52 protein-coding genes and 1 rRNA gene (1 of these 53 only partly in view) are annotated in these 57,090 nt (G+C 64.2%); 31 read left to right on the top strand and 22 right to left on the bottom strand.

What is annotated here, in order from left to right:
- Window positions 1-206 (bottom strand): 16S ribosomal RNA (locus F4U94_RS07730); the annotation flags it as partial.
- Window positions 207-685: 479 nt separating this feature from the next.
- On the opposite strand from F4U94_RS07730, the gene F4U94_RS07735 reads away from it, so the two are divergent.
- Window positions 686-2,173: a lipopolysaccharide biosynthesis protein gene (locus F4U94_RS07735; RefSeq protein ID WP_120251399.1), complete on the top strand. Its 1,488-nt coding sequence runs from the start codon at window positions 686-688 to the stop codon at window positions 2,171-2,173.
- Window positions 2,174-2,195: 22 nt separating this feature from the next.
- On the opposite strand, the gene F4U94_RS07740 is transcribed toward F4U94_RS07735, so the two are convergent.
- Window positions 2,196-2,621, bottom strand: a complete 426-nt coding sequence (locus tag F4U94_RS07740) for a CBS domain-containing protein (RefSeq protein ID WP_120251398.1) — start codon at window positions 2,619-2,621, stop codon at window positions 2,196-2,198.
- Window positions 2,622-2,694: 73 nt separating this feature from the next.
- On the opposite strand from F4U94_RS07740, the gene F4U94_RS07745 reads away from it, so the two are divergent.
- Both F4U94_RS07745 and F4U94_RS07750 read left to right on the top strand, forming a co-directional pair.
- Window positions 2,695-2,994, top strand: a complete 300-nt coding sequence (locus F4U94_RS07745) for a hypothetical protein (RefSeq protein WP_120251397.1) — start codon at window positions 2,695-2,697, stop codon at window positions 2,992-2,994.
- Window positions 2,990-3,379: an acyl-CoA thioesterase gene (locus F4U94_RS07750; protein ID WP_120252253.1), complete on the top strand. Its 390-nt coding sequence runs from the start codon at window positions 2,990-2,992 to the stop codon at window positions 3,377-3,379. Before F4U94_RS07745 ends, F4U94_RS07750 begins: the two co-directional genes overlap by 5 nt.
- Before the next feature lie 85 nt (window positions 3,380-3,464).
- Here F4U94_RS07750 and F4U94_RS07755 read toward each other — a convergent pair whose 3' ends face one another.
- The 6 genes from F4U94_RS07755 to hisS all read right to left on the bottom strand — a co-directional run bounded on the left by F4U94_RS07755 (window position 3,465) and on the right by hisS (window position 11,256).
- Complete coding sequence (locus F4U94_RS07755; RefSeq protein ID WP_120251396.1) at window positions 3,465-5,033, bottom strand: DUF4139 domain-containing protein; 1,569 nt, start codon at window positions 5,031-5,033, stop codon at window positions 3,465-3,467.
- A gap of 16 nt (window positions 5,034-5,049) precedes the next feature.
- Window positions 5,050-6,486, bottom strand: coding sequence for a DUF4139 domain-containing protein (locus F4U94_RS07760; RefSeq protein ID WP_150411885.1), 1,437 nt, complete (start codon window positions 6,484-6,486; stop codon window positions 5,050-5,052).
- 150 nt (window positions 6,487-6,636) lie between these two features.
- Window positions 6,637-7,626: a DUF4167 domain-containing protein gene (locus F4U94_RS07765; RefSeq protein WP_150411886.1), complete on the bottom strand. Its 990-nt coding sequence runs from the start codon at window positions 7,624-7,626 to the stop codon at window positions 6,637-6,639.
- Between the two features lie 309 nt (window positions 7,627-7,935).
- A complete protein-coding gene (prmC, locus tag F4U94_RS07770) occupies window positions 7,936-8,757 on the bottom strand; it encodes a peptide chain release factor N(5)-glutamine methyltransferase (RefSeq protein WP_120251394.1) in 822 nt (273 codons plus the stop codon).
- A gap of 142 nt (window positions 8,758-8,899) precedes the next feature.
- Entirely contained in the window at window positions 8,900-9,994 is a 1,095-nt protein-coding gene (gene prfA / locus F4U94_RS07775; RefSeq protein WP_120251393.1) for a peptide chain release factor 1, read from the bottom strand.
- A complete protein-coding gene (gene hisS, locus F4U94_RS07780) occupies window positions 9,994-11,256 on the bottom strand; it encodes a histidine--tRNA ligase (RefSeq protein ID WP_120251392.1) in 1,263 nt (420 codons plus the stop codon). Before hisS ends, prfA begins: the two co-directional genes overlap by 1 nt.
- A gap of 142 nt (window positions 11,257-11,398) precedes the next feature.
- Here hisS and F4U94_RS07785 point away from each other — a divergent pair, with 142 nt between their 5' ends.
- Entirely contained in the window at window positions 11,399-13,318 is a 1,920-nt protein-coding gene (locus tag F4U94_RS07785; RefSeq protein WP_120251391.1) for a M61 family metallopeptidase, read from the top strand.
- Between the two features lie 38 nt (window positions 13,319-13,356).
- Complete coding sequence (gene ppa, locus F4U94_RS07790) at window positions 13,357-13,899, top strand: inorganic diphosphatase (RefSeq protein ID WP_120251390.1); 543 nt, start codon at window positions 13,357-13,359, stop codon at window positions 13,897-13,899.
- Window positions 13,900-14,036: 137 nt separating this feature from the next.
- Here the strand turns inward: ppa and yczR are convergent, their stop codons facing one another.
- The gene (yczR, locus tag F4U94_RS07795; RefSeq protein WP_150411887.1) at window positions 14,037-15,503 is read right to left on the bottom strand and encodes a MocR-like transcription factor YczR; all 1,467 of its coding nucleotides are present in this window, start codon (window positions 15,501-15,503) and stop codon (window positions 14,037-14,039) included.
- A gap of 91 nt (window positions 15,504-15,594) precedes the next feature.
- Here yczR and yczE point away from each other — a divergent pair, with 91 nt between their 5' ends.
- Entirely contained in the window at window positions 15,595-16,206 is a 612-nt protein-coding gene (yczE, locus tag F4U94_RS07800) for a membrane protein YczE (protein ID WP_120251389.1), read from the top strand.
- Between the two features lie 140 nt (window positions 16,207-16,346).
- Window positions 16,347-17,534 carry an NHL repeat-containing protein gene (locus tag F4U94_RS07805; RefSeq protein WP_120251388.1) on the top strand — a complete coding sequence of 396 codons (1,188 nt, stop codon included), beginning with the start codon at window positions 16,347-16,349 and terminating at the stop codon, window positions 17,532-17,534.
- 4 nt (window positions 17,535-17,538) lie between these two features.
- Here the strand turns inward: F4U94_RS07805 and F4U94_RS07810 are convergent, their stop codons facing one another.
- On the bottom strand, window positions 17,539-18,027 hold the full coding sequence (locus F4U94_RS07810) for a hypothetical protein (RefSeq protein WP_120251387.1): 489 nt from the start codon (window positions 18,025-18,027) through the stop codon (window positions 17,539-17,541).
- Window positions 18,028-18,114: 87 nt separating this feature from the next.
- On the opposite strand from F4U94_RS07810, the gene gyrB reads away from it, so the two are divergent.
- From gyrB to F4U94_RS07830, 4 genes are read left to right on the top strand one after another with little or no spacing between them, the layout of a single operon-like run.
- A complete protein-coding gene (gyrB, locus tag F4U94_RS07815) occupies window positions 18,115-20,616 on the top strand; it encodes a DNA topoisomerase (ATP-hydrolyzing) subunit B (protein WP_120251386.1) in 2,502 nt (833 codons plus the stop codon).
- Window positions 20,617-20,619: 3 nt separating this feature from the next.
- On the top strand, window positions 20,620-21,192 hold the full coding sequence (locus tag F4U94_RS07820; RefSeq protein WP_120251385.1) for a DNA-3-methyladenine glycosylase I: 573 nt from the start codon (window positions 20,620-20,622) through the stop codon (window positions 21,190-21,192).
- Entirely contained in the window at window positions 21,189-21,704 is a 516-nt protein-coding gene (locus F4U94_RS07825; protein ID WP_120251384.1) for a membrane-like protein, read from the top strand. Before F4U94_RS07820 ends, F4U94_RS07825 begins: the two co-directional genes overlap by 4 nt.
- Before the next feature lie 41 nt (window positions 21,705-21,745).
- Complete coding sequence (locus tag F4U94_RS07830; RefSeq protein WP_120252251.1) at window positions 21,746-22,480, top strand: DJ-1/PfpI family protein; 735 nt, start codon at window positions 21,746-21,748, stop codon at window positions 22,478-22,480.
- 3 nt (window positions 22,481-22,483) lie between these two features.
- Here F4U94_RS07830 and F4U94_RS07835 read toward each other — a convergent pair whose 3' ends face one another.
- Window positions 22,484-24,895: a ligase-associated DNA damage response DEXH box helicase gene (locus F4U94_RS07835; protein WP_120251383.1), complete on the bottom strand. Its 2,412-nt coding sequence runs from the start codon at window positions 24,893-24,895 to the stop codon at window positions 22,484-22,486.
- A gap of 156 nt (window positions 24,896-25,051) precedes the next feature.
- Here F4U94_RS07835 and F4U94_RS07840 point away from each other — a divergent pair, with 156 nt between their 5' ends.
- The 3 genes from F4U94_RS07840 (at window position 25,052) to F4U94_RS07850 (ending at window position 27,691) form a co-directional block, all read left to right on the top strand.
- Window positions 25,052-25,249, top strand: coding sequence for a hypothetical protein (locus tag F4U94_RS07840; RefSeq protein WP_120251382.1), 198 nt, complete (start codon window positions 25,052-25,054; stop codon window positions 25,247-25,249).
- Window positions 25,250-25,390: 141 nt separating this feature from the next.
- Window positions 25,391-26,740: a cystathionine gamma-synthase family protein gene (locus tag F4U94_RS07845; protein WP_120251381.1), complete on the top strand. Its 1,350-nt coding sequence runs from the start codon at window positions 25,391-25,393 to the stop codon at window positions 26,738-26,740.
- Between the two features lie 3 nt (window positions 26,741-26,743).
- On the top strand, window positions 26,744-27,691 hold the full coding sequence (locus F4U94_RS07850) for a 2-hydroxyacid dehydrogenase (protein ID WP_120251380.1): 948 nt from the start codon (window positions 26,744-26,746) through the stop codon (window positions 27,689-27,691).
- Window positions 27,692-27,937: 246 nt separating this feature from the next.
- Here the strand turns inward: F4U94_RS07850 and F4U94_RS07855 are convergent, their stop codons facing one another.
- Window positions 27,938-28,663 carry a hypothetical protein gene (locus F4U94_RS07855; RefSeq protein WP_120251379.1) on the bottom strand — a complete coding sequence of 242 codons (726 nt, stop codon included), beginning with the start codon at window positions 28,661-28,663 and terminating at the stop codon, window positions 27,938-27,940.
- A gap of 253 nt (window positions 28,664-28,916) precedes the next feature.
- Between F4U94_RS07855 and F4U94_RS07860 the strand changes: the two genes are divergently transcribed.
- The 6 genes from F4U94_RS07860 (at window position 28,917) to F4U94_RS07885 (ending at window position 36,389) form a co-directional block, all read left to right on the top strand.
- Window positions 28,917-29,363, top strand: a complete 447-nt coding sequence (locus F4U94_RS07860) for a DUF3576 domain-containing protein (protein WP_120251378.1) — start codon at window positions 28,917-28,919, stop codon at window positions 29,361-29,363.
- A gap of 100 nt (window positions 29,364-29,463) precedes the next feature.
- On the top strand, window positions 29,464-31,992 hold the full coding sequence (leuS, locus tag F4U94_RS07865; protein WP_120251377.1) for a leucine--tRNA ligase: 2,529 nt from the start codon (window positions 29,464-29,466) through the stop codon (window positions 31,990-31,992).
- 98 nt (window positions 31,993-32,090) lie between these two features.
- Window positions 32,091-32,591 (top strand): LPS assembly lipoprotein LptE, encoded by a 501-nt coding sequence (lptE, locus tag F4U94_RS07870; protein WP_120252250.1) that lies wholly within the window; start codon window positions 32,091-32,093, stop codon window positions 32,589-32,591.
- Window positions 32,588-33,628 carry a DNA polymerase III subunit delta gene (gene holA / locus F4U94_RS07875; protein WP_120251376.1) on the top strand — a complete coding sequence of 347 codons (1,041 nt, stop codon included), beginning with the start codon at window positions 32,588-32,590 and terminating at the stop codon, window positions 33,626-33,628. Before lptE ends, holA begins: the two co-directional genes overlap by 4 nt.
- A 61-nt stretch (window positions 33,629-33,689) precedes the next feature.
- Window positions 33,690-34,091 (top strand): peptide-methionine (R)-S-oxide reductase MsrB, encoded by a 402-nt coding sequence (gene msrB / locus F4U94_RS07880; RefSeq protein WP_120251375.1) that lies wholly within the window; start codon window positions 33,690-33,692, stop codon window positions 34,089-34,091.
- A gap of 183 nt (window positions 34,092-34,274) precedes the next feature.
- Window positions 34,275-36,389, top strand: a complete 2,115-nt coding sequence (locus tag F4U94_RS07885) for a transglycosylase domain-containing protein (RefSeq protein ID WP_120251374.1) — start codon at window positions 34,275-34,277, stop codon at window positions 36,387-36,389.
- A 55-nt stretch (window positions 36,390-36,444) separates the two neighbouring features.
- Here F4U94_RS07885 and F4U94_RS07890 read toward each other — a convergent pair whose 3' ends face one another.
- The gene (locus F4U94_RS07890) at window positions 36,445-36,708 is read right to left on the bottom strand and encodes a hypothetical protein (protein ID WP_120252249.1); all 264 of its coding nucleotides are present in this window, start codon (window positions 36,706-36,708) and stop codon (window positions 36,445-36,447) included.
- Between the two features lie 213 nt (window positions 36,709-36,921).
- On the bottom strand, window positions 36,922-37,929 hold the full coding sequence (locus F4U94_RS07895) for an aspartyl protease family protein (protein ID WP_120251373.1): 1,008 nt from the start codon (window positions 37,927-37,929) through the stop codon (window positions 36,922-36,924).
- A 266-nt stretch (window positions 37,930-38,195) separates the two neighbouring features.
- On the opposite strand from F4U94_RS07895, the gene rho reads away from it, so the two are divergent.
- Both rho and F4U94_RS07905 read left to right on the top strand, forming a co-directional pair.
- Window positions 38,196-39,452, top strand: a complete 1,257-nt coding sequence (rho, locus tag F4U94_RS07900) for a transcription termination factor Rho (protein WP_120251372.1) — start codon at window positions 38,196-38,198, stop codon at window positions 39,450-39,452.
- Window positions 39,453-39,570: 118 nt separating this feature from the next.
- The gene (locus tag F4U94_RS07905) at window positions 39,571-40,293 is read left to right on the top strand and encodes a YjbE family putative metal transport protein (protein WP_120251371.1); all 723 of its coding nucleotides are present in this window, start codon (window positions 39,571-39,573) and stop codon (window positions 40,291-40,293) included.
- Between the two features lie 18 nt (window positions 40,294-40,311).
- Here F4U94_RS07905 and F4U94_RS07910 read toward each other — a convergent pair whose 3' ends face one another.
- From F4U94_RS07910 to F4U94_RS07920, 3 genes are all read right to left on the bottom strand, one after another.
- Window positions 40,312-41,331: a phytanoyl-CoA dioxygenase family protein gene (locus tag F4U94_RS07910; protein WP_172598796.1), complete on the bottom strand. Its 1,020-nt coding sequence runs from the start codon at window positions 41,329-41,331 to the stop codon at window positions 40,312-40,314.
- A 113-nt stretch (window positions 41,332-41,444) separates the two neighbouring features.
- Window positions 41,445-42,413, bottom strand: coding sequence for a quinone oxidoreductase family protein (locus tag F4U94_RS07915; protein ID WP_197716407.1), 969 nt, complete (start codon window positions 42,411-42,413; stop codon window positions 41,445-41,447).
- The gene (locus tag F4U94_RS07920) at window positions 42,413-43,108 is read right to left on the bottom strand and encodes a dienelactone hydrolase family protein (RefSeq protein ID WP_120252247.1); all 696 of its coding nucleotides are present in this window, start codon (window positions 43,106-43,108) and stop codon (window positions 42,413-42,415) included. The genes F4U94_RS07915 and F4U94_RS07920 overlap by 1 nt, the downstream gene beginning before the upstream one ends.
- A 155-nt stretch (window positions 43,109-43,263) precedes the next feature.
- On the opposite strand from F4U94_RS07920, the gene F4U94_RS07925 reads away from it, so the two are divergent.
- From F4U94_RS07925 to pepN, 7 genes are all read left to right on the top strand, one after another.
- Entirely contained in the window at window positions 43,264-43,515 is a 252-nt protein-coding gene (locus F4U94_RS07925) for a DUF6489 family protein (RefSeq protein WP_120251369.1), read from the top strand.
- 5 nt (window positions 43,516-43,520) lie between these two features.
- Window positions 43,521-44,813, top strand: coding sequence for a tRNA uridine-5-carboxymethylaminomethyl(34) synthesis GTPase MnmE (gene mnmE / locus F4U94_RS07930; protein ID WP_120251368.1), 1,293 nt, complete (start codon window positions 43,521-43,523; stop codon window positions 44,811-44,813).
- A 59-nt stretch (window positions 44,814-44,872) separates the two neighbouring features.
- Window positions 44,873-46,723, top strand: coding sequence for a tRNA uridine-5-carboxymethylaminomethyl(34) synthesis enzyme MnmG (mnmG, locus tag F4U94_RS07935; protein ID WP_120251367.1), 1,851 nt, complete (start codon window positions 44,873-44,875; stop codon window positions 46,721-46,723).
- A complete protein-coding gene (rsmG, locus tag F4U94_RS07940; protein WP_120251366.1) occupies window positions 46,720-47,364 on the top strand; it encodes a 16S rRNA (guanine(527)-N(7))-methyltransferase RsmG in 645 nt (214 codons plus the stop codon). Before mnmG ends, rsmG begins: the two co-directional genes overlap by 4 nt.
- Window positions 47,361-48,143 carry a ParA family protein gene (locus F4U94_RS07945; RefSeq protein ID WP_120251365.1) on the top strand — a complete coding sequence of 261 codons (783 nt, stop codon included), beginning with the start codon at window positions 47,361-47,363 and terminating at the stop codon, window positions 48,141-48,143. The genes rsmG and F4U94_RS07945 overlap by 4 nt, the downstream gene beginning before the upstream one ends.
- Window positions 48,140-49,081 (top strand): ParB/RepB/Spo0J family partition protein, encoded by a 942-nt coding sequence (locus tag F4U94_RS07950; protein ID WP_120251364.1) that lies wholly within the window; start codon window positions 48,140-48,142, stop codon window positions 49,079-49,081. Before F4U94_RS07945 ends, F4U94_RS07950 begins: the two co-directional genes overlap by 4 nt.
- A gap of 128 nt (window positions 49,082-49,209) precedes the next feature.
- Window positions 49,210-51,822, top strand: a complete 2,613-nt coding sequence (pepN, locus tag F4U94_RS07955) for an aminopeptidase N (RefSeq protein WP_120251363.1) — start codon at window positions 49,210-49,212, stop codon at window positions 51,820-51,822.
- Window positions 51,823-51,866: 44 nt separating this feature from the next.
- On the opposite strand, the gene F4U94_RS07960 is transcribed toward pepN, so the two are convergent.
- The 4 genes from F4U94_RS07960 to F4U94_RS07975 are packed head-to-tail and all read right to left on the bottom strand — an operon-like array spanning window position 51,867 to window position 55,470.
- The gene (locus F4U94_RS07960) at window positions 51,867-52,478 is read right to left on the bottom strand and encodes an ABC-type transport auxiliary lipoprotein family protein (protein ID WP_120252246.1); all 612 of its coding nucleotides are present in this window, start codon (window positions 52,476-52,478) and stop codon (window positions 51,867-51,869) included.
- Window positions 52,479-52,510: 32 nt separating this feature from the next.
- Window positions 52,511-53,473 carry an MlaD family protein gene (locus tag F4U94_RS07965; protein WP_120251362.1) on the bottom strand — a complete coding sequence of 321 codons (963 nt, stop codon included), beginning with the start codon at window positions 53,471-53,473 and terminating at the stop codon, window positions 52,511-52,513.
- 3 nt (window positions 53,474-53,476) lie between these two features.
- A complete protein-coding gene (locus F4U94_RS07970; protein ID WP_120251361.1) occupies window positions 53,477-54,361 on the bottom strand; it encodes an ABC transporter ATP-binding protein in 885 nt (294 codons plus the stop codon).
- A complete protein-coding gene (locus tag F4U94_RS07975; RefSeq protein WP_120251360.1) occupies window positions 54,361-55,470 on the bottom strand; it encodes an ABC transporter permease in 1,110 nt (369 codons plus the stop codon). Before F4U94_RS07975 ends, F4U94_RS07970 begins: the two co-directional genes overlap by 1 nt.
- A 98-nt stretch (window positions 55,471-55,568) precedes the next feature.
- On the opposite strand from F4U94_RS07975, the gene F4U94_RS07980 reads away from it, so the two are divergent.
- Window positions 55,569-56,246, top strand: a complete 678-nt coding sequence (locus F4U94_RS07980) for an HAD family hydrolase (protein WP_269462512.1) — start codon at window positions 55,569-55,571, stop codon at window positions 56,244-56,246.
- A gap of 22 nt (window positions 56,247-56,268) precedes the next feature.
- Here F4U94_RS07980 and F4U94_RS07985 read toward each other — a convergent pair whose 3' ends face one another.
- Window positions 56,269-56,826: a thiamine phosphate synthase gene (locus F4U94_RS07985; protein WP_120251359.1), complete on the bottom strand. Its 558-nt coding sequence runs from the start codon at window positions 56,824-56,826 to the stop codon at window positions 56,269-56,271.
- Window positions 56,827-56,849: 23 nt separating this feature from the next.
- Here F4U94_RS07985 and F4U94_RS07990 point away from each other — a divergent pair, with 23 nt between their 5' ends.
- On the top strand, window positions 56,850-57,090 hold the 5' portion of the coding sequence (locus F4U94_RS07990) for a YggS family pyridoxal phosphate-dependent enzyme (protein ID WP_120251358.1). It continues 497 nt past the right edge of the window; only the first 241 of its 738 coding nucleotides appear in the window; its start codon is at window positions 56,850-56,852; the stop codon falls past the right edge of the window.

Below are 57,090 nucleotides of genomic sequence, written 5' to 3' on the forward strand. Positions count from 1 at the left end.
CGCGGGCTCATCCCTGGGCGATAAATCTTTGGACTTTCGTCATCATCCGGTATTAGCGTCAGTTTCCCGACGTTATTCCGAACCCAAGGGCAGATTCCCACGCGTTACGCACCCGTGCGCCACTAGATCCGAAGATCTCGTTCGACTTGCATGTATTAGGCATGCCGCCAGCGTTCGTTCTGAGCCAGGATCAAACTCTCAAGTTTGATGTCCGATACGTGCCAGCCGGAATAGGGCCAACACATACCGCTCATTTTCAGGAGCCATTCCTGCACAATATATTCTAGTGGAATATATTGAGACATATAGACAACCCACCAAGCAAGCTCAGCGGGCTCCAATAAGGAACGGCCTAATTTAACCGATCACGATACGCCTGAAAGCCGTACCAGACCGGAGCCGCCGCCCACATGTCCCTTCATCTAACCGACAATGTCAAAGAACCACCGACAAGTTTTGGCGGACAACCATCCAACCCCTTCCTTGCGTCTGGGGGAACAGTGTCCGTCTATGTTGGCGACCATCCAGTCCAGCGCCGCAGTGGCGTCGTCCCGTCCGGTGAAAAGCCCTCTAGGTGGGTCAGCCTGAACCGTCAAACCCTTTTTGCATTTTTGTTTCACATTTTTTTGGGGGTTAGCGGATAAAGCCTGTTCCACGGCGCTATAGGGACAGGAATGGTAACCCAATGACATTGCAGGATGCCGACGCGAATGACGCGGGTTTCGGCGCACGCATCAGGAGTGCCATCTTCTGGCGATCGGGCAGCCAGATCCTGTCGCAGATGATGAGCTGGGTCGTGACGCTGGCCGTCATCCGGCTGCTCGACCCCAAAGATTATGGCCTGTTCGCCATGACCCAAGTGATATTGAATTTCGCCACCTTCCTGAACGGCTATGGGCTGGTGAGCGCGCTCGTGCAGTCGGACAAGGTCGAGCCGCACCGGTTGCGGCAGGCCTTTACCATCATGCTGTTGCTCAATGGCGCGCTGGCCCTGCTGCAACTGGCCATCGCGCCGCTGGCCGCCGATTATTATGCGCAGCCGATGGTCGCCGACCTGCTGCGGGTGCAGGCCCTGCTCTATCTGTCCACGCCCTTCATTTCCGTGCCCGAGGCGATCATGGGCCGGGCGCTGGATTTCAAGCGGCCGGCTCTGGTCAACCTGATCGCCGCCATAGCCTCCGCCGCGATGGCGCTGACCGGCGCGCTGTCGGGCTGGGGCGTGTGGACTTTGGTGTGGGCGCCGATCGCGGGTTTCTGGGTCAAGGCGGTGGGCTATGTCATCGCCACCGGGTTCAAGCCCGTCCCCAGTTTCGATTTTCGCGGCACCGGCGCAATGGTCGCCTATGGCGCGTCGCTGTTGGGCGGCCAGCTATTCTGGATCGTGCAGAGCCAGGCCGATATCTTCATCGGCGGCCGGGTGTTGAAGCCGTACCAGCTGGGCCTCTATGCCGAAGCGCTGTTCCTGACCCAGATTTTCGTCAGCAAATTCGTGCCGCCGCTCAACGACGTCGCCTTCCCCGCTTATGCGCGGATGCAGAAGGATGTGAGCCGGGTAGCCTGGTCCTTCTGCAAGGCGGTAAAGCTGCTGCTGCTGCTGACCTGTCCCATTTACCTGGGCATGGCGGTGACGGCGGAGCCGCTGGTCGAGACTTTGTTCGGGCAGAAATGGCTGGAAATGGCGCCCTTCGTCGCGATCCTGGCGCTGGCCATGCCCTTCATGACTTTACAGGTGATGTTCGCGCCGGTCAGCAATGCGCTGGGCCGGCCCGGCACCACCGCGCGGGTCGCGGCGGTAGGTGCGGTGCTGATGCCGATCGCTTTCCTGATCGGCATCCAGTTCGGCGCGATCGGGCTGGCCTGGGCCTGGCTGGCGGCTTTCCCCGTGCTGACAGGCGTGACCGCATGGCTGGCCGGCGGGCCGATGGGATTGCGATTCGCCGATCTGATTCGCGCCGCGGCGCCGGGCTTGGGATGCGCCGTGCTGATGGCCGGGATGGTGATGATCGTCGATCGCCTGTTGCCGCCGCTGGCTGCGCCGGTGCGACTTGCCATATTGGTGCCGGCGGGCGGACTGGCCTTCCTTGCCGCGCTGATGCTGTGCGCACGGGGGACGGTGATGGAGTTGGTGGCATTGGTGGTTCGCCGGGCGCCGCCGGTGCAGGCGCCCGCGTAAAGCGAGCGCCCTGCCGTCTTCCTCACGCCGTCTGAATATAGTCGCGCAGCGAGGCGGCTTCCGATTCGATGCTGTCGATGCGATATTTGACGAGGTCGCCGATCGAAATCATGCCCACCAGCGCGCCGTCGACCACCACCGGCAGATGGCGGATGCGCCGCTTGGTCATCAGCGACAGGCCGTGGATGACAGGTGTATCGTCGGCGATGGTGATGGCGGGCGTGGTCATCACTTCCCCCACGCTGTGGTCCAGCGCCGCCGGTCCGTCCTTCGCGACGCGATAGACGAGGTCGCGTTCGGAGAAGATGCCGACCACCTGGCCATTGTCGACCACCGGGACACAGCCGATTCGTCGGTCCGCGAGCAGTTGCACGACGGATTGCACGCTATCGTCCGGATGCACGCTGATGACGTCGTTCTTGCCCTGCAAAATCGCTGCGATGGTCATGACCACTCTCCATTGTCTGAGACATTTCCCATGGACGCTTGATGATCCCACTTTCGACGCGCAAAATAAAGGGATGACGCGCAAACAGGCCCTGGACGATCCACTTATTGCCGCGACCGCCTGGGCGCGGTTCCGGCGCATCATGGCGTGGATGGCGTTGGGTGGTGCCGTGTGTGTAGGGATCGCGCTGTTCTTCCTGCATCAGCGGTCGGGCGAACTGCCGATACATATGGTGATCGCCACGATTTTGGGCGTATGGCTGACCTTCATGCTGGGCACCGGATTGATGGCGCTGTCCTTTCTGTCCAGCGGGACCGGGCATGACGAACAGGTGATGGACAGGGCGAAGGACGAGGTGCCGCTTGACGATTGAGACGGAGACGGGCGCGGATCGGGGCGAGGTGGTGTTGCGGCTGGTCCCGCATCTGACCGACATCAACGCCAATGGCCATATTTTCGGCGGCTGGGTGCTGAGCCAGATGGACATTGCCGGCGGCATCGTCGCGGCGCGGATCGCGCAGGGCGCCGTGGCCACCGTGGCGATCGAGAGCATGACGTTCATCACGCCGATCCTGCTGGGCGATGTCGTGTCCGTCTATGCGACCGAAGAGCGGCGCGGGCGCACGTCGGTCGCGATCCGTATCGACGTGGTGGCGACGCGCGGCATCGGATTGGAGGAAGTGGTGCTGACCAGCGGCGTCTATACGTTCGTCGCGCTGGACGCGCAGCATCGGCCTCGTCCGCTGCCTGTGGTCTGAGTTTCTGAAGCAGGGTGACGTCAGCGCCGCCCTAGCGGCTTCTCGACTTCGCTCGAAGCGAACGGATCTTGGTGGTGTGGCTTGCTTACTGCCGCAGCGCTTCGCGGTAGGACCAGGCGATCTTGTCGTTGGCGGGCACCGTCACGCGCCAGATCCAGTCATTGCCGCGCCGTTCCATATCTTTCGGCCGCGGGCTGATGTCGTGGGGGATGGTAACTTCCGCCAGAATCGGGAAAGAGCGGGCATTGCTGAGCGTCAGGATCCAGTCGCGACTCTTGCGCGATTGGGCGGTCGTGCGTGCGCCGATGCGGACGTCCGGGCTGGCGGTCAGATCGTAATCGACACGTTCGCCCTCCGCCTTGTCGCCAATATCGGCTTCACCGGCCAGCAGGCGCATCCCCGCGATCGGTTCGAACACCGCGATCTGGCCCGATGGCATGGCGAGGCCAAGCCCGTCTTCCTTGCGATTCTGCAAGCGTAGCCGCAGCGTCATCGGCCGCATGTCGCCCGTGCCGTCACCATAGCCGATGGTCGCGGCATAGAGGCGTTCGACCTTCACATCCGACTGGCGGAGCAGCGCGACCTGCTTCTGCGCCTTGGCCGCGACATCGACGGTGACGGGCACGCGATAGAGTTTGAGGTCGCCGACATCCTCGGGCGGCGGCGGCGGTGGTGGGGGAGGCGGCGGTGGGGGCGGGGGCGCTGCCACCGGCATCGGTACGAACAGACGATTCGTGCTGCGTTGCGCCGTCACCATGATTTCCTGCGCGCCGTCCATCATCATCGGTTCGGCCTGCTGGACTGGGAAGAGTTCCCACGCAGGATGGGTGCTGGTGATGTCCATCGGCCAGCATTGCAGGCGCAGCGGGCCGCCGGTCGGGCGGGGCCGTACGCCGCGGCGTTGCTTGTTGGGCTGACCGGCGATGACGTTCAGCTGCGCGTCGGCAAAACCGGTGACGCCGCCATTGGCGACCGTCAGCCAGGCCATCAGGTCGAGAGTTTTGCCATCCTCCTCCATGTCGGCGACATAGTTGGCGGCCCAGTCGAACCCTTCGGCCAGATAGGTGAGTTCGAGCCGCGCGCGGGTGGGCCGGTCGCTGCTCGCGATCACCGACAGGGTCGGGCGCGGCGACAGGTCGGCGGGCGCGCGAGGATAGAGCATGCGTTCGGGGAAGCCGCTGCACCCCAGCGCCTCATAACCCTGCGCCGTCTGGACGATGACGCCGCCCATCGGCCCGGCGCTGATGATCGCCTCCTGCTCCGTCACCTTGCCGGTCTTGCGATCGGTGCGGCGCAGGGTGACGCTGCGCTTGAGATAGGCGTCGACCAGTCCGGCGGGCGAGAGGAGGCGGGCGTCGCGATTCTTTTCGCGCACACCGTGCGGCATGCCGGCCAGGATCGCGGTTTCGGGCATCAGCCCTTCGGCGACACCCTCGAACCGGATCGTCGATTCGCCCTGAGGCAGGTCCACGTCGCGAATCTCGGTGACGAGCGCATAGCCGCCCGGCCAGTTGCGGCTGATCGGCCCCTTTGCCCGGCCCGGTGCGCGATAGACGGTGACGGATACCGAATCGGCGCGCGGGGAAACGACCGTGCCGGCCTGAACCGGCAGCGCGATCGCCCAGAAGAGGAAGAAGATCAGGAGTCGCGACACGCGGGCGCCGCTCCGGTCAGTAGCGCGAATCGAAGGTGACGCTGAGATCCACCGTGCCGTTGGCGGGCACCGGGACGCTCCATTCCATCCGGTCGGCCGAGATGCGTTTGCCCTCCAGACTTTGCCCCCCCGGACTCTGGCCCCCCAGACTCTGGGCAGTGACGCGGGTGTCGCCCCATAGGCCCTGTTGCGCCAGGTCGATCGTCACCGCTTCGGGCCGGGCGTTGGTCAGCGTGTAGCGCATCCTGGTTTCCCAGCGGCTGCCGCCCTTTTTCGTGCGCTGTTCCACGGTTGGGCGGACCTTGACGTCGAAGGCTTCGCCGGTGCGCAGTGCCATGGAGGAGCCCATCGGCGTATGATCGATGCTGTTTTCGCCGATGAATTGCGGGTTGCCGCGCGCGTCGCGCATATAGACGCGGATCGTGCCGGCGGGCAGTTGATCGCCCAGCCCGCCATCCTTGGACGTCGAGAATTTGAGGACGCTCGACGCGCTCATCGGTTCGGCGGAACTGCCGAGCCAGCCATTGACATATTCATAGGTGGCGCGGGCCGGAGCGCCCTTCACGTCGAGGAAGCTGACCTGTTTCTGCTGGGCGTTGGCGATCGTGGTGCGGGCCGCCAGCGGATAGAGATAATAGTCGCCCAGCCGTTCGCGCGGGCCGCTTTCGGTGCCCGCCTGATCGATCGCACCGCTCGACCCCTGCCACCAGTTGGAGCGGCCGCCCCCATTGGCCGGATTGCCCGCGACAAGAATCGTCTTCGCATTGGTGAAGGTCGTGCCGGTATTGTTGGTGAGCGTGACCCAGCCCTGCATGTCCATCGCGCCCTTCGCCGCGTCGAACAGGGCGACATAATCGGCGGTCCAGCCTAGATTGGGCGTGAGGTAGGAGAGGCGGGCGGGGACCGTACCGGCGCGATCCGCCTGCACCGTGACCGACAGGGTCGGGCGGGCGCGCAGATTGGCGGGCACACGGTCGAACACCACGCGCACCGGCAGGCCATCGTCGCGCAGCACTTCTATCCGGGTGCCGATTTGCAGCACGATGCCGCCATTGGCCGCCAATATCTTGGCCCGCTCCCGCGTTTCCGCACCGGTTGCCGGATTGGTGCGGACGAGGGTCACCTCCTGCCCGACCGCCTTGTCCATCAGCTTGTCGGGGGAGAGGAGGTCATAGTCGAAATTCTGTTCGACTATGGCGAGGCCGGGACCGGACAGGTTGACCGTTTCGGGGCGGATGCGGGCGGATACGTCGGGAAATTCGATGCGGTTGCGGCCGGCGGTCATCGGCAATTGCCGGTCGTCCTGCACCAGCGACTGGCCGCCATTATAGATGGTGACGGCCACATCGCCCTGCGCCGTGGCGCCGGTAGGGTCGGCTGCGCTCTGGCCCTGGGCCAAGGCGGAGGCGGGGAGGGCGGTCAGCAGCAGGGACAGCAGGTGCGCGGCTTTCATCGGCAACTCTCCAGATATGTGAAGACCTTCTGCCGGATTGCGAGCCAGTTGCAAAGCCGGCTTTGCCATATCGCCGCGAAAAGATGAGCGCCACGAAAAAGGGGGCGGCACCTGATGGCACCGCCCCCCTGTTTCTCATTTTCCGATCGCTTATTCGGCGGCTTCGGTCGCCGCACGGGGACGGCGGGTACGCTTCTTGGGCGCTTCCTCAGCCGTTTCGGCATCATTGTCGGCACGGGCGATCGAGGGCGGCAGGACCGCCAGATCGAAACCCTCATTGCTTTCCTCAACCACGACCTTGCGCGGGCGACCGCGACGGGCGCGGGGCGCTTCCGCCTCGGCGGCGTCCGGCGTAGCGGCGGCGGCGGCCGGCTGCGCTTCGGCGCGCGGACGGATCTGCGCTTTGGGCTTGGGCGCGGGCTGTGGCGCGTCGATCGCCGGATTGCCGGCCGGGCCTTCTACGCCCATTTCCTGCTGCGGCGCGTCGCCATCCGCCACGAAGCGGTCGCGACGGGGACTGTCGCGGCGGTCGTTGTTGCGCGGGCCACGGCCATCACGATTGTCGCGCTGATGATCGCGCGGCTCGCGGGCTTCACGGCCTTCTTCCTGACCCTGGCCCTGGCGATCGGCGCGATCGCGCGGGGCACGATCATATTGGCCCTGATCGCGCTGACCTTGTTCGCGCTGGCCCTGATCACGCTGCCCCTGGTCGCGCGGGGCGCGGTCATATTGGCTCTGGTCGCGCGGCGTGCGGTCATATTGCGGCTGCGCGTCAGTGCGGAAATCGTCATTGCCGTCGAAGCCAGTGTCGAAATCGTCACCATCCTCGTCGAAATTGCCTTCTTCACGAGGGCGGTAGCGCTGCTGCTGCTCCTCTTGGCGGGCGCGGTTGTCGGCGAGCACGCGGAAATAATGATCGGCAAATTGCAGATAATATTCGGCATTGACCCGGTCGCCCGCCATCTGGGCATCGCGCGCCATATTCTTGTATTTCTCAAGAAGCTGGGTCGCGTTGCCGCGCGCGCGGTTGTCGATGCGGTTACCGTTGTCGCCACCGCCCCGATTGTTGCTGTTGGGACGTCCGTTGTTATTATTGTTCCGGCCGCGATTGCGGCGACCGGCCTGCCGGTTGTTGATCAAGATATGATCCTTGCGTTCGCTATGACAAAATTCACTGAAAACACTGTTCAGTCGCCATCCCCAAGCACAGCCTGCTCTTCAGGCCGTATACGGCTCCGCCAGGCATGATCCTTCGGATCATTCCCCCAGCTGCCACCGGCGCCTGCGCAGCGAGCGCCGTCATGACTATAAGGAGCAGAAAATCGGCCTTTTCTATCAACGATCTAAACGATCATGTCACAAGATAGAGCCGTTCCTGTAGTCGATGTAATGGCTTTCCACGGATAAACCAAGCAATTTTCGCTTGTCCGATGGTAAATCAACCCTTGTTCAGGCGGGATGGGTGGCGATGAGGCAGCGATCATGCCCTGCCAGATCGCACCGAGCGGCGACACTGAGCCCCTGTTTATGCAACAGGGCCGAGACGCTGTCCTTCTGATCATAGCCGATTTCGATTGCCGCCATGCCGCCCGGCGCGATCAGGCGCGGCAGGTCGGGCGCGATGCGGCGATAATCTTCCAGACCATCGGCCCCGGCAAAGAGCGCGCTGGCCGGTTCGCGCAGCACGTCGCCCGACAAAGCGAGGTCGGCGACGATATAGGGCGGGTTGATGAGCAGCAGGTCGAAGGCGCCATCCACATCCTGCGCCCAGTCGCCGAGGCTGAAGGCGGCGCGGTCCGCCATGTCCAGCCGCGCCGCATTGCCCTGCGCCACGGCGAGGGCGGGGGGCGAGGCGTCTATGCCCAGCCCGCTCGCCTGCGGCCATTGCGCAAGCGCCGCAAGCAACAGCGCGCCGGAGCCGGTGCCGAGATCGAGGATGGCCGTGGGCGTGCGGCCGGCGAAATGATCGACCGCAGCTTCGATCAGCGTTTCGCTATCCGGGCGGGGGATCAAGGTGTCGGGCGTGACGGTCAGGCTGATCGTCCAGAAATCGCGCATGCCGGTGATATGGGCGATCGGTTCGCCATCCAGTCGGCGAGCGAGCAGTCCGGCGAAGGCATCGGGGGCGGTCAGGTCGCGCTGGCGCAACAGCATGTCGCCGCGCGAGAGGCCCAGCGCATGGGCCATCAACAATTCGGCGTCGAGGCGCGCGGTGTCGCTTGCGACAGCGAGTTGGACAGTGGCCGCGCGCAGGGCGTCGGGGATGGTCATCATCGCCCCTCCCTTCCAGGGAGGGGCTGGGGGTGGGTCGCGAGCGGAGCGAGCATATCTTTTAGCTGAAAGGTTGAGACGCCGCTACGCGGCGCACCCACCCCCTGCCCCCTCCCTGAGAGGGAGGGGGTAAGAAGGGGCTTCAATTCACGCCGTCCAGCTGGGCCAGTCGTGCCGCTTCATCCTCGGCGACCAGCGCGTTGATGACTTCCGACAGGCCCGGTCCTTCCAGGATTTCGGGCAGGCGGTGCAGGGTCAGGTTGATGCGGTGATCGGTGACGCGGCCCTGCGGGAAATTATAGGTGCGGATGCGTTCGGACCGGTCGCCCGACCCGACCATCGCCTTGCGCGCGCCGGCCTGTTCGCTGTGGGTGCGTTCGCGTTCGGCTTCGTAGATGCGGGCGCGCAGCACCTGCATCGCCTTCGCCTTGTTCTTGTGTTGCGACCGTTCGTCCTGCTGCGTGACCACGATGCCGCTGGGAAGGTGGGTGATGCGCACGGCGGAATCGGTGGTGTTGACATGCTGGCCGCCAGCACCCGATGCGCGGTAGATGTCGATCTTGAGGTCGCTATCGGCGATCTGCACGTCCACTTCCTCCGGTTCGGGGAGGATGGCGACGGTCGCCGCGCTGGTGTGGATACGGCCGCCGCTTTCGGTCGCGGGGACGCGCTGGACGCGGTGGACGCCGCTTTCGAATTTCAGCTTGGCGAAGACCCCGGTGCCGTTGACGCTGGCGACGACTTCCTTGAACCCGCCCTGTTCCGACGCATTGGCGGAGAGCAGCTCCATCTTCCAACCCTGCGCGTCGGCATAGCGCTGATACATGCGGAACAGGTCGCCGGCGAACAAAGCCGCTTCGTCGCCGCCGGTGCCGGCACGGATTTCCAGCATGGCGGGGCGCGCATCGGCCGCGTCGCGGGGCAGCAATTGCAGCGCCAGCGCCCGTTCGGCATCGGGCAGCTGACTGCGGATCAGCTGCATTTCCTCCTGCGCCATTTCGCGCATCAGCGGATCGGCGTCGGGATCGTTGCCGCCACCGGCCATCACGTCGAGCGCGGCCAGCTCCTGCCGCAGGCGGCGCACTTCATGCGCGGCGCGGGCGACCGGCTCGATCTCCGCATATTCCTTCGACAGCCGCACGAACGCTTCGGGCGCGAGGTCGGCGCGCGTCATCGCCGCCTGCACCTCATCCCGGCGCGCCTCGATCTGCGCGATGCGTTCGGCGGAAATATGCATCAGAGCGCCGTGACCGTCCCGATCAAGGCATCCAGCCGGACGGCCTGCTGCTCGCCGGTACCCAGGTTACGCACGGCAGCCTCCCCCTTTGCCAGTTCGTCGTCGCCCAGGATGATGGCCCAGGCGGCGCCCGACGCATTGGCGCGCTGCATCCGCTTTTTCATATTGCCGCGATAGCCCATGTCGCAGGCGACACCGGCACGGCGCAGATCGGCGATGATGCCGGTCGCCTTCGTTTCGGCGGCTTCGCCCATGGGGATCAGCACCACAGTCGGCTTGTCGATGGCGGGCATGTCGATCAGCATCGCCAGCCGCTCGATCCCCGCCGCCCAGCCGACCGCCGGGGTGGAAGGACCACCCAGATTTTCGATCAACCCGTCATAGCGGCCGCCGCCCAGCACGGTGCCCTGTGCGCCCAGACGGTCGGTGATGAATTCGAACGCGGTGTGGCGATAATAATCGAGGCCGCGCACCAGCCGGGCATTGCGTTCCCAGGCCACGCCGGCAGCGTCGAGGCCGCTCGTCACCTTTTCGAAGAAGCTGCGCGCCTCGTCGGTGAGGTAAGCGTCGATATCCGGCGCGCTGTCGGCGACCGGGCGATCGCGCGGATCCTTGCTGTCCAGGATGCGCAGCGGGTTCTTGGCGAGCCGTTCCACGCTGTCTTCCGACAGTTGATCCTTATGCGCCTCGAAATGCGCGATCAGCGCGGCGCGCCAGGCGTCGCGGCTCGGCCCGTCGCCCAGCGTATTGAGGTTGAGCGTCACGCCTTCGGACACGCCCAGTTCCTTGAGCAACTGGTCGGCCAGCACCAGCAGTTCCACGTCCGCGCCCGGTTCGCCCGCGCCCAGGATTTCGGCGTCGAGCTGATGGAACTGGCGGAAGCGGCCCTTTTGCGGGCGTTCGTAGCGGAACAATGGCCCGTGGGTCGCGACCTTGAGCGGCGCAAATTGCTGCCAGCCTTCGGTGATATAGGCGCGGCTGATGCCGGCGGTAAATTCGGGGCGCAGGGTGATGCTGTCGCCGCCGCGATCCGTAAACGTGTACATCTCCTTCGAGACGACGTCGGTGCTTTCGCCCAGCGACCGCGCGAAGACGGCGGTGGATTCGAACACGGGCACTTCAACCCGCTGAAAACCGTAGAGTTTGCGCACCCGGTCGAACGTCGCCACTACATGGGCGAACCGCTCCGCAAACGCCTCGGCCGTGCCGCCCAACATGTCCTGTGTGCCGCGTACCGGACGCGGGGTTTCGATCTTCGCCATGGGGCAGCGCCTTTAACGGCAATTCACCCCCTTGGAAACGCGCTTTTTATGGGCGCCCATCAGGGGGTGGACGCCGCCGTCCTCCCTCGCCATGCTAAAGGCATAAGGGCTGTCCGGCCCCGCCAAACTTCTGGAGACCTTCATGATCCGCAGCATCGCTGCCGCCCTTTGCCTTTCCACGGCCATTGCCAGCCCCATTTTCGCGCAGGACGCAATCCGGTCCAAGCCGACCGCCCTGCCCGTCGACAGCGGCGCACCTGCACCAAAGGACATCCCCTATCCGGGCGGCACCATCAAGCTGGAGGTCGATGCGACCGATACGGTCCAGCGCATCTTCCGCGTGAAGGAGACCATCCCGGTCGCCGCTGCCGGTCCGTTGACGCTGATGATGCCGGCCTGGCTGCCGGGCAATCATGCGCCGCGCGGGCAGATCGAAAAGCTGACCGGCCTGACCTTTACCGTCAATGGCCAGACTGTCGCCTGGAAGCGCGATCCGCTGAACGTCTTTGCCTTCACCATCGACGTGCCGCAGGGCGCGACGCAAGTCGTCGCGCAGTTCCAGTTCCTGTCCGCGACCCAGCCCAATCAGGGCCGTGTGGTGGTGACGCCCAAGATGCTGAACATCCAATGGGAAAGCGTGTCGCTCTATCCCGCGGGCTATTATACGCGGCAGATCCCGATCCAGCCGACCGTGACCTATCCCGCCGGCTGGCAGGCGGCGACCGCGCTGCGCGGTACGAAGAGCGGCAATGCCGTTGCCTATGAAACCATCGACTATGAAGCGTTACAGGATTCGCCGGTATTTGCCGGCACCCATTTCAAGGCGGTGGACCTGGGCAGCAATGTGACGCTGAACCTGGTCGCCGACGATGCCGACGAGCTGGACTATAAGCCCGAGCAGATCGCCAAGCACAAGAAGCTGGTCGCCGAGGCCGGCTCGCTGTTCGGCACCTATCATTTCAATCACTACGACTTCCTGCTGGCCATCACCGACGAAATGGGCGGCATCGGGCTGGAGCATCATCGTTCTTCCGAGAATCAGGTCGAGCCGGGCTATTTCAAGAGCTGGGACAAGGGCGAGGCGCTGCTGGACCGCAACCTGTTGCCGCATGAATTCACCCATAGCTGGGACGGCAAATTCCGCCGCCCCGACCTTTTGTGGACGCCCGATTTCAACGTGCCGATGCAGGATAATCTTCTGTGGGTCTATGAAGGGCAGACGCAATTCTGGGGCTATGTGCTGGGCGCGCGGTCGGGCATGTTCAGCAAGCAGGAAACGCTGGACGCCTATGCCCAGATCGCGGCCAAGCTGGACACGGCGGTCGGCCGCCAGTGGCGTGCCATGGAAGACACGACCCTCGATCCCGTCATCTCCGCCCGCCGGCCCAAGGGCTGGACCAGCTGGCAGCGGTCGGAAGATTATTACAATGAAGGCCTGATGATCTGGCTGGAGGCCGACGCGATCATTGCCAAGGCGACGCGCGGCAAGAAGGGCCTGGACGATTTCGCCAAGGCATTCTTCGGGATCAATCCGGGCGATTGGGGGCAGGTCGTCTATAATCGCGGCGACGTGATCAAGACGCTGAACGATATCGCCCCTTATGACTGGGCCGGTTTCTTCCAGAAATATGTGGACAGCACGACCAAGGAAACCCCCAAGGGTGGCTTCATCCTGGGCGGATACAAGCTGGTCTATGGCGAAGAGCCGGGCGCGATCACCAAGGCGGCCGAGGGCGCCAACAAGATGGTCGACCAGAGTTTCGGCATCGGCGCGATCGTCAAGAATGACGGCGAAGTCAGCGGCGTCATCTGGGACAGCGCGGCGTTCAAGGCCGGTCTGGTGACAGGCGCCAAGATCCTGGCGGTCAATGGCGACGAGTTTTCGGGCGACGTGTGGAAGGCCGCGATCAAGGCCAAGACGCCGGTCCAGATCATCCTAAAGCAGGACAAGTATTATCGCACTTTGACACTCGATTATTCAGGTGGCCTGCGCTATCCGCGCCTGGAAAAGACGGGAGAGGGTGAAGGCAGCCTCGACAAGCTGCTCAAAGCCAGAACCTAAAGCCATCCACAACGCAACATGAAGCAAAAGGCGTTTCCATGAACATCGAACTGATCCCGGTCGGCGACGATCCGCCAAACAGCCTGAACGTCATCATCGAAGTCCCCGTCGGCGGCGAGCCGGTGAAATATGAGTTCGACAAGGCCAGCGGCGCGCTGTTCGTGGACCGCATTCTGCACACGCCAATGCGCTATCCGGCGAATTACGGCTTCGTCCCGCACACGCTGTCGCCCGATGGCGATCCGCTGGACGCGCTGGTCATCGCCCGTTCGCCCTTCGTCCCCGGCTCCGTCGTGCGCGCGCGCCCGATCGCCGTGCTGAACCTGGAAGATGAAGCGGGCGGCGACGAAAAGCTGGTCTGCGTGCCGGACGACAAGACCTTCCCTTATTATTCCAATATCAGTGAGAAGGACGACCTGCCCGGCATCGTGATGGAGCAGATCGAGCATTTCTTCACCCACTATAAGGATCTGGAAAAGACCAAGTGGGTGCGCATCGGTACGTGGGGCGGGGCGGAAGACGCCAAGCAGATCACCCTGGAAGCGATCGAACGCTACAAGGCGAGCAAGACGGCGGCGTAAGGCCGGCTTCTTCTGCATAAAAAAAGCCGCGCTGGTTCATCCAGCGCGGCTTTTTTAACGTCGTTCCCCGGCGCAGGCCGGGGTCCAGTTCCTGCGTCGATACTGGACCCCGGCCTGCGCCGGGGAACAGCAGCATCTTAAATCAATCGATCCGCGTCCAGCGCCATGGCGAGGGAATCGCGGCCCTTGGGCATGCGGGCGTGGAGGCGGGCGTCGGCCTCGACCAGGCGCTCCACCCCGGCCTCCAGCTGGTCTTCGGGCAGGGTGAAGGGGAGGCGCATGAAGCGCTCGAACGCGCCGCTGACGCCGAACCGCGGGCCGGCGGCGATGCGGACACCCAGACTTTCGGCCAGCGCGGCCAGCGCCGTCGCCTCCGCGCGCGGCAATTCGGCCCAGAGCGACAGGCCACCCGCCGGCGATTCGACCCGCCAATGGGGCAGGCGCCGTTCGATCAATCCCAGCAGATGGTCGCGCCGTGCCCGCAACATGCCGGCCCGTTCGCCAAGGCCCACATCGGCGTCGATCAGCTGCGCGACGGCGATCTGCTCCACAACCGGGCTGGCCATGTCCATCGTCGTGCGCAGGCGGCCGAGCGCCGCGACCGTCTGCGGATCGGCGCGAATCCAGCCGACGCGAAGGCCGCCCCAGAAGATCTTGCTGGCCGATCCAAGCGTGATGACCTGCCGCCCAGACGGATCGTGCATGGCCACGGGCGGCGGCGGCGCGAAATCGAGGCCCATCGCCACCATCGTTTCATCGAGGATCAGCGGCGTGTGGCTGCGCGTGGCGGCGGCGACCAGCGCGCGGCGGGTGGCCGGGTCCATGCTGCGCCCGGTCGGATTGTGGAAATCGGCGATGACATAGGCGAAGCGGGGCGAGGTCTGGCGGAAGGCGGCCTCCATGGCGTCGACATCCCAGCCCTGCGCAGGCAGGCCGACCGGCACCGGCACGACATGGGCGCGTTGCAACGCCTGAATCGCATTATGATAGGTCGGATGGTCGATCACCACCCGGTCGCCCGGCCCGGCCAGCCATTTGAGCAGCAGCGAAAAGCCCTGCTGCGCGCCGTTGGTGACCATGATCTGATCGGGATGGGTGGGGCAGCCGCGCCGTTCATAATGGGCGGCGATCGCGCGACGCAGCACAGCGATGCCCAGCGGATCATAGCCCAGATCGGCCAGATAGGCCGGCAACGCCTCCACCGCATGGGCATAGGCCCGCGCAACGCCGGGCGCGGCGGGCAGGGCGGCATGGGTCCAGTTGAGCAAATTGCCGCTGCTGCCCCCGATATCGCGTTCATCCGGCGGCATGTCGCCATTGCCGGCAGGCAGACGCGTGACGCTGCCCGATCCCTGCCGGCTCTCCAGATAGCCTTCATCCCGCAGCCGGTCGAAGGCGGCAGCGACGGTGGTGCGGGACAGGCCGAGCGCAGCGGCCAGTTCGCGCTCGCCCGGCAGGCGGACGTTGAGGCCCACGCGCCCGTCCAGCACCAGCATCCGCAACGCCTGCGCCAGTTGGCGATAGGCGGGTTCCGCGCTGTCCTGCGCGCGCCAGGCGCCCAGCAGGCGGAGGAGGGACGGGGGTCGGAGGAGCGAAGTGGACATGGCGGTCATTCCAGACTCGGGGATAATGCGATGCCATTTATGCCAGATTGGTCCTTTTGGAAAAGGCCAATTATGCGGAATAAGCCCTTCCATGATGTACCGCCTCCACGCGCCTCGCTTTTGGCAGCTCTTCTGGGGCCTTTGCCTCTACGGCTTTTCCATGGCGCTGATGCTGCGCGCCAATCTGGGCCTGTCGCCCTGGGATGTGCTCAATCAGGGTCTGGCCCCGCGTCTGGGCCTCAGCTTCGGCATGACGGTCAATCTGATCGGCACCGTCGTGCTGCTGCTCTGGTGGCCACTTCGGCAACGGCCGGGCATCGGCACGATCGCCAATATCGTGGTGATCGGCACGGTGGTGGACCTGTCGCTGGCGATCCTGCCGACGCCGGAGGGCTATGCGATGCGTGGCCTGTGGCTGGTCGCCGGCATCATCCTCAACGGCATTGCCGGGGGCGCCTATATCGGTGCGGGCATGGGGCCGGGGCCGCGCGACGGGCTGATGACGGGATTGTGCCGGCGCACCGGCTGGCCGGTCAAATGGGTGCGCACCAGCATAGAGGTCGCCGTGCTGACGATCGGCTGGATGCTAGGCGGCACGGTGGGGGTGGGCACCATCCTCTATGCCGCGACGATCGGCTGGATCGTGCATCACGCCTTGCCCTTCTTTCGAATTGCCCCGGCAGAGCGTCCGGCTCAGGCCTGAAGCGATGCCCCCTGACCGGCCGACGCCCTCTATCGTCGGCCGGTCCTTTTCTCTTTGAAAATTGGGTATTTGGCCATTGACCGGGGTGGGCATACGGGCATGATCCGGCACATCTTCCCGATCAAGGAGCCTTCGTCCCCATGCGCCCCTTCCTCGCCGCCATCCTGATCCTGCCGCTGACCGCCGCGTCGGGGCCGCACGCGCCTGCGCTCGCCCCGCTGGCGTTCGAACAAGTGGCACCTGCCGGCACGAAGATGCCTCGATTCAAGGTCGATGCCGCCTGGCCAGCCATGCCCGACGACTTGCTGCTGGGTCAGGTGAGCGGCGTGGCGGTGGGGCCGGACGACTCGGTCTGGGTCGCGCATCGCCCCCATAGCCTGACCGCAACGGATACCGGCCTGGCGCAAACGCCGCCCATCGCCGCCTGTTGCAAACCGGCGCCGCCGGTGGTGCGCTTCGGCAAGGATGGCCGCTATATCGGCGGCTGGGGCGGGGCGGCGATCGCGCCGACCATCGATGGCGTCAGCCAGTGGCCGAGCAGCCTGCATGGCATCTTCGTGGACAAGGCCGGCAGCGTCTGGTTCGGCGGCAATGGCAGCGGCGACCATGTGGTCATGAATTATGGTCCCGAGGGCCAGTTTATCCGCAGCTTCGGGCGGCGCGAGAAGACCGGTGGTAATGATGCTACCGACCAGCTGGGCAATCCGTCCGACGTCAATCATTCGGACGGCATGGTGCTGATGTCGGATGGCTATACCAACCGGCGCGTCATCGGCTTCGACGCCAAGACCGGCGGCTATAAAGGGCGATGGGGTGCCTATGGCAAGCCGCCCAGCGGACCGGTGCTGAAAGGGGCATTCGACCAGAGCCATGCCGTGGACCCCAGCCAGACGGCGGACCCGCAGGCCGCGATTTTCGGCAGCATCGTCCATTGCGTGGTGCCGACGAAGGACGGCCATCTCTATGTCTGCGACCGCAACAACAACCGTGCGCAGCTGTTCAAGCGGCAGAAGGATGGTGGCCTGACCTTCGTACGGGATGTCGCGGTGGCGCCGGAGACGGGCGGCACCCATACGGTTACCGACATCGCCTTCTCATCCGATCCGCAGCAGACCTATATGTATGTCGCAGACATGATGAACGGGCGCATCTGGATATTGGAGCGCAAGACGCACAGGGTGCTGGGCGCGATCGGCCGGGTCGGGCGGCAGGCGGGGCAATTCACCTGGCTGCACAGCATCGACACGGATAGCGAAGGCAATATCTACGCGACCGAAGTGAATACGGGGCGGCGCGTGCAGAAGCTGGTCTTCACCGGGATCGAGTGATCCCTCAACCCGCGATCGACCGTATATAGGCGCTGGCGACCCAACCGCTGGCGCAGGGACCGGCATAGGGCTGTTTGCGTTCCACGGGGGACGCGACGCCGCAGTCCTGTACGTCGCCGCCGTCTACAGGTGCAGGCACCACGACCACGCCCAACCATTTCTGGTCGATGCTGCGCGTACATATGAAGGCGCGCTGCCCCTCTGCCAGCGATGCCAATGGCTTTGCATCGTCAAAGGGCGCTGCCCGCAGGGGGAGGCCAGTTGCGCCGGCACGAGTTACCTGGCCGAGGCCGCCGCACGCATCCATCCGGGCGCCATCTTCCCCGATCGTCACGGGCCGCGCGACCGGCGCGTCCATGCGGCTTTCCGTCACGTCCGCGCGCGGCGCGCCGGCCAGCGAGCTGTTGGGCAATTCCTCGTAAACGTCATTGCTGCGCGAACAGCCCGCAAGGGCCAGCAGGGGCAGGATCAGCAAGGCAGGGACGATACGCATATAGGCCGTGATAGACTGCGCCGGATGCCAGCGGAAGGTGCCATGTTTCGCTTTAGTTTCATGGCGCCTTTCCCTATATGCTGGGTCATGAGCGAAGAACCCGTCAACACCCCCAACAGCAATGAATATGGCGCCGACAGCATCAAGGTGCTCAAAGGGCTGGATGCGGTCCGCAAGCGGCCGGGCATGTATATCGGCGATACCGACGATGGCAGCGGCCTGCACCATATGGTGTTCGAGGTCAGCGACAATGCGATCGACGAAGCGCTGGCGGGGCATTGCGACCTGATCACCATCACGCTGAATCCCGACGGGTCCGTCAGCGTGGAGGATAATGGCCGCGGCATTCCGACCGGCATCCACAAGGAAGAGGGCGTGTCGGCGGCCGAGGTCATCATGACCCAGCTGCATGCGGGCGGTAAGTTCGAAAATACCAGCGACGACAATGCCTATAAGGTGTCGGGCGGCCTGCATGGCGTGGGTGTTTCGGTGGTCAACGCGCTGTCGGAATGGCTGGACCTCAACATCTGGCGCGACGGCAAGGAACATTGGATGCGCTTCGCCTATGGCGATGCCACCGCGCCGCTGAAGATCGTGGGCGATGCGCCTGACGGCAAGAAGGGGACGCGCGTCACCTTCCTCGCCTCGACCGAGAAGGCGCCCGGCGACGGCGGCACCTTCAAGAACCAGATCGAGTTTGATTTCGAGAAGCTGGAACATCGCTATCGCGAGCTGGCCTTCCTCAACAGCGGCGTTCGCCTGTTCCTGGTCGATGCGCGCCATGAGGAGAAGAAGGAAGTCGAGCTGTTCTACGAGGGCGGCATCGCGGCCTTCGTGAAATATCTCGACCGCAACAAGTCGGCCATGATGCCGGAGCCGATCGCGATTTCGGGCACCCGCGACGATGTGACAATCGACGTGGCGCTGGAGTGGAACGATTCCTATTATGAAAATGTCCTCTGCTTCACCAACAACATCCCGCAGCGCGATGGCGGCACCCATCTGGCGGCCTTCCGCGCGGCGCTGACCCGTACGCTCAACAATTATGCGGAAAAGTCGGGTGCGCTGAAGAAGGAAAAAGTCTCCCTCACCGGTGAGGATATGCGCGAGGGCCTGACCGCCATCGTGTCGGTCAAGCTGCCCGATCCCAAATTCAGCTCGCAGACCAAGGACAAGCTGGTGTCGTCCGAAGTGCGCCAGCCGCTCGAAAGCCTGATGGCCGACAAGATGGCCGAGTGGCTGGAGGAGAACCCGGCGCACGGCAAGATGATCGTGCAGAAGGTGATCGACGCCGCCGCCGCCCGTGAAGCCGCCAAGAAGGCGCGCGAACTGACCCGGCGCAAGGGCGCGATGGACATCGCATCGCTGCCCGGCAAGCTGGCCGATTGTCAGGAACGCGACCCCGCTAAGTCCGAACTCTTCCTGGTCGAAGGCGATTCGGCCGGCGGTTCGGCCAAGCAGGGCCGCAACCGGCATAATCAGGCGATCCTGCCGCTGAAGGGCAAGATCCTGAACGTCGAGCGCGCGCGCTTCGACCGGATGCTCTCGTCCAAGGAAGTCGGTACGCTGATCCAGGCGATGGGCACCGGCATTCGCGACGATTTCAACCTGGAAAAGCTGCGCTACCACAAGATCGTCATCATGACCGACGCCGATGTCGACGGCGCGCATATCCGCACGCTGCTGCTGACCTTCTTCTATCGGCAGATGCCGCAGATCATCGAAGGCGGGCATCTCTATATCGCCCAGCCGCCGCTCTACAAGGCGACGCGCGGCCGGTCCGAAGTCTATCTGAAGAACGAAGCCGCGCTGGAGCAATATCTGGTCGACAATGGCGTCGAATCGATGGCGCTGGAAACCGGTGGCGGACCGCGTACCGGCGAAGATCTGCGCAGCCTGATCGAACATGCCCGCCGCATGCGCGCAGTGATGCGCTATGTGCCGCGCCGCTATAATCCCGCGATCATCGAGGCGCTGAGCCTGAACGGTGCGCTCGATCCCGAATTGTCGACGGATTCGCAGGCGCAGCGGCTGGCCGCGACCGTCGCCTGGATGGGCGCGCAGGATGCCGAAGGACGCTGGACCGGCAGCGTCGCCGAAGAGGGCGGCTTCCACTTCCAGCGGCTGTGGCGCGGCGTCACCGACCATCATGTGATCGAGGCCGGCTTCGTCGGATCGGCCGAAGCGCGCAAGCTGCACAGCATCGCGGCCGAGGATGCCGGCAGCTATCTGACGCCCAGCCGCCTGATCACGGTCAAGGCGCTGGCGGCCGAGGCGAATGACGACGACTTGCCCGCCGCACCGACCAAGGGCGCTATGGTGACGCGGCCGAGCGAGTTGCTCGACGCGATCCTGACCGCCGGACGCAAGGGCCTCGCCATCCAGCGCTACAAGGGGCTGGGCGAAATGAACGCGGAACAGCTGTGGGAAACCACGCTGGACCCGGACAATCGATCAATGCTGCGGGTCGAGGTCGAACAGGCGGACGTCGCGGATGAAATCTTCACGCGCCTGATGGGCGATGTGGTAGAGCCGCGCCGCGAGTTCATTCAGGACAATGCGCTCAACGTCGCCAATCTGGACGTTTGAGCCATGAGCGACGCCGCACTGCCACGCTGTAGCTGGGTGAATGCGGCGGACCCGCTTTATTGCGCCTATCATGACGCGGAATGGGGCGTGCCCGAGCGTGATTCGCGCATGCTCTGGGAAATGCTGATGCTGGAGGGGTTCCAGGCGGGCCTGTCCTGGATCACCATATTGCGCAAGCGCGAGACGTTCCGCGCCGCCTTTGCCGGATTCGATCCGGACAAGGTGGCGGCGTTCGACGACGCCGATATCGAACGATTGATGGGCGATCCCGGCATCGTCCGGGCACGCGCGAAAATCGTGGCGACGATCCGGGGCGCACAGATTTTCTGCGCCATGCGCGATTCGGGCGAGGATTTTTCCGCCTATGTCTGGGCTTTCGTGGACGGCCAGCCGATCCGCAATGACGGGGTGCATTTCCCGGCCAAGACCGATCTGTCCGAAGCGATTTCCAAGGATCTGAAAAAGCGCGGCTTCAAATTCGTCGGGCCGACCATCGTCTATGCCTGGATGCAGGCGATCGGCATGGTGAACGACCATGCGGTCGATTGCTTCCGCCGGGACGCCGTCGGCGCATGAGAGGGGCCTGGCTGCTTCTTCCGTTAGCGCTGCTGGGCGGCTGCGGAGAGGAAGAGCCAGCCGCCAACAAGGCCGAAGCGACGCCAACCGTCGCCGCGCCGATCAACAATAGCGTTGAAAACGAAAGCAGCGCGCCGCTACCTGTGCCGGCACCCACGCCGCAAGCCGAAGCCAAGCCTTTGGTTTCACGTGAAACACCCCCACAGCGCCCAACGCCCGCCGATTATCAGGCGATCGGGACGGAGCCTTTCTGGGCGGTGACGGTGCGCGGGTCGACCGCCCTGTTGGAGCGGCCGGACCATCGGCCGCTGCGATACGGCATCGTGCATGAACGCGATGATCGGGCAATTCGCTATCTGGGCGATGGCTTTACGATGACTGCGACCGAGGGGCCGTGCAGCGATGGCATGAGCGATGCGATCTGGTCCGACCGGGTGCAGATCGCTTTTGGCGAAGGCACGCTGAAGGGCTGTGGTGGCATCCGAGAGGATATGCGGGAAGATTCATTCTGATCGTTATGTCGATTGAAACGCCCGTCGAAAGGGACAAGAGCATGACTGTTGACGCATCCCGCCGTGACCTGCTGATCGCCGCTGCGACCCTGACGACAATGAGCCTGTCCGGCGAGGCTGCCGCGCAGGTCAGCATCCAGCCGCCCGTAGCGCCCAGCGGCCCAAAGAAGAAGCTGGGCATGCTCTTGTTCGACGGGTTCGAACTGCTGGACGTGTTCGGTCCGCTGGAAATGTTCGGCATGTTGAAGGATCGCGTCGAAATCCTGATGATCGCGGACAAGGCTGGCCCGGTCAAAAGCGGGGCGGGGCCGCAGGCGATGGCCGATTATGGCTTTGCCGATGCGCCGAAGCTGGACATCGTCATGATTCCCGGCGGCATCGGCACGCGGCGGGAAGTGAACAATCCCGCCTTCATGGAATCGATCAAGGCCATCGCCCAGGCCACGCCACAGGTCGCGACGATCTGCACGGGGTCGGGCCTGCTGGCGAAGACCGGCCTGATCGACGGGGTGAAGGCGACCAGCAACAAGATGGCCTGGAAATGGGCGACGGCGCAGGGCGCCAAGGTGGCATGGGTTCCGCATGCGCGCTGGGTAGAGGATGGCAAATATATCTCCTCCTCCGGCATTTCGGCGGGGACGGACATGGCGCTGGGCCTGATCGCCAAGCTTTACGGGAAAGACATGGCCCATTGGGTCGCCCATCGCGCCGAATATCGCTGGAACGAGGATGCGACCGACGATCCGTTCGCGACCATGAACGGATTGGGCGGTTAAGGCTCAATCCACCCGCATCGCTTGCGCCACCAATGCCTCGGCCTCCATCAACAGCGCATCTTCGGCCGCCGTCTGCGCGACATGTTCTCGGCCGATCAGGATCAGCAGCGGCACGGCGAGCGGACTGACCCGGTCCAGGGTCACATGCAGCATCGTCTGGCTCGCCCGGTCGATCAGGTCGCCCAGCCGCCCGACATCGGTCATGCGGGCGCGCGCGTCCGCCCAGGCCGCCTTGAGCAGCAGATGGTCGGGCTGATATTTGCGCAGCACGTCGTAGATGAGGTCGGTCGAGAAGGTGACCTGCCGCCCGGTCTTGCGCTTGCCGGGATGCTGGCGCTCGATCAGGCCGGAAATCACCGCGACGTCGCGGAAGGCGCGCTTCAAAAGGCTCGACTGTTCGACCCAATCGACAAATTCATGGTCCAGAATATCGGCCGAGAAAAGACTGGCCGGGTCGGTGACGGGCTTTAGCCCATAGACCGCCAGCGCATAATCGTTGGACACGAAGCCGAGCGGCATCAGCCCCTGACTCTCCATTCGCCGGGTCAGCAACATGCCGAGCGACTGGTGCGCATTCCAGCCTTCGAAACTGTAGCAGATGAGGTAATGGCGCCCTTCATGGGGGAATGTCTCGATCAGGAGCTGGCCGGGCTGGGGCAGGGAGGAGCGTAGCTTTTGCATCTCCAGCCATTCGCGCACATCCTCGGGGAAGCGGTGCCAGGCACCGGGGTCGGCCAGAAACGCGCGGACCCGGTCGGCGAGGCGGGTGGACATGGCCATGCGGGTGCCGCCCCAGCTGGGGATCCGCGCCTGTTTCGATGTCGCGCGCACGGTCAGATCGGATGTATCCATCCGTACCACCTCCAGCGCCATGCCGGAGAAGAAGAAACTATCGCCGGGGCGCAACTGCGCGGCGAAGCCTTCTTCCACCGTGCCGAGCTTGCGCCCATTGGCGAAGCGCACGACCAGCGCGGGCTGATCGACGATGATGCCGGCGTTCAGGCGATGCTGCTGGATGAAGCGTGGATGGGAGACACGCCAAGTCCCATCGGCATCCTGCGTCAGCCGCTTGAACCGGTCATAGGCGCGCAATGCATAGCCGCCGCCCTCGATAAAATGCAGCACATGGTCGAAGGCTTCGCGGGTCAGCGCGCTATAGGGCGTGGCGGACTGCACCTCCGCGAGCAATTCCTCCGCGCGGAAAGGGCCGGCGCAGGCCAGACCCATCACATGCTGGGCCAGCACGTCCAGACTGCCGGGCCGAAAATCGTCCGCATCACGCTCGCCCGCCTCCACCGCGTCCAGAGCCGCGCGCGCCTCCAGATATTCGAAGCGGTTGCCGGGGATCAGGATCGCTTCGGATGCCATGTCGAGCCGATGATTGGCGCGCCCGATCCGCTGGAGCAGGCGCGAGCTGCCCTTGGGCGCCCCCATCTGAATGACGCAATCGACATTGCCCCAATCGACCCCAAGGTCGAGGCTGGCGGTCGCCACCAAGGCGCGCAGCTTGCCCGCCGCCATCGCCGATTCGACCTTGCGCCGCGCTTCGATCGACAGGCTGCCATGATGGATGGCGATCGGCAGATTGGCGTCGTTGACCGACCAGAGTTCCTGAAAGATGAGTTCGGCCAGGCCGCGCGTGTTGCAGAAGACGAGGGTCGTCTGCCGCGCCTCAATCTCCGCCATCACCTGTTTCGCGGCATATTTGCCGGAATGGCCGGACCAGGGCACGCGGCCTTCGGGAATCAGGATCGCGACATTGGGTTCCGCGCCCGCTTCGCCCATCACCGGCGTCACGGTATCGATATCGCCATCGGGTGCCAGCCAGGCCCGATAGGCGTCTACATCGGCGACCGTGGCGGACAGGGCGACGCGGCGCAGCGCGGGATTGATCGCCTGCAGACGCGCCATAGAGAGATTCAGCAGATCCCCGCGTTTTTGCGTGGCGAAGGCATGAACCTCATCGACGATCACCGTCTTCAGGTCCGAAAAAAGCAGGGCGGCGTCGGGATAGCTGAGCAGCAGCGAGAGCGATTCGGGCGTGGTCAGCAATATATGCGGCGGGCGGACGCGCTGCCGCGCCTTGCGATCGGATGGAGTGTCGCCAGTGCGCGTCTCAACGCTGATGGAGAGGCCCATGTCCTCGATCGGCGTCAGCAGGTTGCGCCGCACGTCGACCGCCAGCGCCTTCAGGGGCGAGACGTAGAGCGTGTGCAATCGATCGGTCGGGTTGCGGATCAGGTCGGCCAGACTGGGCAGGAAACCCGCCAGCGTCTTGCCAGCGCCGGTGGGGGCAACCAGCAGCGCATGGTCGCCACTCTCCCCCGCTGCCAGCATATCCATCTGGTGCCGGCGCGGGCGCCAGCCGCGCGCGGCGAACCAGCTTTCGATGATGGCGGGAAGGGCAGCTGGCATTCACTGGATGTAGGGTGCCTTATCCTTCCTGTCATCGTCCCTGCTTTGCCATGGCGTTGCGGCCATGTTAGATTGCGCGTCATCATTCCGGACCGCGCAACTCCCCACGGGATCAGGCGTATAGGGTTGTCGCGCAGCACGCCTTATGGAGAGATCATGACCGAGAAAATCAGCCCCCAAGCAGCGCCCGACATTTTTTTCGACATCTGGTTCATGCCGGCTGCTTTCTGGACCCAATGGTGGGGCTTTTATGCCCAGACGCTCAATGTCGGACGCTTCCTGCCGCCGCATGAGCCGCTCGGCGCGGACGGCGCGCCGGTGGATGTCGAGGTGGAGGAAGGGTTGGTCGCCTGAGGGGCGGTTGGTCCATGCGCGGAATAATCATATAGCGGCAGGAAATAATCTTACGCTCTTTCTCTGGCTCTTTGCCGGCGCCCTGCGTTACACTCCTGCCCATGACAGCGGCGCACAGACGCCGCCAGCAGGAGATATGATATGACCGGCGACACGCCCGATTTCACCCCCGATTTCAACGAAGCCGACCTGACCGGTGTGGAGGCCCCGCGCAACCGCCGCCGCCCCAAGGCCCCGATCATGGAGATTGACGGCCGCAAGCTGAAGCCCGCCACGCTGATGATGGGCCATGGCTATGACCCGACTCTGTCGGAAGGCTCGCTCAAGCCGCCGATCTTCCTCACCTCCACCTTCGCCTTCGAAAGCGCCGCTGCGGGCAAGCGCCATTTCGAAGGCGTGACCGGCATCCGTCCCGGTGGATCGGAAGGGCTGGTCTATTCGCGCTTCAACGGGCCGAATCAGGAAATTTGCGAGGATCGCCTGTCGGTATGGGAGGAGGCGGAGGATGCCTTGCTCTTTTCCAGCGGCATGTCGGCCATCGCCACCACCTTGCTGGCGCTGGTGCAGCCGGGCGACGTCATCGTGCATAGCGCGCCGCTTTATGCCGCGACCGAATCGCTGATCGGCCGGATCCTCGGCAAGTTCGGCGTGCAGTGGATCGACTTCCCCGCCGGCGCGACCGAGGATGAGATTGGCGCAGCGATCGAGAAGGCGAAGGGTCTGGGCCGCGTCGCTTTGCTCTATCTGGAAAGCCCGGCCAATCCGACCAATGTTCTGGTCGATCTGGAGGCGGTGGTCGCGCGGCGCGACTCACTGTTTTCTGGCGAGGAGCATGTCCCGCCGATCGCGATCGACAATACGTTTCTGGGGCCGCTGTGGCACAAGCCGATCGCCCATGGCGCGGACCTCGTCATCTACAGCCTCACCAAATATGCCGGCGGGCACAGCGATCTGGTCGCAGGCGGAGTGCTGGGTAGCAACGCGCTCATCAACAGCATTCGCCTGATGCGCAACACGATCGGCACCATCCTCGATCCCCATAGCGCCTGGATGCTGTTGCGGTCGCTGGAAACGCTGGAATTGCGGATGAGCCGGGCCGGCGAGAATGCGGAGAAGGTCTGCACCTGGTTGAAGGACCAGCCGCAGGTGGATAAGGTCGTCTATCTGGGCTTTCCGGAGACGGAGCGGCAGGCGGACATCTATCGCCGCCACTGCACCGGCGCGGGATCGACCTTCTCGCTTTACCTCAAGGGCGGGGAGGCGGAGGCCTTCGCTTTTCTCGACGCGCTCAAGATCGCCAAGCTGGCGGTGAGTCTCGGCGGGACCGAGACGCTGGCCAGCCATCCTGCCGCCATGACCCATTTGTCGGTGCCGGCGGAGCGCAAGAAAGCGCTGGCGATCGGCGACAATATGGTGCGCATCTCGATCGGCTGCGAGGATGCGGACGATCTGATCGCCGATTTCGCCCAGGCTTTGCGGCAGATCGGCTGAGTCATGACTCGTCCCCTGTTGTTGGTGGGCCAGCCTTTGCTGGCGCCACTGCTGCCGCTGTTGCGCACGGACCATGACGTCATCGCCCTGTGGGAATCGCCGGCACCCGACCAATTGCGCAAGGTCGATGCGCTGGTCTGGGCCGGCGAGTTTCCGCTCGGTCGCGACCTGGTGGACGCCATGCCCCGCCTGACCCTCATCGCCTGCTTCACCGTGGGCTATGACGGGGTGGACCTGCCCCTCGCCCGCGAGCGCGGGATCGCCGTGGCCCATGCCGGCAATGCCAATGCGGAGGATGTGGCCGACCATGCGATCGGCCTGATGTTGGCCCATCGCCGCTGGATCGTGGCGGGCGATCGCCACCTGCGCGCCGGCGCGTGGACGATCGAGAGCAAGATGCGAACCCGCTCGATGAACGGCGCGCGCCTGGGTATCGTGGGGATGGGCGCCATCGGCATCGCCGTGGCGGAACGCGCACAGGCGATGAAGATGAAGATCGGATGGTGGGGACCACGGCCCAAATCCGACCTGCCCTGGCCCAGGGCGGATGATGTCGCCGCGCTGGCACGGGACAGCGACATATTGCTGGTCGCGGCCCGCGCCGACGAGCGCAATCGCGGCATGATCGACGCCGCCATTCTGGACGCGTTGGGGCCGGATGGATTGTTGGTGAATGTCGCGCGCGGGCAGTTGGTGGATGAAAGCGCGCTGATTGCAGCATTACGGAGTGGACGTCTGGGAGGCGCGGCCCTCGACGTGTTCGATCCCGAACCGACCGATCCTGCGCGCTGGGCCGATCTGCCCAATGTGGTGCTGACCCCGCATACCGGCGGCGCTACGCATGAAGCGGTGGGACGGATGGCGGAGACATTGATGGCCAATCTGGCCGCCCATTTCGCCGGACTACCGCTGCCGTCGCCGGTTGCGGAGATGATATTGGAAAGAGGGTGAAGCTGCGGGTTTGGGAAAGGGTGAAAGCCCTTTCCCCTATCGACCTGCGACTATTTGCACCCGATTATCTTGCTGCATGAACGAACGAGATCGTCGTCCCGAACGAGGTTTCACCGATCCACGTGAAACAGCCGCCCTGGAGCATCGTCCGATGCAATCGAATCGGATGATGCTTCCGGAGGTTTTATTGTCCGAATTTTGCGAGCCGTCAGCTATGACAGCTGACTTCAAAATGCTCTAATCCGATCAGAATTTGAAGACCGTGCCCAGATAGACGGCCTGGCTGTCCTGGCGATCGTCGGTCATCGGGGTCAGGCGACCCGCCACGCTATTATTATAGCGCACACCGGCGGTAACGTTCAGGTTGCGCGTCAGCGAATAGGAGCTGGCCAGATCCAGCGAATAATCCTTGTCCGCCGAAGGATTGCGAACCGTCGCCGCCGCACCCGGCTCACGACGGGTTTCCAGCATCACCTTGGTGCTGAAACGATCCTTCTTGCCGTCATCCAGCGAGAAATTCTTCGCATCGACCATGGTCTGGACCGGCACGGGGTCCAGTGCCTTGCGACCGACGGCGTCGGGCAGGGCGAACTTGCGCCAGTTATGCGCACCGTTCAGGCTGAACGCGACCGGCTTGATATCGACCATGTCGATCGTGCGATTGACGGCAACGCGATCGTCACCCGCAGCCCGCACCATCACGGTAACCGAACGCTGGCCGCTGAGCGAACCGCTGGTCGGGGTAAAGCGGAAACCACGCTGATTCGCGGATGCAACGATCTTGGCATAAGCCGCAGCCAGGCGCGGATCCTTGATCGTGGGCGTAAAGGAGCCAATGCTGCCCAGCGAAGCAGGCGCTTCGGGACGCAGACGGGCCAGATCGGTCACGGCACCGATGGCGGGCGACAGCAGGAAGCCAGTCACGGCAATCGCCGCACCCGTTCCCAGCAAATGTCCCCTTTTCATAACCATGACCCGACTCTTGTTCCCACCCGATATATTTGACAACGCTTTACACCGCAAAAGCCTCCATTGGCTAGGGGCGGAAGGGCTTTTTGTCTGAGCTGTTGCACGGAATACACAGACTCCGGCGCCGTCGCGTGAACGCTACCATCGCAACCTGTCGCACTGGAGGGAAGGCTTCCCCACGCTAGCCCTTGCCCCATGGCGCACGGCCACTATAGAAGCGGGCAGTTTTTCGTCTTTTCTAGCTAGGACATGCCTGATGGTCCGCCGCCTTTCCGCCTCTGCAACCGCCGGCCTGCTGCTGGTCGCGATCCTGCCGCTTGCCGCCTGCGGTGGCGGTTCCAAGGATCGGCCCAAAGCCGACATCGCCGCGTCGAAGGTGACGACGATCGGCGTGAACGCCTATCTATGGCGCGCGTCGCTGGACACTTTGTCGTTCATGCCGATGGTGCAGACCGATTCGAACGGCGGCGTGATCGTCACCGACTGGTATGCCAATCCGAACACGCCCAATGAACGGATGAAGCTGACCGTGTCGATCCTGGACCAGGATCTGCGCGCCGACGCGCTGCGCGTTGCCGCCAGCCGCCAGGTCAATCAGGGCGGCCAGTGGGTCGATGCCCCGGTCGCCGCCGCCACCGTGCAGAAGCTGGAAGAGATCATCCTCACCAAGGCGCGCGACCTGCGCCGCACGGCGATCGGCTGACCTGAACCCTTTGCGGGCATGATAAATGCCCGATTTTTTCGAACCTTTCGGGCTGGGCTTTGCAATAGGCCCAGCCCGCCCGCATTTGTAAGGACATGACATGCAGAGGCGCTTCAACCCGCTGGAGGCCGACGCCCGCTGGCAGGCGACATGGGACAAGCAGCAAAGCTTCAAGGCGGACGACGCCTCGACCAAGCCGCGATCCTATGTGCTGGAGATGTTCCCCTATCCGTCGGGGCGCATCCATATCGGTCATGTCCGCAATTATTCGATGGGCGACGTGCTGGCGCGCTTCCGCCGGATGACCGGGCATGAAGTGCTGCATCCGATGGGCTGGGACGCCTTCGGCATGCCGGCCGAAAATGCGGCGATGGAAAAGAAGGTCCATCCGGGGTCGTGGACCCGCGACAATATCGCCAATATGCGCGCGCAGTTGAAGAAGCTGGGCTTCGCGATCGACTGGAGCCGCGAACTCGCCACCTGCGAGCCGGACTATTATGGCCATGAACAGGCGCTGTTCCTGGACATGCTGGAAGCGGGCCTGGTCTATCGCAAGGAGTCGGCGGTCAATTGGGATCCGGTCGACATGACCGTGCTGGCCAACGAGCAGGTGATCGACGGGCGCGGATGGCGTTCGGGCGCGCTGGTCGAAAAGCGCAAGCTGAGCCAGTGGTTCCTAAAGATCACGCAATTTGCCGACGACCTGCTGGAAGGGCTGAAGACGCTCGACCAGTGGCCGGACAAGGTTCGCACGATGCAGGAAAACTGGATCGGCAAGTCGGTCGGCCTGCAATTTCATTTCGAGCCGGTCGCGCCGTTCGACAGCCGGATCGAGGTCTATTCGACCCGGCCCGACACGATTTTCGGCGCCAGCTTCGTCGCGATCGCGGCGGACCATCCGGTCGCGCAGGCGGTAGCGGCAAACAATCCGGATGCGGTCGCCTTCATCGAAAAATGCAAGGAAGGCGGCACCACGGCGGCCGAACTGGAAACGGCGGAGAAGCTGGGCTTCGACACCGGCCTGACCGTCGCGCATCCCTTCGATCCCGAATGGCATCTGCCCGTCTTCATCGCCAACTTCGTGCTGATGGATTATGGCACCGGCGCCGTCATGGGCGTGCCCGCGCATGACCAGCGCGACCTGGACTTCGCGCGCAAATATATGCTGCCGGTCGAGCGTGTCGTCGCGCTGGAAGGGAAGGCCGACGCGCCGATCCACAACGAAGCCTATACCGGCCCCGGCAATCTGGTGAACAGCCGCTTCCTGGACGGCATGACCGTCGAGGATGCCAAGGCCGCGGTCATCGGCCGTGCCGAATCGGAAGGCTGGGGCGCGGGCAAGACCGTGTTCCGCCTGCGCGACTGGGGCGTGTCGCGCCAGCGTTATTGGGGCACACCGATCCCGGTCATCCATTGCGAAGACTGCGGCGCGGTGCCCGTGCCCAAGGCGCAGTTGCCGGTCGTGCTGCCCGACGATGTCAGCTTCGACATTCCGGGTAACCCGCTGGACCGTCATCCGACCTGGAAGCATGTCGATTGCCCGTCCTGCGGCAAGGCGGCGGTGCGCGAGACGGACACGCTGGATACGTTCGCCGATTCCAGCTGGTATTTCATCCGCTTCGCCAGCCAGCCGTCCGACAAGCCGTTCGATCGTGCCACGGTCGAGCAATGGCTGCCGGTCGGCCAATATATTGGCGGCGTGGAACATGCGATCCTGCATCTGCTCTACGCCCGTTTCTGGACCCGCGCGCTTCAACATATGGGGCAGCTGGACTTTGCCGAGCCCTTCACCGGCCTGTTCACGCAGGGCATGGTGACGCATGAGACGTATAGCCGCGAACAGGGCGAGGGGCTGCCCCCCGTCTATTTCGCGCCGGGCGAAATCACCCGCACGTCGGACGGCGCCACGCTGGTCGCGGACAATGCGCCGGTCGAAGTCGGCCGGGTCATCAAAATGTCCAAGTCGAAGAAGAATGTCGTCGATCCCGACGATATCATCGCCCAATATGGCGCGGACGCGGTGCGTTGGTTCATGCTGTCGGACAGCCCGCCGGAACGCGACCTGCCCTGGACCGAAGCCGGGATCGAAGGATCGTGGCGTTTCGTCAACCGCGTCTGGCGCCTGTTCGGCGAAGCCGATGCGTCGGCGCAAGGCGAAGACAAGGCGCTGGACCGCAAGCTGCATCAGACCGTCGATGGCATCGCCAAGGATATCGAGGCGCTGGGCTTCAACAAGGCCGTCGCCAAGATCTACGAACTGACCAACGCGATTGAGAAGGCCAAGCCGTCGGCATCGCGCACCGCCGCCATCCGCAGCCTGGCGCTGCTGGTCGCGCCGATGACGCCGCATCTGGCCGAAGAGGGCTGGGCGGAAATGGGCGGCGAGGGGCTGATCGCCGACGCCGCTTGGCCCACGGTCGATCCGGCGCTGCTGGTCGATGACGAGGTGACCATTGCCTGCCAGGTGATGGGCAAGCTGCGCGACACCATCACGGTGGCGAAGGATACGCCCAAGGACGAACTGGAAAAGCTGGCTTTGGCCGCGCCCAATGTCGTCCGTACGCTGGACGGCGTCACGCCTAAGAAGATCATCGTGGTGCCCGGTCGCCTGGTGAATATCGTGATCTGATAGACCCTGTTCGGATTGAGCCTGTCGAAGCCTTGTTCTTTTCCAAAGAGAAGAGCAGCCCTTCGACAAGCTCAGGGCGAACGGTTATGGAGTTTGGCATGAAGCGCATCCTGCCCCTTATCGCCCTGCCTTTGCTCCTCACCGCCTGCGGGTTGCGCCCCGTCTATGGCGGGGGTGGGCATGGGCCGGTGGCGCAGGCGCTGGGCAATGTCACGGTCGAACCGATCGAGGGCAAGGCCGGCTGGCTGATGCGCAATGCGCTCAACGATCGACTCGCCGCCATGCAGGGCGGGTCCGGCCCGCATTATAAGCTGGTGGTGAAGCTGGACGACAATATCGCCGGTTTCGGCCTGCGTGCCGACGCCGCCATCACGCGCGAGCGCCGTACGCTCCGGGCGCGCTATCAACTGGTCGACGAAAGCACCGGCGCGCAGTTGCTGGACGACACCGCCGGATCGGACGCGGGTATCGACGTCACCTCCAGCGAATATGCCACGATCGCGGCCGAAGATACGGCGCTGGAACGGCTGTCGCAGACGGTGGCGGACCAGATCATCACGCGTCTGGCAATGTATTCGCGCAAGGCCGCCAATCCTTGAAAGCCAATCGCGGCCAGATCGAACGGGCGCTGGACGCGGCCGGTCAGACATCGGCTGCCGACACCCGTTTCTTCCTGCTCTACGGCCCCGATGAGGCGGGCAGCCAGTCGCTGGCCAAGCGGCTGGAGCGGGCGATGGGGCCGCAGGCCGAACGCATCGACCTGGACGGCGCGACGCTGAAGGACGATCCTGCACGCCTTGCGGACGAAGCCGCCGCCTTCTCCATGTTCGGTGACAAGCGCTGGATTCGCGTCAACGGCATGGGCGAGGAATCGGTGCCGGCATTGACCGCCCTGCTGGAGGCGGAGGCCGCCGGCAATCCGGTGATCGCGGTGGCCGGCGCGCTCAAGGCGACATCGAAGCTGGTCAAGCTGGCGCTGGAGCATAAGGCCGTCATGGCGTGTATCTCCTACCAACCCGACGCGCGCGAATCGGAACAGATCGCCATCGGCATCGCCCGCGACGGCGGGTTGCGCCTGTCGACCGAATTGGCCCGGCGCATCGTGTCGCTGGCCAATGGCGATCGGGCGCTGATGAACGGCGAGATCGAAAAGCTGATCCTCTATCTGGATGCCGCGCCGGATCGCCCGCGCGAAGCGACCGCAGAGGCGCTCGATGCGCTATCGGCCGATAATCCCGATACGGAGGTCGCGCCTCTGGTCAACGCCGTGTTGGGCGGCGACCTGAAGGCCATGCACCGCGAACTGAGCAGCCTGAGCGAAACCGGCACGGCCATGGCCGCCGTCATCCGCCCGCTGCTGGGCCGCGCGATGCTGATCGCCAATATCCGCACCGATTTCGACGCCAGCGGTCGGCTGGAGGGTGCGGTCGATGCAGCGGGCAAGGCGGTCTTCTGGAAGGAAAAGGGGCTGGTCACGCGCCAGGTGCGGACATGGGATGCGCCAGGCATCGCCCGCGTCATCCAGCGCCTGCTGGACGCCGAACGCGCCACCCGGTCGGGCCGTGGCACCGGCGACCTGCTGGTCCGTCACGAATTGCTGGCGATCGCGCGGCAGGCGGCACGAGAGCGGGCCTGACCTCCCACAGTTACCTGAACCTGGACTTGAACCACCTGTCCTACAGCGCCATATTGCGTCCATGGACAAGCTGACCCTGAGCGAAGCCGAATGGCGCGACCGCCTTTCCCCCGAACAATATCATGTGCTGCGCGAAGCGGGCACCGAACGGGCCTTCACCGGCAAATATAACAGCAACAAGGCCGACGGCGTCTATTATTGCGCCGGCTGCGGCACCGAATTGTTCGATGCCGAGGAAAAATATGACAGCGGGTCGGGCTGGCCCAGCTTCACCGCCCCGGTCGATATCGACGCGGTCGAGGAGATTCGCGACGCCAGCCATGGCATGATCCGCACCGAAGTGCGCTGCGCCACCTGCGAAGGCCATCTGGGCCATGTCTTCCCCGACGGTCCCGGCGTCAATGGCCTGCGTTATTGCATGAACAGCGCCGGCCTCGCCTTCAAGCCGCGCGACGAGGCGTGATTACGGCCAGTGTCGGCGCGGCCTGCGCATCCATTCCCCGCCGCCTGCATCATGACTGCATAAGTGCCGTTCATCCCCGGTAAAGCGCCACTCCCCATGGACGGCGCGACGGTCTTTTTCCGCGCCGGTTGCATGATTTGCGCTGGCCGGGGCCGGGATTAGCGCGTATCCGAGGCGGCACAAATGGCAGGATCTAGCAAGAGCAAGGGCGCGCCGCGTGGCCGCGCGAAGACATGGGCGTTGCGCGGGCTGAAGATCGGCCTTGCTGCGGCGGTCGCGGGATTTTTGGCACTCGTGATCGCGGTGGTGATCGCGATGCAGTCGCTGCCCGACTATGACAGTCTGAAATCCTCCCCCAACGGACAGATGATCCGCGTCCATGCCGCCGACGGCAGCGTGATCGTGTCGCTTGGGCCGAGTTTCGGCCAATGGTTGAGCTACGACCAGATTCCCGAAGTGATGGTCGATGCCATGGTTTCGACCGAGGATCGGCGCTTCTATCTGCATCCCGGTGTCGATCCGATCGGCATGGCGCGCGCCGCCTGGGTCGCGGTGGAACGGCGCGGTACCGGCCGCCGCTGGCAGGGCGCTTCCACCATCACCCAGCAGGTGACGCGCAACATCTTCCTCAACAACAGCTATAGTTTCGGCCGCAAGATCCGCGAAATGGTGCTGGCGCTGGCGCTGGAGCGCAAATTCTCCAAGCGGCAGATCCTCGAACTTTACCTCAACAAGGTCTATTTCGGCGGCGGCGCCTATGGCATCGATGCGGCGAGCCGGAAATTCTTCGGCCATCCCGCCACATCGCTCGACCTGCCCGAAGCGGCGATCATCGCCGGTCTGGTGAAGGCGCCGTCCAGCTATTCCCCCACCGCCGACGCCGATGCCGCGATCGGCCGCGCCGGCGTGGTGCTGGACCTGATGCAGGAAAATGACGCCATTTCCGCATCGCAGCGCGCCGGCGCCGACCTTTCCAGCGTGAAGATGGCGCCCGAGCCGCCGCAAAACAGCGTGCGCTACTTCACCGACTGGGCGCTGCCGCAACTCGACCTGTTGATCGACGAGCCGAACGAGCCACTGGAAGTCTATACCACCATCGACCTTGGCATGCAGAATGCCGCGACGTCCGCGATCAAGGCCAATGTGCCGGGCGGCACGCAGGGCGCGCTGGTCAGCCTGGACCGCGATGGCGCGGTGCGGGCGATGGTCGGCGGCCTGGACTATGTGACGTCCAACTATAATCGCGCGACCACCGCGACGCGCCAGCCGGGGTCCGCCTGGAAGATCTTCGTCTATATGGCGGCGCTGGAGGCGGGCTATACGCCCGACACGGGCGTCACCGACGAGCCGGTGACGATCAACGGGTGGAGCCCGCGCAACGCCAATGGGCGCTTTGCCGGCGACATCGACGTGCGCACCGCCTTTGCCTATTCGATCAATACGGTCGCGGCGAAGCTGGGCGTGGAGGTCGGTTTCCCGACCGTGGCCGACATGGCGCGCCGCTTTGGCGTCACGACGCCGGTCAACACCCATCCCTCGATGGTGTTGGGCACGTCGGACGTGCGCTTGATCGACATGACCCGCGCTGCTGCGTCGATCGCGCGCAAGGGGATTGCGGTGACGCCCTATGGCATCACCAAGGTGACGACGGCCGACGGCCGGATGCTCTACCAGCATCAGGATGATACCAGCCGCGTATTGGTCGCCCCCTGGGTGGCCGCCGGCATGACCGACCTGATGCAGACGGCGGTCAGCACCGGCACCGGCAAGGCGGCGCAGATCGGTCGCCCGGTGGCGGGCAAGACCGGCACGACGTCCAGCAACAAGGACGGTTATTTCCTGGGCTTTTCCAGTGGCATCACCACCGGCGTCTGGATGGGTCGCGACGATGCCAAGACTGTAGGCGGCCTACAGGGCGGCCGAGCACCTGCACGGGCCTTTGCCGACTATATGAAGGTGGCCGTGTCGAAGCGTCCCGTGGAGCAGTTCGAGACGCAGGTCACGCTGCCCGAATGGCAGCTGGAGCCGGATGACGAGGCCTATTATGGCAGTCCGGACAATGGATCGAGCGGTGTGGACAGCGGCATGATGGTCGATGAAAACGGCCTGCCGGTCCAGCAGCGTCAGCGGCCTGCGCCGTCCGGTGATGAAGGGGACGATCAGCAGTTGGAGGTCGATCCCGACGATCGTCCGCAGCCGCCGCGTATCGACCAGCAATGGATCGACAATGTGCTGGGCCGCGATCGTCAGCGGCAGCAACAGCAGCAGCCTACCACCCGGCCTTCCTCCAATCCCTGATCGGCCCGGCTTGACCGATAGGGAAGGGGATGGAAAGCCGGGCCTGCGCAGTGCATCAACGACGGGCCAGCTGAACGACGGGGGCATTGTGGCTGATGGCCAGACCATCCTGCGCCCATTCGCTCTTCGAGCGACACTGCGTCACCGGGATGATCGAACCGGTCAGGGTTTCGCGGAAGCAATAGCGATCGGTGGAGGCGTCATAGGTCACCTTGGCGCCGCCGAAACGGCCTTCCGGCTGTGCAAAAGCAGGCGTAGCAGCGGCCGAAACGGCAACGGTGGCAGCGACTATGGCGGCGGCGAAAGCGATGGTCTTCATGGTCTTGGTCCTTCCCTGAAATGTCTGCGATGATCCGTCATGGGTCATGCCAACGACATTGCAGGGGGCGTGCCAGTTTCAGAAAAGCCACGAAAATCTAGGGTTTCGGCTTGCTCTGTCCCTGCCAATTGTGAAATATTTACAATTATTCGGTGAAAAATCCCGATTAGTAAGGATCCGTTCATCCTAATGATCGGAGGGCATGGATGATCGTCAGCCTTTCGCCTTGTCATTGATTGCCCAGCGCGTCGGCTCCGCTGCACTGGAATCGGGCAACAGGAAGTCCACCTTCCCACGGCCGAAGTCGATCGCCACCCGATCGAACACCCTGAGCGCACTGATCCCCAGCAGCAGCGCCGGCTTGTCCTGAAGACCCAGTTCCGCGAAGGGGCTGGCATCGGCGAACAGGACCGGCACCTCGATCAGGTTGACCCGGCCCATCCGCACGCCCTTGATCCGCCCGACCTGCCCGGTCAGTGTCCCGCCCGTCACGCTGGTCAGCGTCGCCTCCAGCATCGCGGGCGCGCGCTTCTTCGCCAGCAGCTTGTCGCGCAGCGCAAGATTGCCGATGCTGAATACGCTGCCTGTATCCAGCATGATGTTGACCCGCATCCCATTCACTTCGGAATCCAGCAAGATCAACTGGCCGCGCTTGCGCCGCGCCTCCACCACGATCGTGTCGGGATCGACCGCCAGCCGCCGATTGCTGTTGCTGCTCGCAATTTCCATTCGCCCGGTGCGGAAATTCAGCGTCACCCGCTTGGCATGCAGACTGTCCAGCCCCAGCAGACCCGCCGCGCCCAGATTCTCGCCCTCCAGAACCGGTGCTTCGATATCGTCGATCGTGCCCGCGCCAAAACCCAATCGCGGGATCGCGACCGTCTGCGCCTGCGACCGGCCGGTCATGCTGAGGATCGTGACATGGGCGCGCGGCGCCAACGCCAGCCGCTGCGCCAGATCGCGCGCGATCACGGTCCGCTGCGACCCGGTGTCGATGATGAAGTTCCACGGTCCCTTGCCGTCGATCGAAATGGGAATGGTGACACGATCGTCCAGCGGCGGGCCGGTTTGCACGATGGTCGGTGGTATATCAGGGTCAAGGGCGGTAGCCGGGGCGGGCGCTACCCCATCTTGCGCGGCGCGGATCGGCCCCCCGATCGTCAAGCCGACGCCGAGTAGAGCCACCAAGGAGACAGCCAGGAAAACCGGGCGCCGTCCCATATCCTCATCCTTCCATTTTATATCCTTCTTATATCATGGAAGGCCATCGTCGCGCCAGCGCCACCACCCGGCCCGCATCGGGGCATAAAAGGCGATTTTCCGCTGCTGCCAGCGATTGTCCTAGCTTGACTTGATGCCCCTGCGATCGTTAAACGCCAGACATTCCTTCCCGCCCGTCCGGAGCGGGGCTCGACCGGCATCCAGTCCGGTTCCAATCCTTCCTTTTCCGGCCCTTAGATCACCCTCTCTCCATCGGACCGATTCGCATGCATCTCAAGGATCTTAAAAAGACCATTCCAGCCGACCTCGTCACCATGGCGGAGGAATTGGGCGTCGAAAGCGCGTCGACGCTGCGCAAGCAGGATCTGATGTTCGCGATCCTCAAGGCCGAGGCGGAAAATGGCGAGCAGATCATGGGCGAGGGCACGATCGAAGTGCTGCCGGACGGCTTCGGCTTTCTGCGCAGCCCGGAAGCCAATTTCCTGGCCGGCCCCGACGACATTTATGTGTCGCCCAATCAGGTCCGCAAATTCGGCCTGCGCACCGGCGACACGGTCGAAGGCGAAATCCGCGCGCCCAAGGATGGCGAGCGTTATTTCGCACTGACCAAGCTGACCACCGTCAATTTCGACGATCCCGATGTCGTGCGCCATCGCGTCAATTTTGATAACCTGACGCCGCTCTATCCCGAACAGAAGCTGACGCTGGATCCGGGCGACCCGACCCAGAAGGACAAGTCGGCCCGCGTCATCGATATCGTTTCGCCGCAGGGCAAGGGGCAGCGTACGCTGATCGTCGCGCCGCCCCGCGTCGGCAAGACGGTGATGCTCCAGAATATCGCCAAGGCGATCACCGACAATCATCCCGAAGTCTTCCTGATCGTCCTGCTGATCGACGAGCGCCCGGAAGAAGTTACCGACATGCAGCGCAGCGTGAAGGGTGAGGTCGTTTCCTCCACCTTCGACGAGCCGGCGACCCGCCACGTCCAGGTTGCCGAAATGGTGATCGAAAAGGCCAAGCGCCTGGTCGAGCATAAGAAGGATGTCGTCATCCTGCTCGACTCAATCACGCGCCTCGGCCGCGCCTACAACACCGTGGTGCCTTCGTCGGGCAAGGTGCTGACCGGCGGCGTGGACGCGAACGCGCTCCAGCGTCCCAAGCGCTTCTTCGGTGCCGCGCGTAACATCGAGGAGGGCGGCTCGCTTTCCATCATCGCTACCGCGCTGATCGACACCGGCAGCCGCATGGACGAAGTCATTTTCGAAGAATTCAAGGGCACCGGTAACTCGGAAATCGTGCTGGACCGCAAGGTCGCGGACAAGCGCATCTTCCCGGCGCTGGATGTCGGCAAGTCCGGCACCCGCAAGGAAGAGCTGCTGGTCGAGAAGGGTACGCTCAGCAAGATGTGGGTGCTTCGCCGCATCCTCATGCAGATGGGCACGATCGACGCGATGGAATTCCTGCTCGACAAGATGAAGGATTCCAAGACCAACGAGAATTTCTTCGACTCGATGAACCAGTAAGCGTTGGGGCGATTGCACCGATCGCCACATCGACGCATCCGATATTTTGCCGTCAGAGCCGGGCCATGTATATGGTCCGGCTTTCTTCTTAGCTTCAAGTCAGGGACGTCAGGCCGCCATGTTCGACCTTCTCGCCACCGCCGCTTCGGCTGCTCAGGGGATCGGCTCACCTGCCGATATCTGGCAGCATATCGTCAATGATTTCAGTAATATCACTTCGCCATCCGCGCTGTCGGCCTTCGTTCAGGTGCTGATGATCGACGTACTGTTGGCGGGCGACAATGCCATCGTCGTCGGTGCGCTCGCGGCGGGCCTGCCGGCCGCCCAGCGCAAGAAGGTGATCCTGATCGGCATCATCGCCGCATTGGTGCTGCGCATCGCCTTCGCGCTGGTGGTCAGCCAGTTGATGCAGATTGTCGGCCTGATCCTGGCCGGCGGCTTGCTGCTGCTGTGGGTCAGCTGGAAGATGTGGCGCGAACTGCATCCGGCGCGTGGCGCGGACACGCCCGACGATCCGAGCGACGATGATGTGTCAGGCCTGCGCCCGGCCAAGAGCTTCGCCGCCGCCGCCTGGGCCGTCGCGGTCGCCGACGTGTCGATGAGCCTGGACAATGTGCTGGCGGTCGCCGGCGCGGCGCGGGATCATCCCGGCATCCTGATGATCGGCCTGGTCCTGTCGGTCGCCCTGATGGGCATCGCCGCCAATGTCATCGCCCATTATATCGAGCGCTTCCGCTGGATCGCCTATGTCGGCCTTGCCGTGATTCTCTATGTCGCGGTGAAGATGATCTATGATGGCTTCGTCGACCAGCAGGTCGGCATATTGACGCTGTTCAGCTGACGACAGGCCGGCGGGCGTTCACTCGTCCGCCGGCCCCTTATGCCCCACGGGGCGCCATGGCTGGGGCGCTATCCTGGCCGCCTTGTCCCCCAGCCACCAGCGCAGGGGGATGCGCCGCTCGGCTATGCCGGGCAGGCTCCAGACATCCCAACCGGTCAGCGGCCGAAACGGATTGCGCCGCCCATAGGCCCATAATTCGATCCGCGTTGCCGGCACGCTCGCCTGGGTACGGGCATGAAAGCCGAACGTCTCGGCAATCAGCAGCGTATTGGCCGGCACCGCAAAACGGGTCGGCGCGGGCAGGCCCAGCGCGGCCAGTTCCGATTCATCGACCCGAAAGGATCCGCGCGCGGACAGGCGGCATGTTCCGTCCCGCACCGCCAGGCTGCGTTCCCTTTCCCAGGCGATGCGCTGCGGCGTCAACCGGTGCGATCCCCGCACATAGGCGAAGGGGCCGCTTTCCATCGGCACATCCTCCAGAAACAGCCATGCCTTCATGTTCGGATAGAAAGTATCCGAATGGAACTGCGTTTGCGGGTCGGGCGGCGCATCATGGCGGCGGGGGAGAATGGACTGGATGTAGAGAAGCGGTTCGATATCGAAGCTGGCGACATAGCGGGATAGCCCGCGCCAGCGGCGATCTTGTTGAAAATCGGCAAAGGCGGGAATGGCCTGACGCGCTACGCCGTCAAGTGCCAGGCGGCGCGTGACCGCATCCCCCTGAACCGTCTCGCGTGCCGGGCCACGATAGGCCAATATCTGCTGTTGCAGCGCGGCGAAAACCGCGTCCGGCAGGAAGTTGCGGATCTCCACCACGCCATCGCGATCGAATGCCGCCCGGTCAGCCGGATCGACCGCCCCCGCCAACCCCGCGCGGCGTCGATCCGACATCGCATGGGCCAGGCGAAGGCGTGCGACATGCAGACCCCAATGGTTGAGCCGAGACGAACCGATCAGCGGATTGTCGACAAAGGATTTGGCGCCAGTCAGCAACTGGGCGCACCAAATGGGGGCGAAAAAAGGGGCCATGGCACGCATCAAGGGGGTAGATGCCATGGACTTGTAAGGACGTCGAGGCGAATATTGCTTTGATTTGCAATTGCAGCAACTTGTCGGAAAAGGCGCGATGAGGCGCGCCTTTTCCGAGTTCTTCAGGGGATGAGGATCGTCGTTCCCGTCGTCTGCCTAGCCTCCAGCGCACGATGCGCATCGGCCGCGTCCGACAAAGCGAAGCGTTGGCCGATCACCGCCTTCACCACGCCCCGCCGCATCCGGTCGAACAAGCGATCAGCCGTATTGGCCAGATCCTTCGCCGTCGCAATATAATCGAACAGGGTGGGGCGCGTGACGAACAGCGACCCGCCCCGGCTGAGGTCCAGCAGACTGATCGGCGGCACCGCGCCTGATGCATTGCCATAGCTGACCATCATGCCGCGCCGCTTGAGGCTGGCGAGCGAGGCGGCCCAACTATCCTTGCCGACGCCGTCATAAACGACATCGACACCCACGCCGTCGGTCAGGTCACGCACCTGCACGGCCAGATCTTCGAAAGGACCGTGAAGGCTATGGTCGGCCACGACCGACGCCGCCTTTTCCGCCGATCCGCAATGGGCGATGACGATCACGCCCTTGTCGCGCAGCCACGGGACCAGCACCGATCCGACCCCACCCGCCGCCGCATGCACCAATGCGACCTGTCCGGCTTTCAGCGGCACGATATCCTCCGCCAGATAACAGGCGGTCATCCCCTTGAGCATCATCGCCGCCGCGTCCTGCGTCGATACCCCGTCGGGGATGCGCACGACGCGATCGGCGGGCACGATGCGATGGGTGGCATAAGAGCCCAGGCCGCTGGCGCAGCCCACCACATCGCCGACCGCAAAGTCGCCGACGCCCGGCCCGACCGCGATGATCCGGCCAGCACCTTCCGACCCCAGCGGCGTGGGCAGGGGTGCGGGGTAAAGGCCGGTGCGATAATAGGTGTCGATGAAGTTGAGGCCGACCGCATCCTGCGCGATCAGCACTTCGCCATCACCGGGCGTGCCGGGATCGAAATCCTCGCGCGCGATCACCTCCGGTCCGCCATGGCTGAGGGCCACCATCCGCCATGCGCCGCTCATCAGGCGAGATGCTCGGCAAAGAAATCGGCCGTGCGCTTGTCGGCCAGTTCCGCCCCGGCCTCGTCACGGCGCTTACCCGTCTCTGCGGCAAAGCCGTGGTCCAGCCCTTCATAATCGAACAGGGTGACATGGCGATTGTCGGCCAATCCTTCGTGCATCGCCTTTTGCGCATCGGGCAGGACGAAATGGTCGGCGGTGGGGACATGCAGCAGTACAGGCTTGCCGATCGCCTGCTGCTCACTCAGCAGTCCGTCGATACCCACGCCATAATAGCCGACAAAGGCATCGCCATCGGTGCGGCAGGCCGCCATGAAGGCGAGCCGCCCGCCCAGGCAATAGCCGACCAGCCCGACCTTCTCCGCCCCGGCGGCGCGCGCCGCCTTGATCGTCGCTTCGATATCGCGAATGCCCTGATCCTGATCGAATTTCTGCATCAGGCCGATGGCGGTCTCAAACTCCGCTGGTACATCGGCATCCAGTTCGACGCCCGGCTCCAGCCGCCAGAACAGATCGGGCGCGTAAGCGACATAGCCGGTCTTCGCCCAGCTGTCGCACTTGCGCCGGATGCCTTCGTTGACCCCGAAAATTTCCTGGATGACGATGATTGCCGTTTTGGCATCGCCTTCGGGCTGCGCCACATAGGCGTCGAACTGGCCATCGCCGCTCAACGTGCTGATCGGGGTGAAATCGCCCATGTCGATATCCTCTTTCGCTGGAAATATGGGCGGCATATTGGCCGTTCCCAAGCCCGACGCAACCGCCCGCTACGTTTAAAATTTGCGTTGGTACGGGCAATTGCGGCATGACGGCCGCATCGCGATGATAATGCCGTACAGGGAAGGGCAGGGACATGAAGGTTACCGTCGATGTGGACTGCACCCCGGCCGAAGCCCGCGCCTTTTTGGGCCTGCCCGACGTGACACCCATCCACGACAAATATATCCGCACGATGCTGGACGGCTTTGATGGCATCGGCAGTGCGGAGCAGATGGAGACGCTGTTCAAGAGCTTTTCGCCCATGGGTGACGCGGGCATGCGCCTGTTCCAGCAGATGATGAATATGGGGCTGGCCGGCATGTCGGGCGGCAGCGACAAGAAATAAGCATCATGTCCGGGCAGGAGGGCGACACCATCTTCGCCCTGTCGAGCGGTGCGCCGCCGGCGGGTATAGCTGTTATTCGGGTAAGCGGTCCGCAGGCCGGTATCGCGCTCCAGGCGCTGGCGCGGCGTTTGCCTGCGCCGCGCACCGCCAGCCTCGCATTATTGAAAGACCCGCGTGACGATGCGCCGCTCGATCGCGCCTTGCTGCTTTGGCTGCCCGGCCCCGACACGGTGACGGGCGAGGATATGGCCGAGTTGCATTGCCATGGCGGCCGCGCCGTGGTGGCCGCCGTCGAGGAGGCATTGGGCGCAATGGCCGGCCTGCGCCGTGCGGAGGCCGGCGAATTTACGCGCCGCGCCTTCGCTCATGGGCGCATGGACCTGAACGCCGTGGAGGGCCTGTCCGATCTGCTGGCGGCCGAGACGCAAGGCCAGCGCCGCGCCGCGCTGTTGATGGCCGAAGGGCATTTCTCCCGCCGCATCGACGGCTGGCGTCGCACATTGCTCGACCTCAGCGCCATGGCCGAAGCCGCACTGGATTTCTCCGACGAGGATGATGTGCCTGACGCGGCGATCGAACAGCGGATCGGCGATGGGATCGCGGCATTGGCCTATGATGTCGCAGCCATCCTGGCCGCGCCTTCGGCCGAGCGCTTGCGTGACGGTGTCCGCGTGGTGCTGGCCGGACCGCCCAATGCCGGCAAGTCGACCCTGCTCAACGCGCTGGTCGGGCGAGAGGCGGCGATCGTATCCGATATTGCCGGCACCACCCGCGACCGGATCGAGGTACCTGCGGCGATAGGCGGCACCGCCTTCCTGTTCACCGATACGGCCGGGCTTCGCGATGAGACGGGCGACGCGATTGAGGCGATCGGCATCGACCGCGCCCGCGCTGCGCTGGACGCCGCCGATATCATATTATGGTTGGGCGATGCCGCAGACCTGCCAAGGGCCGACGCCATATTGATCGCCGCGCAGAGCGACCGCGCCGATGCCGTGCGCGACGGCCTCTCTCTGTCTGCGCGCACAGGCGAGGGAATGGATGTACTTATCGATGCGCTCCGTACCCGCGCCGCCGCGCTGCTGCCGGGGGAGGGTGACTATGCCCTACATGCCCGACAGAGACAGCGAGTTGGACAGCTGCACGACCATCTTCAGGCGGCCAGCGCGTCCACCGATCTTCTGATCATCGCCGAGGATCTGCGCCTTGCCCGGGGCGCCATCGACGCGCTGACCGGACAGGCCAGTACGGAAGATATGCTGGACAGGCTTTTTTCCGGCTTCTGCATCGGCAAATAGGCACTGTTCCACGTGGAACGCTTTTGACCACAGCCCCTATCATCTGATAAGGGCAGCGCATGCGAACAAGCTATGATGTGATCGTGGTCGGCGGCGGCCATGCCGGCTGTGAGGCGGCGGCAGCGGCAGCGCGCAAGGGCGCGTCGGTGGCGCTGCTGACTTTCGCGCGCGAGACGGTCGGCGCCATGTCCTGTAACCCTGCCATCGGGGGGCTGGGCAAGGGTCATCTGGTCCGCGAAGTCGACGCATTGGACGGGCTGATCGCGCGGGCCGCCGATGCCGCCGCCATTCATTATCGCATGCTCAACAGCAGCAAGGGCGCCGCTGTTCAAGGCCCTCGCGTGCAAGCCGATCGCAAACGCTATCGCGCGGCCATCCACCAAATGCTCGACGCGCAGGCCGGGCTGGAGATTGTCGAGGGCGAAGCGGACGCTCTGCTGGTCGAGCAGGACATGATCGCCGGGGTCGCATTGGCCGACGGTCGCATCCTTCGCGCTCCCGCGGTCGTACTGGCGACCGGCACCTTCCTCGGCGGCAAGCTGTTCCGGGGTGACGAGCGCGAGACGGGTGGTCGCATCGGTGAGCGGGCCGCCAGCACGCTGGGCGTTCAGTTGCGCGACCTTGGCCTGCCCATCGCCCGGCTCAAGACGGGCACCCCGCCGCGTCTCGACGGTCGGACTATCGACTGGGCGGCACTCGAGACCCAGCCTTCGGATGGAGAGGGGTGGACCATGTCGCCACTCTCCGCCGGACGCATTCTTCCGCAACTGGCCTGCGCCATTACCCGCACCAATGATGCGACCCATGCGATCATCCGTGATGGCATGAGCCGCTCGCCTTTGTTCAGCGGTGCGATAGAAGGACGAGGGCCGCGCTATTGCCCGTCGATCGAGGACAAGGTGCTGCGCTTCGGCGATCGTGATGGTCATCAGATTTTTCTGGAGCCGGAGGGGCTGGACGATCCGCTCGTCTATCCCAACGGGATCAGCACCTCGCTGCCGACCGATGTTCAGATCGCGATGGTCCGGTCCATGCCCGGCCTGGAGCGGGCCGAGATTGCCGTGCCCGGCTATGCGGTCGAATATGACCATGTCGATCCGCGGGCGCTCGATTCCACGCTGGAGGTTCGGCTGCTGCCCGGATTATTCTGCGCCGGCCAGATCAACGGCACCACCGGTTATGAAGAGGCGGCGGCACAGGGCCTGATCGCCGGCATCAACGCTGCTGCCCGTGTCCGTGATGAGGCGCCGCTGATCCTGGATCGCGCCAGCAGCTATATCGGCGTCATGATCGACGATCTGGTCCTTCAGGGCGTGACGGAACCCTATCGCATGCTGACCGCGCGCGCCGAATATCGCCTGCGCTTGCGTGCCGACAATGCCGAGACACGCCTCGGTCCGATCGGCCTGAGCCACGGCGTTATCAGCGCCGGTCGCGCCGCGCGACTGGCAGAGCGTCAGGCGCTACGCGCCCAGATCGAAGCCGAACTGGCGACCCCGATGACGGCCAGCGAAATGGCGCGGGCAGGGGCATCGGTGCGGCAGGATGGCGCGCGCCGCAGCCTGTTCGAATGGGCACGTTTCCCTGAGGTAGATGGCGATCTGATCTGCACCCTTGCTCCAGCGCTGCGTAACGCGCCCGCCGATCTGCGCGACGAGATATTGGAGGACGCCCATTATGCGCCCTATCTTCAAAGGCAGGATGCGGAAATTGCCGAGCTGCGCCGTAACGAGCGGGTCGCCATTCCCGCCCATTTCGATTTTCAAACCATTGGGGGGCTTTCCACCGAAATGATCGAGCGACTGGACGCTGCGCGCCCTGATACGTTGGCCGCTGCCAGCCGCATTCGTGGCATCACGCCTGCGGCGCTTGCCGCCATTCTCGTCCATGTGCGCCGGGTGGCCGCGTGACCGAGGACGAAGCGCGCGCCTGGCTTCAGGATCAATTCGATGTTTCACGTGAAACATGGGCTTTGTTGGAGCGCTATGTCGCGATCCTGCTATCGGCGGCCGACGAACAGAATCTGATCGCTGACTCCACCAAGCCGCATATCTGGGCACGGCACATCGTGGACTCCGCCCAGTTGCTGACCCATGCCGGCGACGATGATGGACGGGACTGGATCGACCTGGGTTCCGGTGCCGGTCTACCCGGAATCGTCATTGCCTGTCTGGTCGATCGGCCGCTGATGATGGTCGAATCCCGCCGCAAGCGGATCGACTTTCTGAACGACGTCATCGCCGATCTGAACTTGGGCAATGCCCGCGTTTTCGGTGGACGCGTCGAAACGGTCCCGGCAACCAAGGCGGCCGTCATCAGTGCGCGCGCCTATGCGCCATTGCCCAAGCTATTCTCGTCCGCGCTGCACCTGTCCGATAAAAAGACCGTCTGGGTGCTACCAAAAGGGCGAAATGCGCAAAATGAACTGGAGGCGGCGCGTCCGGCATGGCAAGGTGTGTTTCACGTGGAACCGAGCGTAACGGACGCCGATAGCGCCCTCATCGTCGCTCGGAATCTCGCTCCTGCTGGCAAGAAGAAAGGTCGCCCATGATCCGTATCGCCATTGCCAACCAGAAGGGCGGGGTGGGCAAGACCACGACTGCAATCAACCTGGCAACCGGTCTGGCCGCCACCGGGCTTCGCGTATTGCTGGTCGATCTCGATCCTCAGGGGAACGCATCGACGGGGCTGGGCATCGGGCAGGCGGAGCGTGCTCAGTCCAGCTACGACCTGCTGGTCGGCAATTGCGCACTGGATGACACGATCGTCACGACGCGCGTCCCCAAGCTGGACCTCGTCCCCGCGACGCAAGATCTGTCCGGCGCGGAAATCGAGCTGATCGAATATGAAGAGCGGACCCATCGGCTTGCGCGCGTGCTGGATGAAGCGCAGCCGGGTCGCTGGGATATCTGCCTGATCGACTGCCCGCCTTCGCTCGGCCTGTTGACGATCAATGCCATGGTTGCTGCCCAATATTTGCTGGTTCCGCTGCAATGCGAATTTTTCGCGTTGGAGGGCCTGTCGCAACTGCTCCAGACGGTCGAGCGCATTCGGGGCCGGTTCAACCCCGGCCTGTCGATCATGGGCGTGGCACTGACCATGTATGATCGCCGCAACCGCCTGACCGACCAAGTGGCCGACGATGTGCGCGCCTGCCTTGGCGATCTCGTCTTCTCGACCGTGATCCCGCGCAATGTCCGCCTGTCCGAGGCGCCGAGCCATGGCGTGCCCGCCCTTATCTACGACTTCCGCTGTTCCGGTTCGGAAGCCTATATGCGCCTGGCGCGTGAACTGATTGCGCGCCTGCCCCGACAGGAGGTTGCCGCTTGAGCGACGAAACGACCGACAAGCCGAAAATTGCCAAGCGTCCGCATGGCCTGGGCCGGGGCCTGTCCGCCCTGCTGGGCGATGCCGCGCGCGAAGAACCGGTGGCCGCCACCAATCCGCCCGCCAATGGGAAGGCGGTGCAGAGCATCGAAGTGTCGTTGATCCAGCCGCATCCCGAACAGCCGCGTCGTCACTTCGACGAAGGCGCATTGCAGGAATTGGCCGACAGTATCGCCAAGCGCGGCGTGATCCAGCCGATCATCGTGCGGCCCCATGGCGGGGGCTTTCAGATCATCGCCGGCGAACGCCGCTGGCGCGCGTCGCAGCGGGCCCATCTGCATCGCATCCCTGCCATCGTGCGGGATTTCGATGAGCAGGAAACGCTGGAAATCGCGCTGATCGAAAATATCCAGCGCGAAGACCTGAACCCGATCGAAGAGGCCGAGGCCTATCGCAAGCTGATCGCCGAATTTCATCATAGCCAGGAAGCGCTGGGCCGGATCGTCGGCAAGTCGCGCAGCCATGTCGCCAATCTCATGCGCCTGCTGGAATTGCCCAAGTCGGTGCAGCAGCAAGTGATGGAAAGCCGGATCAGCATGGGCCATGCCCGCGCGCTGATCGGCCTGCCCGATTCCGAAAAGCTGGCGCGCCAGATCGAGGAAAAGGGTCTGTCGGTGCGCGACACCGAACAGATGGTGCGGCGCGTCAAGACCGGTGCGGAAGCCCCCGTCGCCCGCCGCAGCAGCAGCCCCGGCACCGGATCGACCAGCGACAAGGATCCGGACATCGCTGCCTTGGAACAGCATCTGGCCGATATATTGGGCCTGAAGGTCGAGATCGCCCATGATGGCGGATCGGCCGGCGGGCATCTGTCGTTGCGCTATTCCAATCTCGACCAGTTGGACATGCTGTGCCAGCGCCTGTCGGGCGAACGTATCTGAGCCGATCGGCGCGGCCGCCATGGCGGCGGACCGCGCCAACCCGGCGGTGGCTCATTCACGCCATGCCCGCCAATTTGGGACGATAACTACCACTGGTCTTTTGCCCCTTGGCTCCCTAGCTTGATGGCATGGCCGACATGCTCTCCACAAACGCCCAGGCACCCACTCAGGCGCCCACCGTCATCCGTCGTCAGGACTATCGTCCGCCCGACTGGCTGGTCCCCGACATCGCGCTCGACTTCGACCTCGATCCTGCACGCACGATCGTTCGCACATTACTGTCGGTCACGCGTAACGGCGATCATGATCGGCCTCTGCGACTGGATGGCGATGGCATCGTACCGCTGGCCGTGCGGGTCGATGGGCGAGAGCTGACGCAGGAGCAATGGCATCTGGAAGCCGGCGCGCTCATCATCGCGCTGCCCGGTGCCGCGCATCAGGTCGAGACGCTGGTAGAGCTGGCTCCGGAGGGCAACAGCAAGCTGATGGGCCTTTATGCCAGCGGTGGCCTGCTCTGTACCCAGTGCGAGGCGGAAGGCTTCCGCCGCATCACCTTCTTCCCCGATCGACCGGACGTCCTGTCACGCTACAGCGTACGTTTGGAAGCGGACAAGACCCGCTTTCCCATCCTGTTGGCCAATGGTGATCCGATCGAGCAGGGCGACTTGCCCGATGGGCGCCACTGGGCGCGCTGGAACGATCCCTTCCCCAAGCCCTGCTACCTCTTCGCGCTGGTCGCCGGCGACCTCGCCTGCAACGCCGACCGCTTCCTGACGATGAGCGGGCGCGAAGTCGCGCTTGGCATCTGGGTCAAGGAATCGGATGTGCCGCGCACCGCCCATGCGATGGAGGCGCTCAAGAACAGCATGGCCTGGGACGAGCGCATCTATGGCCGCGAATATGATCTGGACGTGTTCAACATCGTTGCCGTCGCCGATTTCAATTTCGGTGCGATGGAGAATAAGGGCCTCAACATCTTCAATTCGCGCTACATATTGGCCGACCCGGAAACCGCGACCGACATCGACTATGACGGCGTCGAAGGGGTGGTCGCGCATGAATATTTCCACAATTGGTCGGGCAACCGCATCACCTGCCGCGACTGGTTCCAGCTGAGCCTGAAGGAAGGCTTCACCGTCTTCCGCGATCAGAATTTCTCCGCCGACATGGGGAGCCATGCAGTCAAGCGGATCGAGGATGTCCGCATCCTGCGCGCTGGCCAGTTTCAGGAGGATTCAGGCCCGCTCGCGCATCCGGTGCGCCCGGAATCCTATATGGAAATCAGCAATTTCTATACGTCGACCATCTATAACAAGGGCGCGGAGCTGATCCGCATGATGGCGCTGATGATGGGCCCGGAACGGTTCCGGGCCGGCACCGACCTCTATTTCGATCGCCATGATGGCGAGGCTGCGACCTGCGAGGATTTCGTGCTGGCGATGGAGGAGGGTGGGGCGATCGACCTGACCCAGTTCCGCCGTTGGTACGAGCAAGCGGGCACCCCCCATGTCCGCGCGCTCATCAGTCACGATCCCGTCAGCCAGAGCGTGGAATTGACGCTGGAGCAGAGCGTCCCTCCGACGCCCGGCCAGAACGACAAGCAGGTGATGGCGATCCCGCTGCGTACGGCCCTGTTCGATAGCGCGACCGGCACCCATCGCGGGGACGAGTTGCTGCTGCTGACGCAGGCGAAGCAGAGCTTCACCTTCATCGGCTTCCCCAGCGCGCCCGTCCTGTCGATCAATCGCGGTTTTTCCGCGCCGGTCATCGTGGAAACCAACCGCAGCCAGGCCGATCTCGCCTTCCTATCGGCCCATGACGACGATCCCTTCGCCCGTTATGAAGCGATGCAGCAGTTGATGGTCAATGTGCTGGTCGGTCGGATTGCGGGGCAGGCGGTGGACGATGCGGCCGTGATCGACGCGGTGCGCAACACCATCACCGATACCGCGCTCGACCCCGCCTTCATCGCCGAAACGATCCGGCTACCCAGCGAAGCCTATCTGGGCGATCAGATGCGGCTCGTCGATCCGGATGCGATTCACGCGGCTCGTGACGCACTTCAGCAGAAGATCGGCGCGGAGCTGGAACCGCTATGGCGCGATATCCATGCGAAGACGAAGGCCAATGCCTTTGCCCTGTCACCCTCCGCCAAGGGCGCGCGCAAGCTGCGGAACGCCGCGTTACATTATCTGGTGGCCTCCGGCGCGCCGGACGGCCCCGCCATCGCCTTCGCCCAGTTCGATAAGGCGGACAATATGACCGAGCGGCAGGCGGCGCTCGGCACGCTGGCCAACGGCACCAGCGCGGAACGGGAAGCGGCGCTCGATATCTTCTACAATCGCTATCGTGACGACGCGCTCACGCTCGACAAATGGTTCCAGACTCAGGCCTTCGCCCTGCATCCCGACACCGTCGAACTGGTCGCGCAGTTGAGCGAACATAAGGATTTCACCTTGGCCAACCCCAACCGGGTGCGATCGCTCTATGGCGCCTTTGCCGGCAATCAATGGGCGTTCCATCATGCATCGGGCAAAGGCTATCGCTTGCTCGCCGATTGCATCATCGCGCTCGACCGGCTGAACCCGCAAACCGCCGCGAAGCTGGTGCCGCCGCTTGGCCGCTGGAAACGCTTCGAAGCAGGCCGCGCCGCCCTGATGCGCACCGAGTTGCAACGCATCCTCGCCCAGCCGGGCCTGTCCAAGGACGTGACCGAGCAGGCGGGGAAGAGTCTGGAATGAAGGAAAAAGGCCGGTCGCTGCATCGAAAGCGACCGGCCTTCTGATCAATCCTTGACCGCTGCAGCCCAGGCGGCGACGTCCGCCGCCACCTTGTTCGCTGCCGCATTGAGCGGCGCACCGACGGTCGTGGATTCGATCTTGCCGCTCACCGGCGCACTGGCGGTGAAGCGCTGACGGGCCAGCGCCACGCCGGCAGGGGTGGTCAACACCGCATCATAGGTGACGATCGCGCTATGGCTGGCCTCGTCCACGGTGAAGGCGATCAGCTCGCCGCCCAGCCGTTGGCCGCCATCGCCGGAAAATTGCCCGGCATCCAGAACCACTCGGTCGGTGGTCGCTGTGATGGTTTCCGCCAGCAGACGGCGGAACAGGTGACGGGGCGTATCGGCCCACTGCACCTTGGTCACATAGGCGACGCTGGTCGGCCCCAGCTGCACCGGTACCCGCACCGTATCCAGCATCTTGGGCGCATCGGGATCGGCAACGATCAGCGTGCGTCCGCCACCCGCCACCCGTCCGGCCCCGGCCGGCACCTTCTGCACGGCGTCCAGCGTCAGCAGCTGTGCCGGCGGCTTGGCGCCGATGGAAACGCAGCCCGACAGCAGCAGGCCAGCGGCAAGCGCCGTCAGCGCGCTCTGGTGTTTCACATGGAACATGGTCCGCATCTCTCTCATCTTGGGGGCCGGCTTCATGGCTTGTAATCCGGCAGCTTCGGCGATCCGACCAGCGATCCGGCGCCCTGCTGGTCCAGCTTTTCCGCAACGCCGCGGAAGGAGCGCGACATTTCGCGCAGGTCGTGGACCAGCTGGTTGACCTCCGGCATGGTCTGGGTGCTGAACTGCTTCACGCCCGGCTGCGCTTCACCGATGGTCTTGTCCAGCGTCTCGATGCTGCGGGTGGCCGCCTGCACGCTCTTGCGCAGGTCACCCATCAGCGGCCGGCCTTCCTCGTTCAGCATCGTGTCGGTGGTGGCGGCCAGCTTGCCGATCTGCTCGACGGCGACGCCCGTGCGCTGCACGGCGATCCGCGCTTCGGCCAGCGTAGCAGCGATCTCCGGGCTGCGATCGGCCAATGCGCCCGATACCTTCTCGACATTGGCCAGAATGCCGGCGATCGACTGCTGATTCTTGTCGTTCAGCAATTCGGTCAGGCGCTCGGTCAGGGTCGATAGGCGCTCCAGCAGCTGCGGCGCATTGTTGAGCAATTCGCCCAGCGCACCGGGCTTGGTCGGGATCACCGGCACGCCATCGGGGCAGGCGGCCAGCACATTGTCGGCCGGGCAGGCGATCGGCGGCGCGCCCTTGACCGCGCCGTCCAGCACGACTTCGCTGACCCCGGTAAAGCCGACGCCCGCGATGGTCGCGGTCGTGCCCTGCAATACGGGCGTGCCGTCCTTCACCGAAATGCGGACCTTCACGAAGCTCGGGTCGCGCTTCCACAACTCGATCTTCTCGACCTTACCGGACGGAACGCCGGAATAATTGACGCTCGATCCCTTCGCCAGGCCGTTGACCGACTGTTTGAAGAAGATGTCATATTCCTTGTTCTCGCCATCCGACAGACGCGAGAACCAGAAGGCGGCGGCCATGATCGCGGCCAGCAGCAACAGCGTGACTGCGCCCACCAGCACATGGTTGGAGCGGGTTTCCATATCCTATCGCCTTCCGTCCGACGGCCCCTGCGCCGCCTTTGTCTGTTCCCGGTCCTTTTCGCGCGACACCGCCGCCGTGGCGGCGCGGCCGCGCGGACCGTTGAAATATTCCTGTATCCAGGGATGATCGGTCGCCAGCAACTCGTCGATCGTACCGACCGCCGTCACCTTCCTGTCCGCCAACACCGCCACCCGATCGCAGATCGAATAGAGCGTATCGAGATCATGGGTGATGAGGAAGACGGTCAAGCCCAGCGTCTGCTGCAGCTTGCGCGTCATCTCATCGAACGCCGCTGCGCCGATCGGGTCCAGGCCGGCCGTCGGCTCGTCCAGGAACAACAGGTCCGGGTCCAGTGCCAAGGCACGGGCCAGACCGGCGCGCTTCTTCATGCCGCCCGACAGTTCGGACGGATATTTGGGGCCAGCCTCGGTCGGCAGGCCGGTCATGCGGATCTTGTAGGCGGCAATCTCGTCGCGCAGTTGCTGGCCGATATTGGGATAATATTCGCGGATCGGCACCTCGACATTTTCGGCCACCGTCAGGGTCGAAAAAAGGGCGCCGCCCTGAAACAACACGCCCCAGCGCTTGCGGATCGCCAGCGCTTCGTCATCCGACCGGCCGACCATCGATTCGCCGAAGACATGGATGTCGCCCGCATCCGGCGTCTGAAGTCCGATGATCGTGCGCATCAGCACCGACTTGCCGGTGCCCGAACCACCGACCACGCCCAAAATCTCGCCCTTGCGCACGTCCAGGTCCAGACCGTCGTGAATCAGCTGATCGCCGAAACTGTTGCGCAGGCCGCGCACGGAAATGGCGATGTCCGACGTCTGCAACGCCGCTTCGATCCGCTCTTCCTCGGCCTGGCTGATTTCCTCTTCGCTCATCAGTTCCAGCCTACCCAGGTAAAGAAGACCGCGAAGAAGGCATCGATCACGATCACCAGGAAGATCGCCTGAACCACGGCCGCGGTAGTGCGCAAGCCGACTTCTTCGGCATTGCCCTTGACCTGCATCCCCTGGAAGCAGCCCGACAGGGCGATGATGATGCCGAACACCGGCGCCTTGATCAGGCCGACCCACAGGTCGGTGATCGGCACGACCTCACGCAAACGCTGGACGAAGGTGATGGGTGGGATTTCCAGCGCAATCGCGCAGAGGAAACCGCCGCCGATGACCGCCATGATCGATGCATAAAAGCCCAGCAACGGCATCATGATGACCACCGCCAGCGTGCGTGGCAGCACCAGCGCTTCCATCGGCGACACGCCGATGGTGCGCATAGCGTCGACCTCTTCGGTCAACTTCATCGTGCCTAATTGCGCGGCGAAGGCCGAGCCGGACCGACCCGCAACCATGATCGCGGTCATCAATACGCCGAGTTCGCGGAATGTCAGGCGGCCGACCAGATTGATCGTCAACATCTCCATGCCGAACTGGCGCAGCTGCACGGAGCCTTGCTGCGCGATGACGATGCCGATCAGGAAACTCATCAGGCCGATAATGCCCAGCGCGGATACGCCGACCACTTCGAACCGCTGCACCACGGCATTGAGCCGGAAACGATGGGGGTGACGGATGACCGCCCATGTCGCGATCAGGGTCGCGCCGAAGAAACCGAGCAGACCCATCAGCGTCGCGCCGGATGCGCAGACCGCCTCACCAATCTGGCCGACCACGCGGCGCAGCGGATGGACATGATCGGGCCGGATCGGCACCGGTTCGTCCAGCTCGCCCACCGCATGGATCAGGCGGCCGGCATCGTCGCTGCCGCCGCTAATCTCGCAGTTCAGTCGCTTGGCGGCGCGATGGATGGTCCAGGCGCCGATCGTGTCCATATGATCGACCTGCGACAGGTCGATGGCGGACACCGGCCCCTGCACGGCATCCAACCGGTCAGGCAGGTCGCCCAGACAGGCAATGGCAAGCGATCCCGAAAGCCGGACCACATTGCTGCCGTCACGATTTTCCTCGGTTAGATCGGCGGCTTTGTTCATGCGATGGGATTACTGGTCCATTATCGGTTGCACGGCAAGCCGAAACGGCCCATCCGCAAGCCAGAACGAAGCGCGGACAGAAAAGTTTCGGAAACGGCATGACGACATACAGGCTGGCCATCTACGACATGGACCGCACGGTGACTTTCAGCGGCACCTATACCGGCTTTCTGATCCATGTAGCGCGGCGGATGGCGCCATGGCGGCTGGTGCTTTTCCCCTGCGTCATCCTGTTGATGCTGGCCTATGTGCTGAAACTGATCAGCCGCCAACGGCTCAAGGAACTCAATCAGGCGCTGATGATCGGCTGGAATGTCGAGCGGGCGAAATTGATGCCGCATATCGAAAGCTATGCCGAAAAAGTCGTCGCCACCAACCTGCGCGCCGGTGCGGTGGCGCAGATCGCGCAGGATCGGGCGGATGGCTATCGGCTGGTGTTGGCCACCGCCTCCTACCGCCTCTATGTCGAACCGATCGCGCGGCGGCTGGGCTTCGACGCCGTAATCGCCACCGATCATCTGAGCCAGGATCTGCGTTATGTCCGTGCCAAGATCGCGGGCGAAAATTGCTATGACACGGGCAAGCTGCGGATGATCAAGGCGTGGATGGCGGCCGAAGCGATCGACCGGACCCAGGCGCATATCCGCGCCTATTCCGACCATGTGTCGGACGCCCCGATGCTGGAATTTGCTGACATCCCCTTCGCCTCCAACCCGCACAAGCCCTTGGCGAAAATGGCGGCCGAGCGGGGATGGACGCGGGTGGACTGGAACTGACCGCCTCCCTCCGTTCGGTAGTTTAGCAGGTCAGTCCGTCGATCGCCGCCCAGCCATCGGCGCCGATGCCGGCCAGCATGTGTCGATGTTCAGCCTTCACGCCGCCCAACGCCATGACGGGCGCACTGACCTGGCGCGCTAACGCCGCAAATCGCACGCAGCCCAATGGCCCTGCACCGACATGCGATCGGGTCGGAAAGAGGGGGGAGACGAAGCAGAGATCGGCGCCCCGTGCCGCCACCGCCTGCTGACGATCGTGCACGGCAAGGCTGCGGATCAGGGCGCGACTGACCCGACCTGCATCGCCATGCACCCCATCGGCCCGCCACGCCGCCGCCAGCCGCGCGTCGCCTGCCAGCAACAGCACCAGCCGCCGCCGCCGCGCGATCGCCCGCAAAGCGTCGAACAAGGCCCGGCGCGCCGCCGGTGCCGTACGATAATGGCGAAACACGATGCCAGCCCGTCCCCTGGGCAAGCGTCCCGCCGCCGCCAGCAGCGACGCTACATCGACCCGCTCGTCGGTCATCAGCCAGAGCGCGGGCAGGGGGCAGGGCCGTTTTTTGCGGTGGCGGTTCGACATGGCCCTCGCCTATAGCAGCCCGCATGACCACAGACAGCCTCATCGACGCCGCCGAACGCCTCGCCACCCTGCGTGACAGTATCGACCGCGCCGCGCGCCTGACCGACCGCAGCGGCGACGCGATCAACCTGATCGCCGTGTCCAAGACCCATGATGCCGATGCCATCCGTCCGCTGCTCCATGCCGGGCAGCGCGTCTTCGGCGAAAACCGGGTGCAGGAGGCGCAGGACAAATGGCCCGCGCTGCGCGAGGAATTTTCCGGCG

Origin of the sequence: Sphingobium limneticum, assembly GCF_008710155.1 — a bacterium.
GTDB lineage: Bacteria > Pseudomonadota > Alphaproteobacteria > Sphingomonadales > Sphingomonadaceae > Sphingobium > Sphingobium limneticum.

Bases quoted from the DNA above. Each gene is read 5' to 3' on its own strand.
- F4U94_RS07735 (WP_120251399.1), top strand. From the start codon at position 686: ATGACATTGCAGGATGCCGACGCGAATGACGCGGGTTTCGGCGCACGC.
- F4U94_RS07740 (WP_120251398.1), bottom strand. From the start codon at position 2,621: ATGACCATCGCAGCGATTTTGCAGGGCAAGAACGACGTCATCAGCGTG.
- F4U94_RS07745 (WP_120251397.1), top strand. From the start codon at position 2,695: ATGACGCGCAAACAGGCCCTGGACGATCCACTTATTGCCGCGACCGCC.
- F4U94_RS07760 (WP_150411885.1), bottom strand. From the start codon at position 6,486: ATGAAAGCCGCGCACCTGCTGTCCCTGCTGCTGACCGCCCTCCCCGCC.
- prmC (WP_120251394.1), bottom strand. From the start codon at position 8,757: ATGACCATCCCCGACGCCCTGCGCGCGGCCACTGTCCAACTCGCTGTC.
- prfA (WP_120251393.1), bottom strand. From the start codon at position 9,994: ATGCATATTTCCGCCGAACGCATCGCGCAGATCGAGGCGCGCCGGGAT.
- hisS (WP_120251392.1), bottom strand. From the start codon at position 11,256: ATGGCGAAGATCGAAACCCCGCGTCCGGTACGCGGCACACAGGACATG.
- F4U94_RS07785 (WP_120251391.1), top strand. From the start codon at position 11,399: ATGATCCGCAGCATCGCTGCCGCCCTTTGCCTTTCCACGGCCATTGCC.
- ppa (WP_120251390.1), top strand. From the start codon at position 13,357: ATGAACATCGAACTGATCCCGGTCGGCGACGATCCGCCAAACAGCCTG.
- yczR (WP_150411887.1), bottom strand. From the start codon at position 15,503: ATGTCCACTTCGCTCCTCCGACCCCCGTCCCTCCTCCGCCTGCTGGGC.
- yczE (WP_120251389.1), top strand. From the start codon at position 15,595: ATGATGTACCGCCTCCACGCGCCTCGCTTTTGGCAGCTCTTCTGGGGC.
- F4U94_RS07805 (WP_120251388.1), top strand. From the start codon at position 16,347: ATGCGCCCCTTCCTCGCCGCCATCCTGATCCTGCCGCTGACCGCCGCG.
- F4U94_RS07810 (WP_120251387.1), bottom strand. From the start codon at position 18,027: ATGCGTATCGTCCCTGCCTTGCTGATCCTGCCCCTGCTGGCCCTTGCG.
- gyrB (WP_120251386.1), top strand. From the start codon at position 18,115: ATGAGCGAAGAACCCGTCAACACCCCCAACAGCAATGAATATGGCGCC.
- F4U94_RS07820 (WP_120251385.1), top strand. From the start codon at position 20,620: ATGAGCGACGCCGCACTGCCACGCTGTAGCTGGGTGAATGCGGCGGAC.
- F4U94_RS07825 (WP_120251384.1), top strand. From the start codon at position 21,189: ATGAGAGGGGCCTGGCTGCTTCTTCCGTTAGCGCTGCTGGGCGGCTGC.
- F4U94_RS07830 (WP_120252251.1), top strand. From the start codon at position 21,746: ATGACTGTTGACGCATCCCGCCGTGACCTGCTGATCGCCGCTGCGACC.
- F4U94_RS07835 (WP_120251383.1), bottom strand. From the start codon at position 24,895: ATGCCAGCTGCCCTTCCCGCCATCATCGAAAGCTGGTTCGCCGCGCGC.
- F4U94_RS07840 (WP_120251382.1), top strand. From the start codon at position 25,052: ATGACCGAGAAAATCAGCCCCCAAGCAGCGCCCGACATTTTTTTCGAC.
- F4U94_RS07845 (WP_120251381.1), top strand. From the start codon at position 25,391: ATGACCGGCGACACGCCCGATTTCACCCCCGATTTCAACGAAGCCGAC.
- F4U94_RS07850 (WP_120251380.1), top strand. From the start codon at position 26,744: ATGACTCGTCCCCTGTTGTTGGTGGGCCAGCCTTTGCTGGCGCCACTG.
- F4U94_RS07855 (WP_120251379.1), bottom strand. From the start codon at position 28,663: ATGGTTATGAAAAGGGGACATTTGCTGGGAACGGGTGCGGCGATTGCC.
- F4U94_RS07860 (WP_120251378.1), top strand. From the start codon at position 28,917: ATGGTCCGCCGCCTTTCCGCCTCTGCAACCGCCGGCCTGCTGCTGGTC.
- leuS (WP_120251377.1), top strand. From the start codon at position 29,464: ATGCAGAGGCGCTTCAACCCGCTGGAGGCCGACGCCCGCTGGCAGGCG.
- lptE (WP_120252250.1), top strand. From the start codon at position 32,091: ATGAAGCGCATCCTGCCCCTTATCGCCCTGCCTTTGCTCCTCACCGCC.
- msrB (WP_120251375.1), top strand. From the start codon at position 33,690: ATGGACAAGCTGACCCTGAGCGAAGCCGAATGGCGCGACCGCCTTTCC.
- F4U94_RS07885 (WP_120251374.1), top strand. From the start codon at position 34,275: ATGGCAGGATCTAGCAAGAGCAAGGGCGCGCCGCGTGGCCGCGCGAAG.
- F4U94_RS07890 (WP_120252249.1), bottom strand. From the start codon at position 36,708: ATGAAGACCATCGCTTTCGCCGCCGCCATAGTCGCTGCCACCGTTGCC.
- F4U94_RS07895 (WP_120251373.1), bottom strand. From the start codon at position 37,929: ATGGGACGGCGCCCGGTTTTCCTGGCTGTCTCCTTGGTGGCTCTACTC.
- rho (WP_120251372.1), top strand. From the start codon at position 38,196: ATGCATCTCAAGGATCTTAAAAAGACCATTCCAGCCGACCTCGTCACC.
- F4U94_RS07905 (WP_120251371.1), top strand. From the start codon at position 39,571: ATGTTCGACCTTCTCGCCACCGCCGCTTCGGCTGCTCAGGGGATCGGC.
- F4U94_RS07910 (WP_172598796.1), bottom strand. From the start codon at position 41,331: ATGCGTGCCATGGCCCCTTTTTTCGCCCCCATTTGGTGCGCCCAGTTG.
- F4U94_RS07915 (WP_197716407.1), bottom strand. From the start codon at position 42,413: ATGAGCGGCGCATGGCGGATGGTGGCCCTCAGCCATGGCGGACCGGAG.
- F4U94_RS07920 (WP_120252247.1), bottom strand. From the start codon at position 43,108: ATGGGCGATTTCACCCCGATCAGCACGTTGAGCGGCGATGGCCAGTTC.
- F4U94_RS07925 (WP_120251369.1), top strand. From the start codon at position 43,264: ATGAAGGTTACCGTCGATGTGGACTGCACCCCGGCCGAAGCCCGCGCC.
- mnmE (WP_120251368.1), top strand. From the start codon at position 43,521: ATGTCCGGGCAGGAGGGCGACACCATCTTCGCCCTGTCGAGCGGTGCG.
- mnmG (WP_120251367.1), top strand. From the start codon at position 44,873: ATGCGAACAAGCTATGATGTGATCGTGGTCGGCGGCGGCCATGCCGGC.
- F4U94_RS07945 (WP_120251365.1), top strand. From the start codon at position 47,361: ATGATCCGTATCGCCATTGCCAACCAGAAGGGCGGGGTGGGCAAGACC.
- pepN (WP_120251363.1), top strand. From the start codon at position 49,210: ATGGCCGACATGCTCTCCACAAACGCCCAGGCACCCACTCAGGCGCCC.
- F4U94_RS07960 (WP_120252246.1), bottom strand. From the start codon at position 52,478: ATGTTCCATGTGAAACACCAGAGCGCGCTGACGGCGCTTGCCGCTGGC.
- F4U94_RS07965 (WP_120251362.1), bottom strand. From the start codon at position 53,473: ATGGAAACCCGCTCCAACCATGTGCTGGTGGGCGCAGTCACGCTGTTG.
- F4U94_RS07970 (WP_120251361.1), bottom strand. From the start codon at position 54,361: ATGAGCGAAGAGGAAATCAGCCAGGCCGAGGAAGAGCGGATCGAAGCG.
- F4U94_RS07975 (WP_120251360.1), bottom strand. From the start codon at position 55,470: ATGAACAAAGCCGCCGATCTAACCGAGGAAAATCGTGACGGCAGCAAT.
- F4U94_RS07980 (WP_269462512.1), top strand. From the start codon at position 55,569: ATGACGACATACAGGCTGGCCATCTACGACATGGACCGCACGGTGACT.
- F4U94_RS07985 (WP_120251359.1), bottom strand. From the start codon at position 56,826: ATGTCGAACCGCCACCGCAAAAAACGGCCCTGCCCCCTGCCCGCGCTC.